The sequence below is a fragment of the Ciceribacter sichuanensis genome (assembly GCF_024055605.1).
Classification (GTDB): domain Bacteria; phylum Pseudomonadota; class Alphaproteobacteria; order Rhizobiales; family Rhizobiaceae; genus Allorhizobium; species Allorhizobium sichuanense.
This window is the reverse complement of the sequence record NZ_JAMXLX010000010.1, coordinates 113,668-169,973: the sequence shown is the minus strand read 5'-3', so window position 1 is coordinate 169,973 and position 56,306 is coordinate 113,668. Positions and strand designations below refer to the sequence as shown.

54 protein-coding genes and 1 other annotated feature are annotated in these 56,306 nt (G+C 60.6%); of the genes, 23 read left to right on the top strand and 31 right to left on the bottom strand.

What is annotated here, in order from left to right:
* The 15 genes from NBH21_RS23180 to NBH21_RS23110 form a co-directional block, all read left to right on the top strand.
* Positions 1–184, top strand: a 184-nt coding sequence (locus tag NBH21_RS23180) for a hypothetical protein (protein ID WP_252759585.1), incomplete at its 5' end; no start/stop codon positions are given.
* Between the two features lie 550 nt (positions 185–734).
* Complete coding sequence (locus tag NBH21_RS23175; protein ID WP_250913169.1) at positions 735–1,352, top strand: helix-turn-helix domain-containing protein; 618 nt, start codon at positions 735–737, stop codon at positions 1,350–1,352.
* A 45-nt stretch (positions 1,353–1,397) separates the two neighbouring features.
* Positions 1,398–2,468, top strand: a complete 1,071-nt coding sequence (locus NBH21_RS23170) for an extracellular solute-binding protein (RefSeq protein WP_250913168.1) — start codon at positions 1,398–1,400, stop codon at positions 2,466–2,468.
* Between the two features lie 60 nt (positions 2,469–2,528).
* Entirely contained in the window at positions 2,529–3,431 is a 903-nt protein-coding gene (locus NBH21_RS23165) for an ABC transporter permease (protein ID WP_250913167.1), read from the top strand.
* Positions 3,432–3,435: 4 nt separating this feature from the next.
* Complete coding sequence (locus tag NBH21_RS23160) at positions 3,436–4,221, top strand: ABC transporter permease (protein WP_250913166.1); 786 nt, start codon at positions 3,436–3,438, stop codon at positions 4,219–4,221.
* Positions 4,222–4,223: 2 nt separating this feature from the next.
* Positions 4,224–5,339: an ABC transporter ATP-binding protein gene (locus NBH21_RS23155; RefSeq protein WP_250913165.1), complete on the top strand. Its 1,116-nt coding sequence runs from the start codon at positions 4,224–4,226 to the stop codon at positions 5,337–5,339.
* A gap of 17 nt (positions 5,340–5,356) precedes the next feature.
* Positions 5,357–6,742 (top strand): NAD(P)/FAD-dependent oxidoreductase, encoded by a 1,386-nt coding sequence (locus NBH21_RS23150; RefSeq protein WP_250913164.1) that lies wholly within the window; start codon positions 5,357–5,359, stop codon positions 6,740–6,742.
* Positions 6,743–6,762: 20 nt separating this feature from the next.
* A complete protein-coding gene (locus NBH21_RS23145) occupies positions 6,763–7,122 on the top strand; it encodes a cupin domain-containing protein (RefSeq protein ID WP_250913163.1) in 360 nt (119 codons plus the stop codon).
* Positions 7,123–7,663: 541 nt separating this feature from the next.
* Positions 7,664–8,815: a PAS domain-containing protein gene (locus NBH21_RS23140; RefSeq protein ID WP_250913162.1), complete on the top strand. Its 1,152-nt coding sequence runs from the start codon at positions 7,664–7,666 to the stop codon at positions 8,813–8,815.
* Positions 8,815–10,227 carry a sigma 54-interacting transcriptional regulator gene (locus NBH21_RS23135; protein WP_250913161.1) on the top strand — a complete coding sequence of 471 codons (1,413 nt, stop codon included), beginning with the start codon at positions 8,815–8,817 and terminating at the stop codon, positions 10,225–10,227. Before NBH21_RS23140 ends, NBH21_RS23135 begins: the two co-directional genes overlap by 1 nt.
* Positions 10,228–10,255: 28 nt before the next feature.
* Positions 10,256–11,314 (top strand): ABC transporter substrate-binding protein, encoded by a 1,059-nt coding sequence (locus tag NBH21_RS23130; protein WP_250913160.1) that lies wholly within the window; start codon positions 10,256–10,258, stop codon positions 11,312–11,314.
* A gap of 79 nt (positions 11,315–11,393) precedes the next feature.
* Positions 11,394–12,485, top strand: coding sequence for an ABC transporter ATP-binding protein (locus NBH21_RS23125; protein WP_250913159.1), 1,092 nt, complete (start codon positions 11,394–11,396; stop codon positions 12,483–12,485).
* Positions 12,485–13,354: an ABC transporter permease gene (locus NBH21_RS23120; RefSeq protein WP_250913158.1), complete on the top strand. Its 870-nt coding sequence runs from the start codon at positions 12,485–12,487 to the stop codon at positions 13,352–13,354. Before NBH21_RS23125 ends, NBH21_RS23120 begins: the two co-directional genes overlap by 1 nt.
* A 10-nt stretch (positions 13,355–13,364) precedes the next feature.
* Positions 13,365–14,153 (top strand): ABC transporter permease, encoded by a 789-nt coding sequence (locus NBH21_RS23115; RefSeq protein ID WP_250913157.1) that lies wholly within the window; start codon positions 13,365–13,367, stop codon positions 14,151–14,153.
* 22 nt (positions 14,154–14,175) lie between these two features.
* On the top strand, positions 14,176–15,681 hold the full coding sequence (locus tag NBH21_RS23110; RefSeq protein WP_250913156.1) for an aldehyde dehydrogenase: 1,506 nt from the start codon (positions 14,176–14,178) through the stop codon (positions 15,679–15,681).
* 120 nt (positions 15,682–15,801) lie between these two features.
* Here NBH21_RS23110 and NBH21_RS23105 read toward each other — a convergent pair whose 3' ends face one another.
* The 5 genes from NBH21_RS23105 to NBH21_RS23085 all read right to left on the bottom strand — a co-directional run bounded on the left by NBH21_RS23105 (position 15,802) and on the right by NBH21_RS23085 (position 20,039).
* Positions 15,802–17,067 carry a type II toxin-antitoxin system HipA family toxin gene (locus NBH21_RS23105; protein WP_250913155.1) on the bottom strand — a complete coding sequence of 422 codons (1,266 nt, stop codon included), beginning with the start codon at positions 17,065–17,067 and terminating at the stop codon, positions 15,802–15,804.
* Positions 17,064–17,291: a helix-turn-helix domain-containing protein gene (locus NBH21_RS23100; protein WP_250913154.1), complete on the bottom strand. Its 228-nt coding sequence runs from the start codon at positions 17,289–17,291 to the stop codon at positions 17,064–17,066. The genes NBH21_RS23105 and NBH21_RS23100 overlap by 4 nt, the downstream gene beginning before the upstream one ends.
* 250 nt (positions 17,292–17,541) lie before the next feature.
* Positions 17,542–18,480, bottom strand: coding sequence for a catechol 1,2-dioxygenase (gene catA, locus NBH21_RS23095; RefSeq protein WP_250913153.1), 939 nt, complete (start codon positions 18,478–18,480; stop codon positions 17,542–17,544).
* A 75-nt stretch (positions 18,481–18,555) separates the two neighbouring features.
* Positions 18,556–18,846 carry a muconolactone Delta-isomerase gene (catC, locus tag NBH21_RS23090; protein ID WP_250913152.1) on the bottom strand — a complete coding sequence of 97 codons (291 nt, stop codon included), beginning with the start codon at positions 18,844–18,846 and terminating at the stop codon, positions 18,556–18,558.
* Between the two features lie 11 nt (positions 18,847–18,857).
* Complete coding sequence (locus tag NBH21_RS23085) at positions 18,858–20,039, bottom strand: muconate/chloromuconate family cycloisomerase (RefSeq protein ID WP_250913151.1); 1,182 nt, start codon at positions 20,037–20,039, stop codon at positions 18,858–18,860.
* Positions 20,040–20,203: 164 nt separating this feature from the next.
* On the opposite strand from NBH21_RS23085, the gene NBH21_RS23080 reads away from it, so the two are divergent.
* On the top strand, positions 20,204–21,097 hold the full coding sequence (locus NBH21_RS23080; protein ID WP_099060397.1) for a LysR family transcriptional regulator: 894 nt from the start codon (positions 20,204–20,206) through the stop codon (positions 21,095–21,097).
* 58 nt (positions 21,098–21,155) lie between these two features.
* On the opposite strand, the gene NBH21_RS23075 is transcribed toward NBH21_RS23080, so the two are convergent.
* The 11 genes from NBH21_RS23075 to NBH21_RS23025 all read right to left on the bottom strand — a co-directional run bounded on the left by NBH21_RS23075 (position 21,156) and on the right by NBH21_RS23025 (position 32,204).
* A complete protein-coding gene (locus NBH21_RS23075) occupies positions 21,156–22,157 on the bottom strand; it encodes an MsnO8 family LLM class oxidoreductase (protein WP_250913150.1) in 1,002 nt (333 codons plus the stop codon).
* Between the two features lie 59 nt (positions 22,158–22,216).
* Positions 22,217–23,173, bottom strand: a complete 957-nt coding sequence (locus tag NBH21_RS23070; protein WP_250913149.1) for an ABC transporter substrate-binding protein — start codon at positions 23,171–23,173, stop codon at positions 22,217–22,219.
* 30 nt (positions 23,174–23,203) lie between these two features.
* Complete coding sequence (locus NBH21_RS23065) at positions 23,204–23,932, bottom strand: ABC transporter ATP-binding protein (RefSeq protein WP_250913148.1); 729 nt, start codon at positions 23,930–23,932, stop codon at positions 23,204–23,206.
* Complete coding sequence (locus tag NBH21_RS23060; RefSeq protein WP_250913147.1) at positions 23,925–24,701, bottom strand: ABC transporter permease; 777 nt, start codon at positions 24,699–24,701, stop codon at positions 23,925–23,927. Before NBH21_RS23060 ends, NBH21_RS23065 begins: the two co-directional genes overlap by 8 nt.
* A gap of 328 nt (positions 24,702–25,029) precedes the next feature.
* Entirely contained in the window at positions 25,030–26,658 is a 1,629-nt protein-coding gene (locus tag NBH21_RS23055) for a dihydroxyacetone kinase subunit DhaK (protein ID WP_250913146.1), read from the bottom strand.
* A 10-nt stretch (positions 26,659–26,668) separates the two neighbouring features.
* Positions 26,669–27,664: an ABC transporter ATP-binding protein gene (locus NBH21_RS23050; protein ID WP_250913145.1), complete on the bottom strand. Its 996-nt coding sequence runs from the start codon at positions 27,662–27,664 to the stop codon at positions 26,669–26,671.
* Positions 27,657–28,754: an ABC transporter ATP-binding protein gene (locus NBH21_RS23045; protein ID WP_250913144.1), complete on the bottom strand. Its 1,098-nt coding sequence runs from the start codon at positions 28,752–28,754 to the stop codon at positions 27,657–27,659. The genes NBH21_RS23050 and NBH21_RS23045 overlap by 8 nt, the downstream gene beginning before the upstream one ends.
* 3 nt (positions 28,755–28,757) lie before the next feature.
* Positions 28,758–28,946: a hypothetical protein gene (locus NBH21_RS23040; protein WP_250913143.1), complete on the bottom strand. Its 189-nt coding sequence runs from the start codon at positions 28,944–28,946 to the stop codon at positions 28,758–28,760.
* A complete protein-coding gene (locus NBH21_RS23035; RefSeq protein ID WP_250913142.1) occupies positions 28,943–29,884 on the bottom strand; it encodes a carbohydrate ABC transporter permease in 942 nt (313 codons plus the stop codon). The genes NBH21_RS23040 and NBH21_RS23035 overlap by 4 nt, the downstream gene beginning before the upstream one ends.
* Positions 29,881–30,828, bottom strand: a complete 948-nt coding sequence (locus tag NBH21_RS23030; RefSeq protein ID WP_250913141.1) for a carbohydrate ABC transporter permease — start codon at positions 30,826–30,828, stop codon at positions 29,881–29,883. The genes NBH21_RS23035 and NBH21_RS23030 overlap by 4 nt, the downstream gene beginning before the upstream one ends.
* Positions 30,829–30,926: 98 nt before the next feature.
* On the bottom strand, positions 30,927–32,204 hold the full coding sequence (locus NBH21_RS23025) for an ABC transporter substrate-binding protein (protein ID WP_425340470.1): 1,278 nt from the start codon (positions 32,202–32,204) through the stop codon (positions 30,927–30,929).
* 338 nt (positions 32,205–32,542) lie between these two features.
* On the opposite strand from NBH21_RS23025, the gene NBH21_RS23020 reads away from it, so the two are divergent.
* A complete protein-coding gene (locus tag NBH21_RS23020; protein ID WP_250913139.1) occupies positions 32,543–33,565 on the top strand; it encodes a LacI family DNA-binding transcriptional regulator in 1,023 nt (340 codons plus the stop codon).
* Positions 33,566–33,685: 120 nt separating this feature from the next.
* Here the strand turns inward: NBH21_RS23020 and NBH21_RS23015 are convergent, their stop codons facing one another.
* Positions 33,686–35,089: a SulP family inorganic anion transporter gene (locus tag NBH21_RS23015; RefSeq protein WP_250913138.1), complete on the bottom strand. Its 1,404-nt coding sequence runs from the start codon at positions 35,087–35,089 to the stop codon at positions 33,686–33,688.
* A gap of 25 nt (positions 35,090–35,114) precedes the next feature.
* Positions 35,115–35,170 (bottom strand) — a sequence feature (sul1 is cis-regulatory element that is thought to sense ions involved in sulfur or methionine metabolism; They are found in Alphaproteobacteria).
* Between the two features lie 86 nt (positions 35,171–35,256).
* On the bottom strand, positions 35,257–36,159 hold the full coding sequence (locus NBH21_RS23010; protein WP_250913137.1) for a LysR family transcriptional regulator: 903 nt from the start codon (positions 36,157–36,159) through the stop codon (positions 35,257–35,259).
* An 85-nt stretch (positions 36,160–36,244) separates the two neighbouring features.
* Here NBH21_RS23010 and NBH21_RS23005 point away from each other — a divergent pair, with 85 nt between their 5' ends.
* The 5 genes from NBH21_RS23005 (at position 36,245) to NBH21_RS22985 (ending at position 41,700) form a co-directional block, all read left to right on the top strand.
* Entirely contained in the window at positions 36,245–37,576 is a 1,332-nt protein-coding gene (locus NBH21_RS23005) for an aspartate aminotransferase family protein (protein ID WP_250913136.1), read from the top strand.
* Positions 37,577–37,697: 121 nt separating this feature from the next.
* A complete protein-coding gene (locus NBH21_RS23000; protein ID WP_250913135.1) occupies positions 37,698–38,849 on the top strand; it encodes an ABC transporter substrate-binding protein in 1,152 nt (383 codons plus the stop codon).
* A gap of 79 nt (positions 38,850–38,928) precedes the next feature.
* Entirely contained in the window at positions 38,929–40,005 is a 1,077-nt protein-coding gene (locus tag NBH21_RS22995; protein ID WP_250913134.1) for an ABC transporter ATP-binding protein, read from the top strand.
* Between the two features lie 2 nt (positions 40,006–40,007).
* A complete protein-coding gene (locus NBH21_RS22990) occupies positions 40,008–40,871 on the top strand; it encodes an ABC transporter permease (protein ID WP_250913133.1) in 864 nt (287 codons plus the stop codon).
* A gap of 1 nt (position 40,872) precedes the next feature.
* Positions 40,873–41,700, top strand: coding sequence for an ABC transporter permease (locus NBH21_RS22985; protein ID WP_250913132.1), 828 nt, complete (start codon positions 40,873–40,875; stop codon positions 41,698–41,700).
* A 41-nt stretch (positions 41,701–41,741) separates the two neighbouring features.
* On the opposite strand, the gene argE is transcribed toward NBH21_RS22985, so the two are convergent.
* The 13 genes from argE to NBH21_RS22920 form a co-directional block, all read right to left on the bottom strand.
* Positions 41,742–42,902, bottom strand: a complete 1,161-nt coding sequence (gene argE, locus NBH21_RS22980) for an acetylornithine deacetylase (RefSeq protein ID WP_250913131.1) — start codon at positions 42,900–42,902, stop codon at positions 41,742–41,744.
* An 8-nt stretch (positions 42,903–42,910) separates the two neighbouring features.
* A complete protein-coding gene (locus tag NBH21_RS22975) occupies positions 42,911–43,930 on the bottom strand; it encodes a D-2-hydroxyacid dehydrogenase (protein WP_250913130.1) in 1,020 nt (339 codons plus the stop codon).
* Between the two features lie 39 nt (positions 43,931–43,969).
* The gene (locus tag NBH21_RS22970) at positions 43,970–45,751 is read right to left on the bottom strand and encodes an ABC transporter permease subunit (RefSeq protein ID WP_250913129.1); all 1,782 of its coding nucleotides are present in this window, start codon (positions 45,749–45,751) and stop codon (positions 43,970–43,972) included.
* An 80-nt stretch (positions 45,752–45,831) separates the two neighbouring features.
* Positions 45,832–47,163 (bottom strand): LLM class flavin-dependent oxidoreductase, encoded by a 1,332-nt coding sequence (locus tag NBH21_RS22965; protein ID WP_250913128.1) that lies wholly within the window; start codon positions 47,161–47,163, stop codon positions 45,832–45,834.
* Positions 47,164–47,278: 115 nt separating this feature from the next.
* The gene (locus tag NBH21_RS22960) at positions 47,279–48,343 is read right to left on the bottom strand and encodes an ABC transporter substrate-binding protein (RefSeq protein WP_250913127.1); all 1,065 of its coding nucleotides are present in this window, start codon (positions 48,341–48,343) and stop codon (positions 47,279–47,281) included.
* Positions 48,344–48,397: 54 nt separating this feature from the next.
* Positions 48,398–49,492 (bottom strand): ABC transporter ATP-binding protein, encoded by a 1,095-nt coding sequence (locus NBH21_RS22955; RefSeq protein ID WP_250913126.1) that lies wholly within the window; start codon positions 49,490–49,492, stop codon positions 48,398–48,400.
* Positions 49,493–49,714: 222 nt separating this feature from the next.
* The gene (locus NBH21_RS22950) at positions 49,715–50,665 is read right to left on the bottom strand and encodes a LysR family transcriptional regulator (protein WP_250913125.1); all 951 of its coding nucleotides are present in this window, start codon (positions 50,663–50,665) and stop codon (positions 49,715–49,717) included.
* 182 nt (positions 50,666–50,847) lie between these two features.
* Entirely contained in the window at positions 50,848–51,522 is a 675-nt protein-coding gene (locus NBH21_RS22945) for a DUF1028 domain-containing protein (RefSeq protein ID WP_250913124.1), read from the bottom strand.
* Between the two features lie 18 nt (positions 51,523–51,540).
* Positions 51,541–51,957 (bottom strand): RidA family protein, encoded by a 417-nt coding sequence (locus tag NBH21_RS22940; protein WP_250913123.1) that lies wholly within the window; start codon positions 51,955–51,957, stop codon positions 51,541–51,543.
* A gap of 37 nt (positions 51,958–51,994) precedes the next feature.
* Positions 51,995–52,516, bottom strand: coding sequence for a flavin reductase family protein (locus NBH21_RS22935; RefSeq protein ID WP_250913122.1), 522 nt, complete (start codon positions 52,514–52,516; stop codon positions 51,995–51,997).
* Positions 52,517–52,553: 37 nt separating this feature from the next.
* Positions 52,554–54,074, bottom strand: coding sequence for a 4-hydroxyphenylacetate 3-hydroxylase family protein (locus NBH21_RS22930; protein ID WP_250913121.1), 1,521 nt, complete (start codon positions 54,072–54,074; stop codon positions 52,554–52,556).
* Between the two features lie 126 nt (positions 54,075–54,200).
* On the bottom strand, positions 54,201–54,932 hold the full coding sequence (locus NBH21_RS22925; protein WP_250913120.1) for a class II aldolase and adducin N-terminal domain-containing protein: 732 nt from the start codon (positions 54,930–54,932) through the stop codon (positions 54,201–54,203).
* A gap of 244 nt (positions 54,933–55,176) precedes the next feature.
* Positions 55,177–55,818 (bottom strand): TetR/AcrR family transcriptional regulator, encoded by a 642-nt coding sequence (locus NBH21_RS22920; RefSeq protein WP_250913119.1) that lies wholly within the window; start codon positions 55,816–55,818, stop codon positions 55,177–55,179.
* A gap of 227 nt (positions 55,819–56,045) precedes the next feature.
* Here NBH21_RS22920 and NBH21_RS22915 point away from each other — a divergent pair, with 227 nt between their 5' ends.
* Positions 56,046–56,228 (top strand): hypothetical protein, encoded by a 183-nt coding sequence (locus tag NBH21_RS22915; RefSeq protein ID WP_250913118.1) that lies wholly within the window; start codon positions 56,046–56,048, stop codon positions 56,226–56,228.
* The last annotated feature ends 78 nt before the right edge of the window (positions 56,229–56,306 follow it).

Here is a 56,306-nt window from a genome sequence, read left to right as displayed (position 1 = left end):
GAGAGACTTCGTCGCCAGCAGCGCCGCCGCCCTCGTCAGTGAGCGGATGTATAATCCCACCCCCTCAATCAAGTCAACACCATCTATCACAAAAATTACAAAAATCACACAACACATTGATTATAAAAGATATTCTCAAAATCAGGACAGGCAGACACGCAAAACCATCAAAGCAGCGAGCTAAAACACAGGAAGATCACCGGGAAACGACGCTCGAAAGCCAACTCCTCTAGAGAGACTGGTCCAGATCGCCATCCAAGACCCTAAACGGGTCACCAAGTCAGTCTGCAGCTCCCTCATTCGGACGATGCATCACTCCGGGTGTCGAACGAAAGCTATCGGCGCGCCGCGTGTCGTGGCTCGCACGAATTCGGAATTCAGAAGGGCAACGCTTCATATCGGTCGAGAGACCTCTAAAGACGGGATCCTCATTAATACAGGTCCTGCACATCCTTGTTGAATACGGTCGCTCGATCATCACGGCTTGATGGCACGCCATACCGCGGCCCCGGGATCTGTCATCATCGGACTTATTAATAGGAGGGCGATCCGTTCTCATGCGACCGCCCTGACAAGGAGCAAAACCACCACCCCGCATTTCCGCACGTTGGCACCCGACGATTGCAAACTGCGCCGTGTCTACACCTGCCGCCTCGAAAAAAGAGCAATCACCCTGAATTCCGATTGCCAAGCCCGAATTCACTTAATATGATGTTAAGTGAAGGGGTCGCGCCATGGACGACATCGCAGTCGAGACAAGAAAGCAGGCTCTCATTGGCGAGAAGGTCAAGGCTTTCCGCACTGCTCGTCGCATGTCCCTCAGAGCTTTGGGAGATGCCACGGGGACGACCGCAAGTTTTCTGAGCCAGCTCGAGCGCGGCTTGAGCGGCGTCAATACCAGCACGCTGATACGTATTGCCGGCGCGCTGGGGATTAGTCTCACCGACCTGTTCGAAGAGGCAGGGCCGACGGTTGGCCGAGTTCTACGCAAGCATGAGCGACCGGCCCTTCCGCCGGCCGAGGGCTATCGCAAGATGCTTCTCTCGCGGCGACCAATCCGCGACATGGAAGTCTATATTGGTGAATTCGATCCAGGTGGTTCCACGGGCGACAAGCCCTATAGCCACGGGGATTCGCAGGAACTCTTCTTCGTCATCCGTGGTGAGGTCGAACTCACCCTCGGCGAGGAACGCCATGTGCTGTCGGCAGGCGATAGCATCGAATATCCGACGTCGGTTCCACACAAGACCGTAAATATCGGCAGGGAACTGGCTGAAGTCATCTGGATGATCGCGCCGCCGACCAGCGTCGCTGATGACCTGGACAAATACCTGCCACGGTCCGGCTCGTAGCCGCGGCGGGAACAACGGAAACGAGCGTTACTGGGAGTAACAACGATGAAGAAATTTGCGAGGGCTCTGGCCCTAACGATGACGTGCGCCCTGGCCTTGCCGGCATTCGCACAGGAAAAGCCGGTCGCCGGCGAAGTGAAGGAAGGTTCGCTCAAAGGCAAGACGCTGACCTTCGTCTCCTATGGCGGCATCTATCAGGACGGCCAGGTCGCCGCCCTCAAGGAATTCGTCGATAAATCGGGCGTGATGCTGCTGAACGACGGCCCGACCGAAATCGCCAAGCTGAAGGCGCAGGTCGATGCCGGCAACGTCACCTGGGATGTGGTCGATACCGCCGATCTTCCGCCTTATGTCCATTGCGGCACGCTGTTCCAGAAACTCGACCTTTCCAAGCTCGACGTCTCCAAGATCCCGCCCGGCCAGGTTGGCGAGTGCTCGGTTCCGGCGATGAACTACGGCGTCGTTCTCATGTACAAGAACGAGACCTATAAGGATAATCCGCCGAAGAGCTGGGCCGATTTCTTCGATACCGAAAAGTTTCCGGGCATACGCGCTATCGATGGCTCCGGCGATCCCGTCGGTGGCCTGATCGAACAGGCTTTCAAGGCAACCGGCGGCGATCCGAAGGCGATGACGCCGGAGGACATCGAAAAGGGCATCCAGAAGCTGCGCGATCTGGGTCCAGACACGATCTACTGGAAGACCGGCGCGGAATCCCAGCAGCTCGCCGAGTCCGGCGAAGCCGACATGGTGATGATGTGGACCGGCCGCGCCATGACCGCCGTGAAGAACGGCGCGAAATACACGCCGGTCTGGCAGGATTGGCTCGTCGTCATGGACCAGATGACCATTCCGGTCGGTGTCAAGGACACAGATGCGGCCTATGCGCTGCTCAACGCCTATCTCGGTGCGAACGCCCAGGCGATCCTCACCGAAAAGACCTCCTACACGCCGATCAACATGGACGCCAAGCCGAAGGTTGACGATGCGACGGCCGCCTTCCTCACCAGCACGCCTGAGCGGATCGCACAGGGCTACCAGCAGAACATTCCGTTCTGGGTGAAAAACTTCGACCTCGCCGCCGAGAAGTGGACCACGCTTCTTTCGGGCAACTGAGCCGCTGATTGACCGCAGGCCCGGCACCAGTCGGGCCTGTCTCCAACACGGGAGATGTCCATGACCACCACGCCCGATAAAGGCTTGCGGACCGGCCCTGCCGCCGGCTCCGGCCGGCCTGCCCTGCTTTCACGTTTTCGGCCTCGCGGCGCGATCTGGCTTGCAGCGCCGGCCGTGCTGGTGCTTGTTGCCGCCCTCGCCTACCCCTTGAGCATTGTTGTCTGGCGCTCTTTCGTCGACCCCGCGCCGGGTATCGACAATTACGTCTGGTTCTTCCAGTCCGCAGTAAACCGCACGGTGCTGCAACGGACCTTTGTCGTCGCGGCCTGGGTAACGCTTGTTTCCCTCATTTGCGCCTACCCCTATGCCTACGCCATGACGATCGTCGGCAAGAACGTGCGGCTTCTGCTTATCCTTTGCGTGCTCGTGCCCTTCTGGCTCAGCGGCGTGGTGCGCACGCTCGCCTGGGTCATCCTGCTGCAGGATTCCGGTGTCATCAATTCCTTCCTGCGCAACCTCGGTCTTTCGCCCGTCAAGCTGATCCGCACCCTGCCCGGCGTCATCATTGGCATGACGCAGGTGCTGCTGCCCTTCATGATCCTGCCGATCTACTCGGTAATGAAGGGTATAGACACGCGCCTCTTGCAGGCCGCCCGCAGCCTTGGCGCAAAACCGTGGAGAGCGTTTCTGCAGATCTATGTGCCGCTATCGCTTCCCGGTGTCTATGCGGGCGCCATCATCGTCTTCATCCTGTCGCTTGGTTTCTACATCACGCCCGCCCTGCTCGGTGGACCGCGCAGCACCATGCTGTCCTCGCTCGTGCAGAACCAGGTGCTGAGCCTTCTCAACTGGGGCCGCGGCGGCGCCATGGGCGTCGTCCTTCTGGTCGCGACCTTCGTACTTCTCGCCATGGCCGCTCCATTGATGCGCCAGAAGCACACCGCCTCGCGCAGGGAGACGTAACGAGATGCCGCCCCTCTCCCGCATTCTCCTTGGCCTTTTCTGCCTTCTGGTCGCTGTCCTGCTGCTTGCGCCGACGCTGGTCGTGATCCCGATGTCCTTCAACGGCAACAAGTCGCTCGCCTTCCCTCCGGTCGGCTTCTCCTGGCAATGGTATGAAAACTTCTTCCGCAACCCGGACTGGACGACGAGCTTCTCCAATTCTCTTGTTATCGCGCTCATCGTCGCAGTGGTGGCAACCGTGATCGGCACACTTGCCGCCTTCGGCATCACGAGAGCCGCCGCCCGCGTCGGCGGATTGCTACGCGCACTCCTGATCACGCCGATGGTCGTGCCCGGTGTCGTTCTGGCGATCGGCATCTATGCGGTCTATCTCGACGCCCATCTCGTTGGCACTGTCACCGGTTTCGTTCTGGCCCATACGATGCTCGCCATCCCCTTCGTGCTGATCGCAGTACAGGCCAGCCTCGAAGTCTTCGATCGACGACTGGAAACAGCGGCCGCCAGCCTCGGAGCCGGACGGCTGACGGTGTTCCGCACCGTAACGCTGCCGCTGATCCTGCCGGGCATCCTCTCGGGTGCGCTCTTCGCCTTCATCACCTCGTTCGACGAGATCATCGTGGCTCTCTTCATCACCAGCCCGTATCTCAAAACCCTGCCGGTGCAGATCTACACCTCCATCACCCGCGACGCCGACCCGACCGTTGCGGCCGTTGGCACGCTGCTGTTTTTCGCAACGTCGCTCATCATCATCGCCGGCCTGCTGTTCGGCATGCACCGCGGAAGGACCTGACCATGACAGCACCCCAACGATCGGCCGGCGCCGCGATCGAAATCCGCAAGGCGACAAAACGCTATGGCGCGTTTACCGCCTTGAACGACATCGACCTCCATATCCGTCCCGGCGAGTTCATGACGCTGCTTGGCCCCTCCGGCTCCGGCAAGACGACAACGCTGAACCTCATCGCAGGGTTTACCGACATCAGTTCAGGCGCTCTCGAAATCGGCGGCAAGAGTGTTACTGGCCTGCCCTCGCACAAGCGGAATATCGGCGTCGTTTTCCAGCACTATGCGCTCTTCCCACACATGACGGTCGGCAAGAACGTGGCCTATCCGCTGACGCTTCGCGGGATCAAGGGTAAGGATCGCGACGCCCGCGTAAAACGGGCTCTCGACATGGTGAAGATGGCGGATTTCGCTCATCGCTATCCCAACGAGCTTTCCGGCGGCCAGCAGCAGCGTGTGGCGCTTGCGCGCGCGCTGGTTTTCGATCCGCCTTTGCTGCTGATGGACGAACCGCTTGGCGCGCTCGACAAGAAGCTGCGCGAATGGTTGCAACTCGAGATCAAGCGCATTCACCGTGAACTCGGCACCACATTCGTCTACGTCACCCACGACCAGGAGGAGGCACTGGTGCTCTCCGACCGCATCGCCGTGTTCAATGGCGGACGCATCGAGCAGATCGGCACGGGCCGCGAACTCTATGACAGCCCGGCGACGCTCTTCGTAGGTCGGTTCATCGGTGAATCCACCGTTCTACGTGGAAAGACCGAGATTTCGGACGGCAAGACGGTAATGACCATCGGCGATCAAAGGATCGTCGCCCATGGCCGGATTGCCGGTGATGCCCGCCCGGTCATGCTTGTTCGTCCCGAACGCGTGGCGCTGAAACGGCCCGGCATGGAAACCAGCAGCACCGAAAACCGCCTTTCCGGCAATGTCGTCGAAGCTATTTACCTGGGTTCCGGCTCGAAGTACGAAGTGCGGCTCGCAGACGGGACGATCGCTGTCGTTCGCTGCCCCCTCGGCGCGTCCGATTTTTCCATCGGCGATGCCGTCGACATCGCCTTCCTCCCCACCGATCTCATTCTCCTGCCCGATGATGCCAGCGCCGACGTGACGCTGACCTGAACCAGAAAGCATCCCCCATGGATATCAAGACCAACGGTAACATCTCGTTCTGGTATGCCGATATCGGCGGTATTCCGGAGAAGCGCCCTCCCCTGCCCGGAGATCGGGAGGCCGACGTCTGCATCATCGGCGCGGGCTATACGGGCCTTTGGACCGCCTATTATCTGAAGAAGGCCAACCCTTCGCTCGACGTCGTCATCATCGAACGGGAATTCGCAGGCTTCGGCGCCTCCGGGCGCAATGGCGGCTGGCTTTCCGGCGGCTTCAGTTGGTCGCGGGAAAAATACGAAAAGACCTCCGGTCGCGGCGCCGTGGTCGATATGCAGAACGCCATGGCCGGTACGGTTGATGAAGTCGAGCGCGTCACCAAGGCGGAGGGCATAGACGCCGATCTCATCCGCGTCGACAATCTCATCGCCGCCACCAATACGGCCCAGATGGAGCGGATACGCGAAGAGTACCAATATGCCCTCGACTGGCAGGTGTCGCCGGAACGCATACAGTTCCTGTCCGGGGAACAGGCTGCTGCTCGTATTCGCCTCGCCAATGTTCAAGGTGCTGTTTCCTACCGCGGAATGGCGCGGGTACAGCCGGCCAAGCTGGTGCGCGGCCTTGCCCAGGTCGTGGAGGAACTGGGGGCGTCGATCTACGAGGGCACGACCGTCACCCGCTTCGAGAAGGGCCGCGTCGAGACGGATCGCGGTACAGTACGTGCTCCCGTCATCATTCGCGCGACCGAAGGCTTTTCCGCAGGCCTGCCCGGTTTCGAGCGTACCTGGCTGGCGCTGAACAGCGCACAGATCGTCACGGAACCCGTGCCGGAAGATCTCTGGCGCGAAATCGGCTGGGAAGGTCATGAACTGCTCGGCGACGCGGCGCATGCCTATTGCTACGCCCAGCGCACCCGGGAAGGCCGCATCACCATGGGTGGACGCGGTGTGCCTTACCGTTACGGATCGAAGACGGACGTCAACGGCCAGACGCAGCAGGCGACCATCGACCAGCTTTACGGCATCCTGACCCGCCTCCTGCCCCAGACCAAATCGCTGAAGATCGATCATGCCTGGTGCGGCGTGCTCGGCGTACCGCGCGACTGGTGCACGACGGCCGGGTTCGATCGCTCCACCGGCATCGGCTGGGCGGGCGGCTATGTCGGTCTCGGCGTCTCCAGCTCCAACCTTGCCGGTCGCACACTTTCCGACCTGATCCTGAACCGCGATACGGAGCTGACCGGTCTTCCTTGGGTCAACCGTACCGTACGCGAATGGGAGCCGGAACCGTTCCGCTGGCTTGGCGTACATTCCATGTACCAACTCTACAGCATGGCCGACAAACGCGAGTTTGCCGGCCTGCCACACACCTCCAAGCTCGCGGCCATTGCCGACAGCATTACCGGCCACTGAGCCTTGCAAAGGATAATTTCATGATCAGTTTCGAGAATTTCGGCGACCTTCTCAGCCTCGACATCGGGGCCTTTGAGCCGAAACCCACCTCGATCGAGGGAGACCAGCAGGAGGCTGCTGTCGTGCTCTGGACCAGCCCGAATGGCAAGCTGGAAACCGGTATATGGGAATGCACACCCGGCCGCTTCACCGCAGATCGCAGCAAAAACTCCGAAATCTGCCATCTGCTGTCCGGCAGTGTGACCCTGCACAATAGCGACGGCACCGAGCAAAAGATCGGCGCTGGAGAAATGTTCGTGCTACCTATCGGCTGGCGGGGCGAATGGACCATTCATGAACAAACCCGCAAGATCTACACCATGATCGATGAAGGCGTGTAATCGTCGAAATCCGGCGATTTTCTCTCCGAGACCGAATCTTTTCCGGGCAAACTTCTCGGCATGGAGTGAACATAACAGCCTCGGTCAGCCGGCCTTCTCGCGCCGGCTGACCGCCATTGAGTACCGTCGTCAAAAAATGAGTGACCGGGAACAGACGTCCGGCTCATAGGGTCGTTGCGCCGCTTTTCGAAAGTGGGCCCTCCCCTCACTCCCAGGCTCCCTAAGAGCCGACAATCAAGCCAAATAGTACTGAGCAGGAACCTGCGCCAGAAGCGAAAAACTCTCGCATCTGACCGTGGGCCTCCTCTCTGCTCCGCTACCCATCAAGCGGAAGGCGAAATATCGCCTCTAATGGCAATCAGAAATACGCAATACTGCAGCAAATCGATGCGTATTTGCCTATTATTTCTCTCCGAAACTCTTTTTTAAGTCATCACTCCGGTTTCCGGATTGCGCCGATTTCCCCTTGTGGCTGGATTGCTGCGTTATCGCAGCCAGCCGCTGTCGGAAGGAGGCAATCCTTCAACAGCAGGACCACACAATGACCAAATCGACGCTGTCCATTTCCGAGTTCGACACCCTCATGATCGATTGGATCGATGGGGATGGGCATATCTCCGCGATCAACGACTTCGAGGCTCGCGAACTCGGCATCGAAGCGACCGGCAGCCTGACACTCGAACGCGTCTACAGCAGCACCTCCGCGCAGCTTCTGCGAGCGATCGCCCGGGGCGAACAGACACCCGAGGCAAGCTTCCCCGTCTGGGTGAATTCACCGCGCTACAGCGAAATCCCGATGGTAGCGAGCGCCGTCCGCGACGCCAAAGGGGGTCTTGCGGTAATCAAGCAGGTTCTCTCCCCGAGCGTCCTCGACATCGGCCCGGAACTGGTCGAGCGCGTCGAAATCCTCTCCCAGATGATCGGCGCCGCCACCGAAGCCTGCTGGTGCATCGACTTTCTGGAGCCGGTGGATATCTCTCTTGCGCAAGAGGAGATCGTCGGACGGATATTCTCCAACCAGAGCCGCTGGCGTGCCTGTAACGAGGCGATGGCAAGGCTCTACCGGGTGCCGGAAGGCCTCGACTTCAACACCCAGCCGGTGTCACGCTATTTCCCCGACACCGACATCAACCGCCAGATGATCCGTGACCTGGTCAGATCCAACTATCGGCTCGACCATGCCACCGCCGTGGACCGCCGCCATGACGGCAGCGAGATGATCGTGGAAAACGATTTTCGCGCGGCAATCAAGGACGGATTACTGATCCGCCTCTGGGGCACGACACGCGATATCGGCCCTTATATTCAGCGGGAGCAGCAGCTTTCCGACCGCGCCGATACGATGCTCGATATCCTGAGCGCAACGCCCGATCCCATTCTGGTAATGTCGGAAGAGGGCATCGTACTTGCCGCCAATCCCGCCACGGAAGCCGCGTGGGGGCGTAGCGCCGATCAGATCCTCGGCCGTCCGATCCAGCGGTTCATCGAAACACGCAATGCCGTCGAAAAGCTCCGGCAGGCGACGCTCGACGACGACAGCGAACTGGACCTCGGCTTGATCTCTGCCGACGACAGCCGCGATGTCTGGCGTTTTCGCGCAGCACTGATGGAAGGCGAAACCCGGCGCTACGTGCTCACGGCCCGACGCAAGACGAAACGACGAACGCGCCGTCTCGCAGAGGAGGCCGTGTGATGAAGTTCTACGCCAACGACGTCTCCAGCCTTTCCCATCGCCGCCTTCGTCCGGGCTTCATCGACGACCCGCAATTCGGAACGTTTCTCGAAGCACTGCCGGATGGCGCAGCCCTCATCGAAGCGGACGGTCGCATCAAGCTGGTTAACAGCAAGCTCGAACTCCTGCTCAATCTCGCCCGTGGCGATCTGGTAGGCTCCGAGCTGACGAAACACGCCAAGACCGCCGGTCCGGTGATACAGAAGCTTTCGGCAGCCCTGCAGCAGTTGAAACGTGTCGAAGTCTCGGGAACGCTGAACTCGCAGCGCAGCGTCATCGCCACCCTCAGCATCCTGCGAACCGCCGATGGCGGTGCCTATGGCGCCTTCCTGACCATGCGCGAGGCCAGCCGTCACTCTCGCAACGAAGGCTCGGACAACTTCCGCTTCGAAGCCGAAGCCGGGGGCACTACGAGAGCAAGCTTCGTCAGGACACCGCAAATCGACGCGATCATCCGGCAGGCGGAAACCGCACTCGACCGCGGAGCGAATGTTCTTCTGACCGGCGAGACCGGAACCGGCAAGAGCGAAATCGCGCGGCTGATCGGAAACGGCGGCGAGACCGGCGCCGCTCCCTTCGTGCATGTCCGGTGCGGGCTCTTGTCTGACACCCAATTCGACGCCGAGATGTTCGGGATAGAACCGGGATCGGCCATGGATACCTCGACCCGCGGCAAGCTCGGCTATGTCGAGGCGGCCGATGGCGGCATCCTCTTCCTCGATCAGGTGACCGATCTTTCGCTCGCAGCGCAATCCCGGCTGGTCGCCTTCCTCGAAACCCAGACCTTCAGCCGACTGGGATCGGCGCAGCGTCGGCAAGCCCGCATCAGGATCATCGCCGCCACGAACGAAAACCTGTTCGATCTGGTTTCCGCCGGCGCCTTCCGCAGCGATCTCTACTATCGGATCGCCGTCATGCCGTTCGACCTGCCCCCCTTGAGAGAACAGCCGGGCATGATCGACGCCCTGATCGAACATCACCTTCGCACCCTCAATCTCGGTCGAAAGCCCCAGCTCCGGCTGTCCGCCGAATTTCTCGCCAAGCTGCGCGCCCATTCCTATCCCGGCAATGTCCGGGAGTTGGCCAATATCCTGGAGCGGGTAGCAGCGGTCGCCGACGACGTGGCGCGGGCGGAACACTTCGTTGCACCGATGCCCGCGCCGGATTTGCGGGCGCCGGCATCCCGCCATAAAGCCGCCCCCATGCAGGAACCCGCAGAGGCTTCCGCAACCCGCTTCAAGGATCTGGTCCAGGACTTCGAAACCTGGGTTCTGGAAAAATCCATCGCAGAAAATGGAAGCAAGAGAAGCGCCGCAAAGGCGCTCGGGATCGATATCGCCACCCTCGTCAGGAAGACGAAACGGAAACGATGAGCGTCAAAACCACAAAAGGGGAATAAGAATGAGAAAACTCAGCAGATTCACCATCCTGTCAATCACCACCGCAAGCCTTGTGTCACAGGCCCTTGCAGCCTCTGCCGCCGAACTGAACATCCTGACCTGGGAGGGATATACGGCGGAGAAATTCATTTCGAAGTTCGAAGCCGCTTCGGGCTGCAAGGTGACGGCCTCCTATGTCGGCTCGAACGACGATTTCGCCGCCAAGCTCGCAGCCGGCGGCGGTGTCTACGACATCATTACCCCCTCGCTCGACACCGTGCCGATGATGCGGCTCGCCGGCTTCGTCCAGCCGATCGATACTGCCAAGGTTGAGAGCCACGATGGCATCTACCCGGAATTCTCCAAGTCCGGTGATGTCGTGGCTGACGACGCGACCTGGGCTGTTCCGCTGGTATGGGGCTCCGTCTCGCTGATCTATCGCCCGGACAAGTTCGCCGGCACACCCGATTCCATCGGAGTCCTCTTCGATCCGGCCAACAAGGGCAAGATCTCGATGTGGGACGACAAGTCGGCGATCTACTGGACCGCCCGCTATCTCGGCTACAACAACGTCTTCGACCTGACCGACGAGGAGCTGGAAGCCGTCAAGGCCAAGCTCATCGAACAGAAGCCGCTGGTGCGCAAATACTGGGCCTCGGCCGGTGAACTGACCGAGCTGATGGCAAACCAGGAAGTCTTCGTTTCCAACGCCTGGACCGGTCTGACCAGCAAGGACGTCAACAACCTGAAGAAGGGCTTCGAGGTCGTCGAATTCACGCCGAAGGAAAAGGCCGAGGGCTGGATGGATTCGATGATGCTGGTGAAGGACACTCCCAACGAAGACTGCGCCTACAAGTTCATGTCCTTCATGGAATCGGCTGACGGCCAGTGCGGCATTGCCGAATCCACTGGCTACTTCCCGGTTAATCCGAAGACCGTTGCCGGTTGCATGGACGAGCAGATGAAGAAGGACCGGCAGGTCGACAACGTCGAGTTCGTGAAGAGCCTCGTCATGTGGCAGCAGCCGAAGCACCTCGACAAGTATCTGGAAGTCTGGAACGCGGTGAAGGCCGCCCCCTGATCCTTGCCAGCGGAGATGCCCCCGGCCTTCTGGCGGGGCATCTCCCACAAGACAAAAAGCCAACACACGCGGGGAACGCATGACTTCCAATCCCATAGTGGCGCTCTCCGGCGTCACGAAGACCTATGGAATTTTCACGGCGCTGCACGCCATCGACCTCGATATCGCCGAAGGAGAATTCGTCACGTTGCTCGGTCCCTCCGGCTGCGGCAAGACGACGACACTGAGGCTGATCGGAGGCTTCGAGCAGGCAAGCACCGGCCGTGTTTCCATCGATGGCGCCGATGTCACCGCCAGCCCGCCTTATCGCCGGCCGGTCAACACGGTTTTTCAGGACTACGCGCTCTTTCCCCATATGACCGTCACCGAGAACATCGGCTACGGGCTCAGCGTGAAATCGAACAACTTGCCGAAATCCGAACGCGACAAGCGCGTGGCTGACGCACTTGCCATGGTCGGTCTCGAGGGCATGGCGCGCCGTCGCCCGGGCGAGCTTTCCGGCGGCCAGCGCCAGCGCGTCGCCATGGCCCGTGCGATTGTCCGGCGACCGCGGGTTCTCCTGCTGGACGAACCGCTATCAGCCCTCGACGTCAAGCTGCGCGAGGGCATGCAGGTGGAACTGAAACGCCTGCATCGGGAACTCGGCATCACCTTCGTGATGGTCACCCACGACCAGACCGAAGCGCTGGCGCTCTCCGACCGGATTGTGGTGATGAACCAGGGGCGCATCGCCCAGATCGGCTCTCCCACCGAACTCTATGACAAGCCCGCAAATCCCTACGTCGCCGATTTCATCGGGGCGACGAACCTCATCGATGCCGAGATCGCCGGTCGGGAGAACGGTGCGATCACCTTCCGTCTCGCCAATGGCACGATGCTTCGCGCGAGCCGTGACGGTTCCTCCAGCGCCGGGAAGGCGACCATCGGCATCCGTCCCGAGCGGCTTCAGACCAGGCCCGGTGAAGGCCTCAATGTCCTCGACTGCACCGTGCTGGAAAGCCTGTTCCATGGCGACCGGCTACGCGTTGAACTAGGCATTTACGGGAGCGACAAACCGCTCTTTGCGGAACTGCCACGCATGGAGGTCCCGATGGACCTCTCCCCTGGCAAGACGGCGACATTCTATGTCGATCCGGCGGACGTGATGGTCTTCGAGGGAGGGGCTGCCTGATGATGATCACACATCGGACATTTCCGGGCTTCGCCGCTCTCTTCTCGCTGCCGCTGGCCTGGGTCCTGCTGCTCCTGATCGTGCCCTATGGCATCATGATCTCGGTCAGCTTCTGGACACGCCAGTTTCCGCTTTTCTATCCCGACTTCCAGTTTGGCAATTACGCCCAGATCTTTTCCGATCCGCAGTATACGACCGTCATCCTGCGGACGCTGAAAATCGCGCTGATCGTTACCGTCTGCGCCCTGCTGCTCGGTTATCCGCTTGCCTATTTCCTTGTGTTCACCGTCCGCTCGGCGACCCTGCGCAATGCGCTCTACATGCTGGTGATCGTGCCGCTCTGGGTGTCCTATCTGCTGCGTGCCTACACCTGGAAGATCATTCTCGGCACGGATGGCGCCCTCAACTCGCTTCTGGTTTCGACCGGCATCGTCGATGCCCCGCTCGATATCTTTCTTTACAACCAGACCGCCATGGTCATCACCTTGGTCTACATCTTCGTGCCGTTCATGGTGATGCCGCTTTTCACGGTGCTGGACAATATTCCACACCGGTTGATCGAGGCCTCGGAAGATCTCGGCGTCGGCCCCTTCATGACTTTCTGGAAGGTGATCTTCCCGCTCTCGCTGGGTGGGGTGATCGCCGGCTCGACCATGACCTTTTGCCTTTCGTTCGGTGATTTCGTTGCCCCGGTTCTCGTCGGCGGACCGGATGGCACCATGGTCGCCAACCTCCTGCAGACGCAGTTCGGCGCGGCGCTCAACTGGCCGCTTGGCTCCGCGCTCGCGACGCTCGTCCTGATCCTGGTGCTCGTGCTTCTGCAGATTTCGACGCGGCTCGACCGAGCCGGCCATATTGACCTGACGTGAGGAGAAAACCATGCATTCTCTGAGATGGTGGCAAAAGGGCATGGTCGGCGTCAGCCTCGGCGTGCTCGCCTTTCTCTACCTGCCGATCGTCATACTGGTGATTTTCTCCTTCAACGACAGCAAGGTGACGTCCTTCCCCCTCGCGGGCTTCACACTGCACTGGTACGAGGCGTTTCTGGCAAACGCCCAGATACTGCGAGCGTTGTGGAACAGCCTTGTCGTCGCGCTTTTCGCAACCGCGCTTAGCGTCGCCATCGGCGTGACGGCAGCGCTAGCGCTCGACCGGTATGAGTTTCCCGGAAAACGCCTGTTCCAGAATGCCATCCTGTTACCGCTCAGCCTGCCGGGCATCGTTACCGGCATCGCGATGCTCAACTTCTACAAGCAGATCGGCATTCCGCAGAGCCTGACGGCCGTGGTCATCGGTCATGCCACGGCACTCCTCGGCGTCGTCGTTTCACAGGTGATGGCGCGGCTTGCCAAGATCAATCGCCGCCAGCTCGAGGCATCAGCCGACCTCGGTGCAACCCCGGTCGAAACCTTCCGCCGGGTGACGCTGCCGGCGATCCGCAGCGCTATCATGGGTTCGGCCCTCCTCTGCTTCACGCTGTCCTTCGACGAAATTCCCGTCACCTACTTCCTGACGGGCCGTGAAGTGACCCTGCCGATCTACATCTATTCCACGCTCCGGCGCGGCATCACGCCGGAGATCAACGCAATCGGCACGGTCATCGTCGCCGCGTCCTTCATCCTCATCATCCTCTCGGTCACGCTGCTGCGCGAACGCGATCAATCATAGTCCATCCAAAGGGAGAAACAGCATGGATGCATCGACCTACACCCACGACTTCTGGCGGGGCAAAGCCTCTGCGCTGAAGTTCCGCACGCAGCATTTCATCGACGGAACCTACGTACCGTCTGCCGACGGACGCACCTTCCCGAGCATAAATCCGGCGACCGGCGAAACCATCATCGAGGTTGCCCGCGGTGGCGAAACGGAGGTCAACCGTGCGGTTGCGGTCGCCCGCAAGGCGTTCAAGTCGGGCTCGTGGTCGCGCATGGATCCGCGCGCGCGCATGGCGGTGCTTGAGAAGTTCTCGGCTCTCATCGAAGCCAATGCCGAGGAATTCGCCGTGCTGGATAGCCTCGATATGGGCAAGCCGGTGATGGACATGATGAACATCGACATTCCCGGCTCTGTCACCAGCCTGAAATTCTTCGCGGAAACCATCGACAAGATCGAAGGCGCCGTCACCAGCACCGCCGCCAATGCCCTGCACTATATTCTGCGTCAGCCGCTCGGCGTCGTCGGCATCATCGTACCGTGGAACTATCCGCTGATGATGGCCGCCTGGAAGCTCGGCCCAGCGCTTGCGACCGGCAATTCCGTGGTGCTGAAGCCGGCCGAGCAATCGCCGCTTTCGGCCAATCTTCTCGCCGAGCTTTTCATAGAAGCGGGCGGCCCCGCGGGTGTCCTCAATGTCGTCCATGGCCTCGGCGAAGAGGTGGGCAAGGCGCTGGCGCTGCACAACGACGTCGACAAGATCGGCTTCACCGGCTCGACCGAAGTCGGCAAACTGCTGATGATCTATGCCGGCCAGTCCAACATGAAGCGTGTGACGACCGAATGCGGCGGCAAGACCCCGCAGATCATTCTCGGCGACTACGACGACCTCGATACTGCCGTCACCTATGCTGTCAACGGCATCTACGGCAACCAGGGTGAGGTCTGCAACGCCGGCTCCCGCATCCTGGTCGACAAGCGCATTCATGATGATTTCGTCGAGCGCTTTGCCTCCCGGACGAAGGAAAACTTCGTGCTCGGCGATCCGCTCGATCCGTCGACGACGATCGGCCCGCTCGTTACCTCATCACATCAGAAGCGTGTGCTGAACTATATCGACATCGGCCGCAAGGAAGGCGCCTCGCTCAGGTTCGGCGGCGGCACCTTAACATCAGCCCCTGCCGGCGCCTATGTCGAGCCCACCCTGTTCACCGGCGTCAACAACACGATGCAGATCGCCCGGGAAGAGATCTTCGGCCCCGTGGCAGCCGTTATCCCCGTCGATGGCGTCGAGGATGCAATCGAGATCGCCAATGACTCGATCTATGGCCTCGCTGCCTCGATCTGGACACGTGACATCTCCAAGGCGCACATCTTCGCGCGCGATATCGAAGCCGGCGTCGTCTGGGTCAATTGCTTCGACCATGGCGACATGACCTCGATCTGGGGCGGCTACAAGCAGACCGGCAACGGACGTGACAAATGCCTGGAAGCCCTGACCCAATATACCCAGACGAAGTCGGTGTGGGTCAATCTCGGCTGAACGCCCCAAGCTCGTTCGCCGTGGCACCGAAGCAATGGCTTTGGTGCCACGGCAGTCCTTGTTGTCAGTGATTTAGTCTTGTCTTGATCCACTCCTGCCGGCGCGTGGATCGCGGAAAGGTTAGCCGGAGACCTGCTCGGTGAGCCGCTTCAACAGCGTGGCGCGGCTTGCGATAACCTTGGAGACCGCGCCCAGCACCGCATGTTCGGTCCCCTCGTGCGCCAAGTCGGTGATAAGGGCATCCGCTTGCTTCTCGATCGTCTCGGCCATATCGGCTATGTCGCGGATAAGGAAACGCTGCGCCGCCCTTGTTTCCGGGACCAGGGTCATCCAGTGCGTCAGCTGGATCGTATCGGGTACGTTGCGCCCACCAATAGCCATTGCGAGTTTCTTCGACAGGCGTGGATACACAGCGGTGCAGAGCACATCGTAAAGCGGAGCGAGATCCGGCGTCTCGGAGCCGTAGAGCAGCGCATAGTTCTTTCCGTGAGCATCGGCATTTCCCACAAGGTAGTGGAAAATCAGCATCCGAATGAACCGCAGCCGATCAACTACGGGTCTTGCGCAGGCCCGATCCAGGAGGTGAAGGGATCTCTCCGTGCCCGGCCCGCCTTCGGATTCATATTTCAGCTCCGGAGGCACGCTGAGCGCCTGGCAGAAATCCTCCTGATGCAGGCGTTCTATCGCACCATTGGCGCTCCTCTTCCGGTCGTAACGTTCCACCAGAAGAAAGGCCAGCGCGCCGCTTCGGCGCATCTCCACATGGGGTACCGGCAGTCCGAGACGGGCTGCAAGCCGCATGCAGAAGAGCTCATTCTCGACCGTGCCTTCCAGCGCCGGGATGACGGGCTTCAGGATATGCGTGGTTGGTCGACCACCTTTCGCCAGGGCGATGAAGGGACCATCGACGATAACAGCCAGCTTGTCCTGAGCACCGGCGAGCGACAGGCGAATGCCCTCCTCTCCGCCAAGCAATGGACGAGAGCGCAGCTTGCCGAGGATTTCGTCCAATCGTTCCGGGCTGAGAACTTCGCTTTCGGAATCCTCGGCGGGCTCGGGAGCCCTGCCCGCCGGATAGAGGGACAAGGCTCCGGCGCATTCCCCACCAATCACTTCCAGCAGGCCAAAGGCGTTGCCCGTCGAAAGGCCAAGCGCCCCGGCCAGACGTTGCCGAGCGCCTTCGTCCGGCAGAAGTCCGGAGAAGAATGGACGCACCAGCTGGTCTCCGAACGGCTCCTCCCGCAACGGCATCGAAAAGGAAATCGCACGGGATTGCGCTTGTCCGAGATAAGCGCCGTCATAGGCAAAGGTCAGCACGCCGTCTTCAAGCTGGCTAAGCACGCCCGCCTTGGTTTCCCGAAAATATACATCGAGAAGGCGCGTCACGACGCCAAGTTCCGGCGACTGCCAACCGAAAGGAAAAGGCCAAGGCCGGCGGTGACCTGAAGCGCGCGTCCGATCTGACAGCTTTCCTTGCCAGCTTCCAGCTCACGCAGGAAGCGAACGCCGACGCCCGTCAGGCCCGCGAGTTGTTCCTGCGTCAATCCCTGTTGTTTGCGTTCCCGGCGGATCAGCAGGCCGAGGCTCTTGGTATCTGTAATCATATGCATAATCACCCCTATCGGGATGATCATACCTGCATATCCTTTAGAAAGGAAACAAAAGAACCGATCGGGACGATTTTCTCATTTAAAGCTTTCGCGTTACAAAAATCGAACCGATCGGGACGAAAAAGTCTTTCAACGGAATATGCCCGCCATCGTTTCAACCTAGGTCGGAAGACTCCAGCAACGGTCATGACAAGTGTATTAAACATAGAGGCGGCGGCGACCCCAATCGAGGCCACCGCGCAGTGATCAGTTATGCCGCAGCGCGCTTGCGCTGTTCGTTGACCTGGTTGTCCACGCCATCGATCAGAGCGGTGAGGTGGACGTTGAACACGATTTCGGCGAATGGACCATTCAGGCCATTGGCGTGGATGCTCGTCTCATCGGTCCGCTCGATGACCGAGGGAACCAGACCGTCACGGGTTGCATAGGCGAAGTCGTCGTTGATCAGCGGATCGCCTTCGATGTTGATCTGGGTCGTCAGCTTGCGGTGACCATCGGCGCTGATGAAGAAGTGGATATGCGCGGGACGCTGGCCATGGCGACCAAGGGCCGAAAGCAGCTTTTCGGTCGGGCTTCCCGGCGGCACACCGTAACCGCTCGGCAGAATGCTCCGGAACTTGTAACAGCCCTTGTCGTCCGCAATGATCGTGCGGCGCATGTTGAATGGGGCCTGCTTGCCGGTCGGATCGAAGTGGGAATAGAAACCGCGCGTGTCGCAGTGCCAGACCTCGACCTGTGCCCCCGGCAACGGGTTGCCGTCAGAGCCATAAACCGTGCCATGCATGATCAGCGTATGGCCGTCTTCGTCCGAGCCATCATCGAGACGGGCAAACCCTTGAGAAACCGGGGCACCAGCCACGTAGAGCGGGCCTTCGATGGTACGCGGGGTCGGATTGTCGATGCCGAGCGATGCGTCGATTGCATCGAGACGTTCATCAAGGAAGTGGTCAAGACCGAGACCCGGCGAAATCAGGCCGGCCTGTCCGGCTGCACCCAGTTCGTTGAGCCAGGCAATGCCGGTCCAGTATTCATCGGGCGTAATATTCAGGTCGTCGATGGCCTTGAACAGGTCCGACATGATCCGGTGGATGATCTCTTTCATGCGCGGATTGCCGCCGTCATTGTCGAGACCGCTCAGGACCTTCAGAAATGCCTGGATGTCCGGCCTGTCGAAAATCGTAACGCTCATGTTAACTCCTCCTCTTGGATTACCTTGGAAAAAGATGCAGGTCCCGTCCTCTCGGGGTCATTGCCGGCGATGACGTCACGTGTCGGCGTCGCGGATCGAGGACGGATGCCGCAACAGCGGTGAAACCTCGATGTGCATGAACTTGAACAGCGGCAGGCCGGACAGGATCTCATGCAGTTCCGCATTGTCCTTCACGTCAAACACGCTGTAGTTCGCGTATTCACCTGCGATGCGCCAGATGTGTCGCCACTTGCCGCTACGCTGGAGTTCCTGCGAATAGGCCTTTTCCCGGGCAAGGATCTCGGTCGCTTCTGCAGGGGGCAGATCGTAGGGAATGTTCACATCCATCCGTACGTGGAAAAGCATGGTCTAGATCCTCACTCGGCGATATTAATGGTCTTGCGCAGCCCGTTGCGGGCGAAAAACGAGACACGGTCCTCGTCCAGCTCGATCCCGAGACCCGGTCCGTCCGGAATGGTCAGCTCGAAATCGCTGTAATCGAGAGGTTCACGCAGGATCTCTTCGGTCAGGAGCAACGGCCCGAACAGCTCCGTGCCCCATTTCAGATTGGCGAACGTCGAAAAGACATGCGCCGAAGCAATCGTCCCGACCGCGCCCTCCAACATCGTTCCACCATAAAGGTCGATCCCGGCCGCATCGCCGATCGCGGCGACCCGCTGCGCATTGTAGAGACCACCGGACTGCTCGATCTTGACGGCGAAGACATCCGCACCGCTGTTCTTCGCGATCTCGAAGGCGGATTCCGGCCCGGTCAGCGATTCATCGGCCATGAGCGCAATCGGGAAACGGCGCATCAGGCGTGCGAGCGCCGACGTCGAGGCGACGGGCTGTTCCACCAGTTCGCACCCCGCATCAGCGAGCGCCGCCATGCCCCAGGCAGCCTCTGTCTCGCTCCAGGCCATGTTGACGTCGACACGGACCGCGCCGCGCTCACCCAACGCCTGCTTGATCGCGGCAACATGGGCGATATCTTCCCTGATATCCTTCGCACCGATCTTCAGCTTGAAGATGCGATGCCGGCGCAGGTCGAGCATCTTTTCGGCCTCGGCGATATCCTTGGCGGTATCGCCGGAGGCAAGTGTCCAGGCGACCGGCAGGCGATCGCGACGACGCCCCCCCAGGAGTTCGCTGACCGGCAGACCGAGACGCTTGCCATGGGCGTCGAGAAGTGCTGTCTCAATGGCGCTCTTGGAGAAGCGGTTCTCCTTCACCATCTTGCCGATGCGCGCCATCATCGCCTGTATGCGGGTTGCGCTCTGCCCAATCATCACCGGTGTGAAATAGGTGTCGATGGCCAGCTTCATGCTTTCCGGGCTTTCGCCGCCGTAAGCGAGGCCACCAATCGTCGTGCCTTCGCCGATACCGGTGACGCCATCGCTGCAATGGACCTTCACCAGCATCAACGTCTGCCCGTTCATCGTGGCCACGGAAAGCTTGTGCGGGCGGATGGTCGGCAGATCGACCAGCACGGTCTCGATCCGCTCGATAACGGGAACGACGGTCGCGGTCGGCGCAAGTGGTGCAAAGGTCCTGTTCATGGCCGTAACTTGCGACAAGGGCAATTTGGCGTCCAACATCATTTGCGTTGGAAATCATACCTTTTGGATATAGTGTCGAAAATAATCAGCGAAAATATAGCGCTTTCGCACCGCAACATATTCTGAACGATGGAATTATCCGTCTGCAGGATAGAGGGAACCGGATGGATCTTCGGCAGCTTCGCTATTTCGTGGCCGTGGCGCGCGAACGAAATTTCACCCGGGCAGCGCAAATATTGAATATCGCCCAACCGCCACTCAGCCGGCAAATCCAGTTGCTCGAGGAGGAACTGGGCGTGCCTCTCATCATCCGCAAGAGCCGGCCAGTGAAACTGACCGACGCCGGACGCCTGCTTTATGAACAGGCGTTACAAGTGCTCGGCCGGGTGGAGCAGATGCGCGATGCGACGCGCCGCGTCGGGCTGAACCAGAACAGCGTGTTATCGATCGGTTTCGTCGCCTCGACGCTTTACGGCGGGCTGCCTTCACTCGTCCGCAAACTGCGCCAGCGCGCGCCGGAACTGGATATCCAGCTATTGGAGCTGGTCTCGATTCAACAGATCCCCGCCTTGAAGGAAGGACGCATAGATATCGGCTTTGGGCGATTGCGGCACAGCGACCCGAGCGTCACAGGCATCGTTCTGCGCGAGGAGCGTCTGGTCGTGGCCACACCCAGAAACTCCATACTTGCCGAATCGGACGCTCCCCTGCCCGTCTCCGGACTGGCCGGACAAAGGGTCATCGTCTACCCGAAGGAGCCGCGGCCAAGCTATGCCGATCATGTCCTCGGCCTGCTGCATGGCCATGACGTCCGTCCGACCGGGGTTCAGGAGGTGCGGGAAATCCAGACAGCTCTCGGGCTGGTCGCGGCGGAGACCGGCATATGCATCATCCCCGCCTCGGCTCGCCAGATGCGCTCGGATGTTCACTACCGGCTTCTGGAGGGAGAGGATGCGACATCCCCGGTTATCCTCAACCACCGGGTTGGCGACAGTTCACCTTATATCGAGTTGATCAAAGACCTCATTCGGGAGATGCATGAAGAAGAAACGCTCTGACTTCGTTTCCGTTGTGCGCTCCGGTGTCGTCGTTTGGTGAACTGCCCGGTAAACCCGGCTAGGCAACCGCTCGCGCAAGAAGCTCGTAGTTCCTCAGTCGCAATTCTGGCTGATCGAGAAAATCCTGCACCATGAACTCATCGACGCCCGTTTCGGCGGCCATGCGGGTGATGACCTGCCGTACGCGTTCGGGCGTACCGATTACGTAGTCGGGCCAGTCCGTTTCCTCCGCCGGAAGATGCCCTCCGAGAATGACCTCCGCCTCTTCCGGGCTCGGCAGCGTGTCGAGAAAGATGCCCTCCTCGCGGCGGAGCTTGAAGACGGCGCGCACGGGCATGGCCAGACGCTCTGCCTCTTCCTGGGTTTCGCCGATAATGACGCGCAAGGCGATGAGAACCTGCGGTTCGGCAATGCCGGCCCTCCACGACGAAGGCCTGAAATGCTCGCGATAGGCTGCAATCGCCCCCGGCGCATTGGCCGGAACGTGAAAGGCGCTGCAGGCAAGAGCCAGTCCATGCCGGGCGGCGCGGACCGCACTTCCTTCCGTCGCGGCAAGTATCCATGGCAGGGGCCCGGCGGGCTCGTCCGCCATGATCGAGAGACCATGGAACGGCGAGCTTTCGGGCAGGTCGTTGCCGAGCCAGCCGACGAACTCGCCGACCTGCTCCTCATGATCGTCGGGCGTTTCAACGGAACGGATGCGCCTCAGCGCCGTATCCGCCTTGACGCCTGCAGTGGCGCGGCCGACTCCCACATCGATCCGGCCGGGAAAAAGCGCGTTCAGCGTGCGCATCGCTTCCGCCGCCTTGTAGGGGCTGTAATGATTGAGCAGCACCCCGCCCGCGCCGATGCGAATGGTCTTCGTCGCGCCGGCAAGCGCTGCGACGAAGACCTCCGGCGCCGGGTTAGCCTCGAACCGGATACCGTGGTGCTCCACCACCCAGTAACGCTCGAAGCCCAGCCTTTCGGCGGCCTGCGCCAGCGCTATGGAACTCTGCAATGCCCCTAAGGAGGTCTGGTCCTTCGGGATCTGGACGGGATCGAGTATCGAAAGCTTCATCGGTGTTCGCCGGTCTTCAAAAGAGGAAGGAGGCCGGGGCGAAAACCCCGGCCGATTGATTACTTCACTTCGAATACGGAGGGCGCCACGAGATCAGCCTTGATGTTGATGGCCTTGTCCTTCTGCAGCATCTCGGCCCCGATCATGAAGTCCTGGTCCGCGGTGAGGTTGGCGATATCGTCGTCGGTCATCACCGGCGTGAAATCGTAAAGCGGCATCTGCGCGCGGGCGTCTTCGACCGAAATCTTCTGTTCCTTGGCTGCAATGGCGAGTGCTTCTTCCGGATTTTCCTTCATGAAGGCGAGCGCCTTGTGGTGGGCGTCGAAATAGGCCCGCACCAGATCGGGATGCTCGTTCAGGAAAGCGGTGCGGGCAGCGATGACGGTGGTCGGCTTGATCAAGCCCTCACCGCTCGTCAACGGCTTGCCGCCGGCCTTTTCGACGGCAACGGCATTGGCGCCTGCAAGCGTCGCGACATCGACCTGGCCGCTGAGAAGCGCTGCACGGGCCGTCGGCAGGTCCATGTTGATGTATTCGACATCCTTCAGCGAAAGACCCTGGCTGGCAAGCGCGGCCACCAGAAGCTGGTTCAGCACCGTACCCTTGGGGCCGGCGATCTTCTTGCCCTTGAGATCGGCGAGTGCTGCGGGGCCGTCGGCGCGGGTCATCAGGAAGTAGGCCTTGGGCGAGCGGGCATAGGCGGCGATGATCTTAAGGTCCACTCCGTTCGCCTTGGCGAGAATGGCGGAGGTGCCGCCAAGAACGCTGGCGATATCGATTTCACCGGCAGCAATGGCCTGGGTCTGCTGAGCACCGGAGGTGATCTCGGGGCTCTCGACCTTGATGCCCTTGGCGGCGAAAGCCTCGTCCAGGTACCCCTTTTCGCGCATCACGATGGATGGGACGTTGAAGGGCGAAGCGACATAGGTGATGCGAACGCTCGACGGCTGATCGGCGGCGAGCGCCGGCGCGGCCAGCAGCGAGGCGGCGATGACAAGATTGCGGAACAGCCTCACGATTTTCTCCTCAATAGGGTTGGTTGAAATTCAGTCCGGTTGAGCCGGTGAAAGAAGGCGGGCGAGGATCGCCCGGCGACAGAGGGCCTCATCCACCCCTGTTGGATCTCGGGGATAGGCGATATCGATGGCCTGACGGCCAACGATACGACCTGCAGAAAGCTCGATGACCGTTTCACCGAGCATGACCGCCTCCTCGACATCATGCGTCACGAAGACAATCGTCGGTTTTCTCGCCTGCCACAGTGAAACCAGTTCGTTCTGCATACTGCGACGGGTGAAGGCGTCGAGTGCAGCAAAGGGTTCGTCCATCAGAAGAAGATCAGGTTCCATGACCAGCGCACGGGCGAGCGCCACGCGCTGTGCCATGCCGCCGGAAAGCTGCGAGGGCATGGCGCGGCGGAAACCGGCAAGCCCCGTCACCTCCAGAATGGCCGAGACCCTTTCCTCGATCGACCTGCGGTCGAGACGGTTTCTGAGGCCCAAGGCGATGTTCGCGGAAACATCGAGCCACGGCATGAGCCGAGCTTCCTGAAAGACGACGCCGATCCTCGGAGCCTTACCATCATGCCGGATTTCACCGGTGTTCGGCGAACCGAGACCTGCCATGATGCGAAGCAACGTCGTCTTTCCGCAACCGCTGCGGCCGACGATGGCGGTAAAGCTCCCCCGCTCAAGTGTCAGGTCGATAGCGGAGAGGGCAGAGACCCTGCGTCCGGCGACATCGTAGTGCTTGCCGATGTTGGAAAGCTCAAGCACGGGCCATCTCCAGATCGGATGCGAGCCATGGCGCCAGACGCGAGCAGAGGCGTTTCAACACGAAGTCCGTTGCAAGGCCGATGACACCGATAACAAGGATGCCGGCAAGGACGATATCCGTGCGCGCAAGATCCTGCGCATCTGTGATCAGGTATCCAAGACCGGCCGACGAAGCGATGAGTTCAGCCCCGACCAGTGCCCGCCAGCTGTATCCGAGGCTGATCCGCAACCCGATGACCAGAGCCGGCAAAGCAGACGGCATGACGATGCGATGAACGATCTCCCATTGCCCTAAGCCGCAGACCTTGCCAACCTCTATGAGCTTGCGGTCCACCTGCGCGATCCCGCCGCGCATGCCGAGAAACACCGGAAAGAAGCAGGCGAGTATGATGATCCCGATTTTCTGTGCCTCGCCGATACCGAGCCAGAGCATCAGAAGCGGCATCAGTGCCAGCGGCGGAATCTGCCGCAAGAACTCGAGAAGAGGCTCGACGAATGTCCGGAATGGACCGCTGATAGAAAACAGGATCGCAAGCGGAATGGCGATGGAAACGGCAAGCGCATAGCCGATACCAACGCGACCGGCGCTGGCGAGTGTATGCCGCAGAAGCTCTCCTGACGACCATAATTCCGCGAGCGCCCGCCAGACTGTCAGTGGCGACGGCAGCAGAAAGGCATTGACCAGCCCGGCAGACGTCACGATCCACCAGACCGCGGTGCAGCAGGCAAAGGCAAGAAGCGTTATGGACAAACGATAAAAAACGGACATCAGACAAATGGTTCGTAAGCGACGCCTACTCGTCTAAATCATAAACTTCACTTTTCAAGTCATCTTTTGTCGCAGATGTTTTTTGATCGGGTGACGACACGGCATCATTCCACCCGCATCCCGGAGAAGAGGCGCGTTGTTATGGAGAGACGGCCTGGATACGCAGTGCGGACTGCGATCCGGCGAGGCATGCACAACCGGGACGACGGCCCGCATTCGTTGCAGGAGACGTTCCATGGACTCGCAGAATGCACGGCGGAAGGAGCCCATCCCTCGCCTTTCGCGACGAGGAACGCGAGGGATCGAGCGGGCGTCACCTTGCCTTGGCTTAGAGACCGGTTCGCGCCAAATGCTCGAAAAGCCGCGCGACGGCTTCCGCCCCGGGATCGGCGTGCCCTTCAAGTTGTCTGGCGTTGATATAGGCGGCACGGCCAGCATTGGCCTTGAGCAGGGTCGCCGTCTTGTCGGCGCCAGCGCGAGCCGCGCTTGCGGCTGCGGCGATACTCTCCGCAAAGGCGTCCAGAGCCGGCGCCAACGCATCGACCATGGTGCGGTCGCCAACACGGGCGCCACCGATTTCCTGCATTCGGGCGAGCCCGGCCTTCAACGCCTCGCGCATGGGAAGACCGCTCGAAGCGCCATCCCCGGCGGCGGTGAAGAAGATCGCCAGCAATACACCCGACGAGCCGCCCATGGTCTGGCTGAGTTCAAGCCCGATAGCCCGCAACAACTGCGTGTGATCGGAAAGCGGCAGCCGGTCCAGAGCGTTGATCAAGGCTCTCGCCGCTCCCGCCAGTGTCGAGCCGGTATCGCCATCGCCTGATTTGGCGTCGAGGGCATTCAGGTCCTGCTCGGCGGCGATGAGGACATTACAGCAATCGATGAGGAAAGCGCGCGTCGCCTTGTGATCTGACGGCAATGGAGTAATCGGCGTAAGACCATCCGGCAATGCGATGACGCTGATCGGCCTCACCACCGTCAGGCCGGGCCAGGCGCTAAGGTCGACAGGCTGGGTCAGGGCTTCGAGATCCGCCGCCTCGGCAGCATAGAGCGAAATGGAAAAGCCGCGCATATCAAGCGAGGTCATCATCGATGCGGGACCGACAATGTGAGAGATCCTCCCACCGATCGCGGACTTCGCCAGTTCATGGGCCAGGACAGACATCTCCAGCACCGAAGTGCCGCCGAGATTGTTGATCAGCGCCACATGCGGCCGATCGCCGATCACCGCCGCAAGCTTGGTCGCTACAGCGGCCATGGCGGATTGCGCGCCGGAGAAATCCACCTGCTCGACACCCGCCTCGCCATGAATGCCAAGACCGAGCTCGGCAAGGCCCGGAGGAATGCGGTCCTCCTTGGGTGAGCCCGGAACCGTACAGGTATCGAGCGACATGCCGATGCTCTTCGTTCCGGCGATCACCCGTCTGGCCGCCGCCGTCACCGTGTCGAGGTCCGCGCCATTTTCCGCATAGGCGCCGGCCACCTTGTGCACGAAGAGGGTGCCCGCCACGCCCCGGGCCTGCGGCAGATCGGGAAGAGCAATGTCGTCATCCACGATCACCATCGAGACGTTGAGGCCGAAGGCGCGTGCCCGTTCGGCGGCAAGGCCGAAGTTCAGGCGGTCGCCGGTATAGTTCTTGACGATCAGCAGGCAACCAGCCGGTCCAGTAACCGCAAGGATGCCGGCAAGCACAGCATCGACGCTTGGCGACGCGAAGACATCACCGCAGACGGCCGCCGTCAGCATGCCTTTCCCGACAAAGCCGGCATGCGCGGGTTCGTGGCCGGAGCCTCCGCCGGAAACCAGCGCCACTTTGGACTTGTCCCAATCGCTGCGAACGACCACCCGGATATGCGGATAGCCGTCGAGGCGCGCCAACGCCGAGCGGGACGTGGCGAGCAGGCCATCGATGGCCTCGGTTACGACATCTTCTCTTCGGTTGATGAATTGTGCCATTGGAGTTTCCTTAAGCGAGACGCATGCCTTCGGCATCGAAGTAGAGCGGTTTGTTCGGTTCGATTTTCACGATATCGCCGCTACGCAACGCCGTATGCGCATCGGTGACGGTCACGATCTGATGGTTGCGGAACGAGAGATGCAAACGCGTCTGGTCGCCCAGATGCTCGACGCGCGTTACCAGGCTTTCCTCGCCGCTGCCCTGACGGATATGTTCCGGCCGCAGCCCGATATTGCGGGCACGCGGCGGGGCGCCGGCAAAGATATCCGCCGGCAGGATATTGATCCGCGGCAGGCCAAGCCGGGCGGCGGCATAGATGCTGACGGGGTTCTCATAAACCTCGCGCGGAGACCCGAACTGGACCAGACGGCCCTGCTGCAACACGCCGACATGGGTCGCCATGGTCATCGCCTCGATCTGGTCATGGGTCACATAGAGCAGCGTCGCACCGGACCCGGCCTGAATGCTCTTGAGCTCGATCCGCAAGTCAGCCCTAAGCTTTGCGTCGAGAGAGGAAAGCGGCTCGTCCATGAGATAGATCTGAGGGCTTCGCACCAGCGCACGCCCTATCGAAACGCGCTGCATCTCGCCGCCGGAAAGCGCCGTTGCCTTGTTCTCGAGCTTGTGCGCGATCTGCAGCACCTCGGCGATGGCCTTCACCTTGCGGTCGATCTCGGCGCGCGGCGTCGACAGCAACGGCGATTTCAGCGGAAATTCGAGATTTTCCCGCACCGTGAGGTGTGGATAGAGCGAGTATTGCTGGAAGACCATGGCGACGTTGCGCTGGGCGGGCGTCAGCCCCCTCATCGGCGTGCCGCCAATGAAAATCTCGCCGCCATCGGGCTGGTCGAGACCGGAGATCATTCGAAGCGTGGTGGTCTTGCCTGCCCCGGTGGGACCAAGCAACACCACGAAGGAGCCGTCGGGAACGGTCATCGAGACATCGTCCAGGGCGACGTGATCCGAAAACCGCTTGGTTACATTCTGAAGGACGACTTCAGCCATGATGCAGCACTCCCTCATTCCCCGCCGAGAGCAGTGCGTGGCCGCGCTCCTGCGAAAAGACGGTCAAGGTGTGGCTGGCAAAATCCAGACCAACCGTCTCTCCGGGATTGATCTTTTCCGCCGAGGAAACACGAGCCTTGATCGACCCGTTCGGCGTTGAAAGCGTGACGATCTGTGTCGTGCCGAGGTATTCAGTGGCGACGACCCTTCCACGATAGGCAGACCCGTCGGAAAAATGGATGTTTTCCGGGCGGACACCGAGGGTCAGCGCACCCTGTGCTCCCTGCCGCGAGACGGGAACCTTTATCCTCGTCCCAGCGAGTTCGACGCTGTCGCCGCCGATGCCGATCATGCCTTCGAAATCGAGGAAATTCATCGGCGGCGAACCGATGAACTTGGCGACGAACTTGGTCGCCGGCCAGTCGTAGATCTGTTGCGGCTTGCCGAATTGTTCAACCACGCCATGGTTCATGACAACGATCTTGTCGCCCATCTGCATGGCTTCCAGCTGATCATGGGTGACATAGACGGTGGTGGCGCCCATGCGATCGTGCAGGGCACGCAGTTCCTCCGCCATGTGCTCGCGAAACTCCGCATCGAGCGCGCCGAGCGGCTCATCCATGAAGAAGGCCTTGGGCCTCCGCACGATAGCGCGGCCGAGCGCCACGCGCTGGCGGTCACCGCCGGAGAGACCACCGACCGGCTTGTCGAGGATGTCTTCGATCCGCAGGATGCGCGCGACTTCCTCCACGCGGCTCTTCACCTCGGCCTTGGGCACGCCCTGGCTGAGCAAGGGATAGGAAATGTTCCGGCGCACATTCATATGCGGATAGAGGGCGAACATCTGGAACACGAAGGCAATGTCGCGCTGGCTGGCGGGCTTCATGCCCACCTCCTCGCCATCGATGAAGATCTCTCCCGAGGTCGGCAGTTCAAGTCCCGCCATCATCCGCAGGGTCGTGGTCTTGCCGCAGCCCGAGGGGCCAAGCAGCATGAAGAACTCACCGTCCTCGATGGTGAAGCTCGATGACTGAACCGCGGTGAAGGCGCCGAATTCCTTGCGCACGTTCTCAATTCTGATCTGCGCCATGGATTACTCCGGAAAATGACTGACGACGATGAACAGCACGGTGCCGATCAGCGTGACGAGAAAGGAATAGGAGAACATCCAGAGGGCAAACGGCTGCATCAGCATGACGACTCCGAGCGCGATCAGGGTCGAGGCGACCATTTCCCACTCACTGCGCCTGAAGCGGCCAAGTCTGTTGAAAAATCTGATCATTTCCGAACGGCTCCGAAAGTGATGCCCCGCAGGAGATGCTTGCGCAAGACAATGGTGAAGACGACCACCGGCACCAGGAACAGGGTGGCCCCGGCGGCAACCGCTGGCCAGTCCTGGCCGGCAACGCCGATGATGGTCGGAATGAAGGGCGGTGCGGTCTGCGCCGTGCCCGAAGTCAGGAGAACCGCGAAGGCGTATTCGTTCCACGCGAAGATCAGGCAGAAGATCGCAGTCGACGCGATGCCGGTTACGGCCTGTGGCAGCACCACCTTGTAGAAGGCCTGAAACCGCGTGTAGCCGTCGATCAGCGCCGCCTCCTCATACTCGATCGGGATCTCGTCGATGAAACCCTTGAGCAGCCAGACGGAAAGCGACAGGTTCACCGCCGTATAGAGCAGGATCATGCCGGCATGGGTATCGCTCAGGCCGAGCGACCGGAACATCAGGAAGATCGGGATCGCCACCGCAATCGGCGGCATCATGCGGGTGGAAAGGATGAAGAACAGCAGGTCGTCCTTCAACGGCACCTTGAAGCGTGAGAAGGCATAGGCGGCGCCTGTTCCGAGCACGATGCAAAGGAATGTCGAGCCGAAGCCGATGATCACCGAATTGGTGAAACGTTCTCCGAAACGCGAGGGGCCGGCAATGACGAGGCCGTCCTTACGCACCAGCCGTTCATACCATGTCTTCGGCTCGCCCAGCGCCTGCAAGTCCGCTTCGGATACTCGCGTGCGGGTGGTAAAGAGGTTCACATAGCCTTCGAGTGTCGGCTCGAACAGCACCTTCGGCGGATAGGCAATGGCATCCGATGGCGATTTGAACCCGGTGGCGATGATCCACACGAGCGGCATCAGGGTGATGACCGCATAGACGATCACCAGGGAGCCCGCGAACCATTTCTGGCGGGCGGAGGGTTCGGTGACGGAAAAGCTGCTCATCTCTGCTTTACCTTGTTCAAGGCTTTGACATAGATCGACGCGAGGCCGAAGACGGTGACGAAGAGAATGACTGCATAGGCCGAGGCATAGCCGGTGCGCCATTTTTCAAAGGCTTCGCGCTTCAGGTTGATCGAGGTGAGTTCCGTGATCGAGCCCGGCCCGCCGCCGGTCAGTTGCACCACGAGATCGAACATCTTGAAGTTCTCGATGCCGCGGAACAGGATCGCCAGCATCAGGAAGGGCAGAACCAGCGGAATGGTGATGGTCCAGAACTGCCGCCATTTGCTGGCCCGGTCGCATTCCGCCGCTTCGTAGATGCTGGCCGGAATGGAGCGAAGGCCGGCGAGGCAGATCAGCATCACGAAAGGCGTCCACATCCATGTGTCGACGATGATGATGGCCCAGGGCGCGAGCGACACGTCGCCGATCATCGAGAAGCTCGAGGGATCCGCGCCGGTGAGAAAGCCCACCGCATAATTGAACAGGCCGATCTGCGGCTGGTAGAGGAAGGTCCAGAAATTGCCGACCACCGCAGGGCTCAGCATCATCGGCAGCACGATGATCGTGGTCCACAGATCGTTGCCGCGAAACTTCTTGTTGATGAGATAGGCGAGCGAGAAGCCGATCAGCACCTGCAGCACGATGGTCCAGATGAGGAAATGCGCCGTCGCCTGCATGGTCAGCCAGATATCGCCGTCCGTCAGTATGCGCTGGTAGTTCCTGAGGCCGATGAATTCGACCGCCTCGTTCGGCCGGTTCACGCGGAAGTTCGTGAAGCTCAGCCGCACCGTCCAGATCAACGGAAAGATGTTGACGGCGAGCAGGAGAAGGATTGACGGCGTGACGAACAGCCAGGCGATGGCGCGATCGGAAAGACCGCCAACGCGCTTGGCCAATACGGGCGGCGTGGCCCGTGCAATCCGATCCATTGGCGTATCGGTCATGACAACCCCCTATTGATAGGCGCTATGCGCGACAGGGCCGGACCGGAAATCCGGCCCTGTCGCAGACTGAATCCGCTGGGAGGCGGCGCGGGTCAGTGTCAGTACTTGCCTTCGTCTTCGAAGATCTCGGTCCAGTCCTTGACCAGTCCGTCAAGCGCTTCCTTCGAAGTGCCCTTGCCGGCCACCACATAGTCGTGGAAGCGCTTCTGGGATGCCTGCAGCAGCGAGGCATAGGAAGGCTCGGCCCAGAAATCCTTCACGATTGCCATGGAGTCGAGGAAGGTCTGGGCATAGGGCTGGCTCTTGGCAAAGCCCGGATCCTCGACCACCGACCGGAGCGCCGAATAACCGCCGAGCGACCACCACTTGTTCTGGATCTCGGGCTGCGCGAACCACTTGATATATTCAAGCGCCGCAGCCTGCTTGGCGGAAGATGCAACGACCGAAATGCCCTGACCGCCGAGCTGGGCAAACTGCTTGCCACCGGGACCGGCCGGATTGGCGAAATAGCCCGACTTGTCGCCGCCGACCTTGGCATCGGCGTTGATGCCCGGCCAGATGAAGGCGAAGTTCATCTGCAATGCGACCTGGCCCGACTTATAGGCATCGACGTCCTCGGACATGTAGGCGTCGGAATGGCCCGGAGGCACGCAGCAGTCGTAGAGCGCCTTGTAGTATTCGAGACCGGCCACGGATTCGGGCGAATTGACGAAGCCTTCCAGTTCATAAGGCTTCTTCGGGTTCTCATACTGGAAGCCGAAGGAATAGAGCACGTCCATCGCGCCCATGGTGATGCCTTCCGAGCCGCGCTCGGTATAGATCGCGGCGCCATAGACCGTCGTGCCGTCGATGTTGCGGCCCTGGAAGAACTCGGCGATGTCCTTCAGCTCGGCGAACGTCTTGGGCACGGCGAGGTCGCGGCCGTATTTCTTCTTGAACTCATCCTGCAGTTCGGGACGGGAGAACCAGTCCTTGCGGTAGGTCCAGCCGACGACATCGCCGAAGGCCGGCAACGCCCAGTAATTCGGCGTACCCTTCGGCCACTCCGCATAACCCGTCACGGTGGCCGGAATGAAATCGGCCATCGAGATTTTCTCCTTCTCGAAGAAATCGTTCAGCTTCACATATTGCCCATTTTCAGCCGCGCCGCCGATCCACTGGCTGTCGCCGATCATCAGATCGCACAGCTTGCCGCCGGAATTCAGCTCATTGAGCATGCGGTCGGCGAAATTCGGCCACGGCACGAATTCGAACTTCATCTTGTGGCCGGATTTGGCCTCGAAGTCCTTGCTGAGTTCGACAAGCGCATTGGCGGGGTCCCATGCGGCCCAGCAAAGCGTCAGATCGTCGGCATGGGCAGATGTCGTGCTAAGCATGCCCGCGCCGACAAGGGTCGCCGCCGCTGCCACGGAATTCAAAAGAATCGATTTCATGTTCAAACCTCCCTGTCCCGACCTCCATCGGGATAACAAACGCCCCCTCCAGGGCTGGACGGCAAGACGGCAGTCCTCTGTGTGACAATCTCCTCCTGCCACAACGGCAGGCTTCCCAGGAAGCCATGGCAAGGCTTCGTCCTGACGTTGTGAAAACTGTAATTGAGGTGCGCACCTCAATGCAAGGGAATTTTGAGGTGCGCACCTCAATTTCTTGCTTTTCATCTGATTCTGTTGGAAAACCCCCGAAGGAAAACTGAATATGTGAATCCAGTGAGCGAATGAGACCCACAGCAAAAGATCTGGCAGAAGCCGCTGGCGTCAGTCTGGCGACGGTGGACCGCGTCCTCAACGATCGACCCAATGTCAGCAAGAAAGCGGCACGACTGGTGACCGAAGCTATCGAGCGGATCGGCTTCGTGCGCAATCCCGCAGCGGTCAATCTCGCCCGCAGCCGCATCTATCGTTTCCGCTTCCTGCTGCCGATGGCGGGCGATCAGTATCTGCAGGAACTTCTGGAAAAGGTGGACGAGGCACGGGAGGCGTTGCGCTCCGACCTGACCGACGTCGATGTGGTGCAGATCCCGACCACCGACCCGCATGCGGTGGCGAAATATCTTTCCGGTCTTCAAAGCGAGGAAGTCGACGGCATAGCGGTCATGGCGCCGGAGTCACCTCAGGTTCGTGACGCCATGGCCCGCCTCATCGAGCGCGGGATCAAGGTCGTGCAATTTCTCTCGGGCCAGGAAAAGCTGAAAACCGCCGATTTCGTCGGCATCGATAATTTTGCCGCAGGCGCCACCGCAGGCAAACTGATCGGGCGCTTCCTCAGCCACGAGCCCGGCAAGATCATGATCATCGCCGAAACCATGATGGCACAGGACAGTATCGAACGACGCCTTGGCTTCGACAGCATCATCAACGAGCGGTTCCCGCATCTCTGTCCGCTTCCATCAGCCGAAACCTATGGCGACGAGCGCCGGGCAAGCCTTGTCATCCAGCGCATGCTTGAACACAATCCGCAGATCAATGCGGTCTACGTCTTGAGCGCCGAAGCGCGCCTTCCGATTTCCACGATCGCCCAGTTCGCCGATCTGCGCCGCCTGACCGTGGTCGTCCACGAGCGCACGCCCTTCAGCGAAGAGGCGCTTCGCGACGAGCGTATCGACGCGATCATCGCGCAGAACCCCGGCCACGCCGTGCGCAGCGCGATCCGCATCATGCGCGCCCGGCTGGAAGCCCGCGAACCGCTGGCCTCGCAGGAAAAGATCCGGATCGAGATACTGTTGAAGGAAAACCTGTGAGCGGGCCACCTGCTGCACGGAAGGCCTACCTCTTCGAGTTATCCGTGAACCCCAGTCCACGCGCTTTCGGATGCGCTCCTGGACAAGGTGGCGCCACGCCGTCTTGAAGCGCCAGAGCAGTTATACCGGCCAGCGCAGTCCCTCGACGGTGACATCGAGGCCGTGGCGAGTAAACCGCTCCCGCACCTTCTCAAGTGCTGCCAGAGCCGTGATGTCCCAAAGTCTCGCGCCTGAAAGATCGATTGTTACGGGGTCGTCGTGCAGGGTCGGGTCGAAGGCATCGATGAAGGCTTCCGCAGAGGCGAAGAAGACCTGTCCCTCCACGATATAAAGATCCCCCTCGCGCCGGACGTGCTGCATCCGTGCCACCTTGGCCGCGAAAAATACGCCGCTCATCAGGACGCCCACCAACACCCCGAGCGATAGGTTATGGCTGATCACCGTTACTGCCACCGTGGCCAGCATCACCAGATTGGACAGCGCTGGTGTGGTGCCGAGCCGTTTCAGCGAGCCCCAGTCCAGCGTGTCGATGGACACCATGATCATGATCGCAACAAGAGCCGCGACAGGGACCTGCCCAACCACCTGACCCAGCGCCACCATCAAGAGAAGCAGGATGCCTCCGGCCGCCAGTGTGGACAGCCGTCCTCGTCCGCCATATTTTACATTGGAAACCGTCTGGCCGATCATGCCGCAGCCTGCGATGCCGCCGAACAGGCTGGCAGCAACGTTCGCCAACCCAAGCCCCAGCGCCTCGGCATTCTTGTTCGAAGGAGTGCCGGTCTGGTCATCGACCACGCCAGCGGTCATCAGGCTTTCCAGAAGCCCGACCATGGCGATGGCCAATGCCGGCAGGAAGATGATGTTCAGCATATCGAGGCTAACAGGTACATCGGGCAGGCTGAAAATCGGCAGGCCGTCGGGCAGTTCGCCCAGATCGGCAACACGCGGTACGTCTATCCCGAAGGCGGAACACAATGCCGTCAACACCACGACGCAGATCAGCGGCGCGGGAATGCGGGAGATCAGCTTCGGTGTCACGTAGATGACCGCCAGTCCTGCAGCCATCACACCGTAACCAATGGGGCCTGCGTTCAGGATATGCGGCAGTTGCGCCGAGAAGATCAGGATCGCCAGCGCATTGACAAAACCCGTCCGAACAGAACTGGAGACATAGCGCATCAGCGTCGCCAGCCGGGCGAAGCCGAAGAGAATCTGGAACAGGCCCGCCAGGAGCCCCGCGGCGAAGAGGTACTGGACACCATGTTCGCGTACCAACGGCGCCACCACCATCGCAACAGATCCGGCTGCTGCCGAGATCATTGCCGGACGTCCGCCGAAAATGGCAATCACGATGCTGATGATGAAGGAGGCATAAAGCCCGACTGCCGGATCGACGCCCGCCGTGAAGGAAAAAGCGATGACTTCGGGGATCAGGGCAAAGGTAGCCACCGCGCCTGCAAGGATTTCGCGGACAGGGTTTTCCTGCCACTGGCGGAGATAGTGCCGTGTGCTGCTTATCATTTTTGAAGGGGACGCGTCTGGATTGCATTGCCCGGCGGATCGGCGGCCGGAATAGCCACCCGGGCTTGCACCGGGTCCATATGATTGATTGCCGCATAACCCAAATTGCCCACGATGCCAAGTCAGGTGATCCGGCCGGGGCCGTCATCGGAATGCCGCAGCCTCTGTCATCCGTCGGCGGGCAGCCTCGTCACCGCTATGGCCACGTCGATCAGTTCCTTGATCAGAGGGTTTGCCGGCTGGCGGTGGCCGATGGCGATGATGCAGTCGTCCATGTTGGCGATCCGGCGGAAGGTGACCCCCGGGCGGGCGTAGAAGCGTGCAGTGCTTTCGGCCGTGATGCTTATGCCCTTGCGCATGGCAACCGCCTGCAATTCCGAATCCACTGTTGCGGCCTCGAACACGACGCGGGCGCCTCGGCCCTGGCGGTACTGACCGGCGAGCCAGTAGTCCCTCCACACGCCATTGCCGGGCGCGGCAATGAATGGCTCGTCGAACAATTGTTCCACCGTCACGGTCTCCTGCAGGCTCAGGGGATGACCGTCAGGCAGGCAGGCAACGCATTTTTCCCGAGCGATCTCGACGAGACGAATGTCCGGCGTATCGACCGGCGGGCGGAAGATGCTGCAGTCGACAAGTTCCGTCGAAAGCCCGGCATCGGGATTGGTGAAATCGTATTCGACGAATTCCAGCGTCGCATTCGGCCGGCGTCGCTCGAATTCCTGCATGATCTTCGGGATGAATTCAACGGCGGTACCGATCAGATATCCGACCCGCAGGAAATTGTGCCGCGAAAGCTGGAGCGCCTTCACCTCGCGATAGAAGGTTTCCATCGAGCGGTTCAGCTTCTGCGCATAGTCACAAAGGGTCGCCCCATCTTTCGTCAGCGAGACGCTGCGGGTGGTGCGCTCGAAAACTTCGAAGCCCAGCGTTTCCTCAAGCTGAATAATGGTTTGCGACAGCGCCGGCTGCGAGACGGATAGCTTTTCCGCCGCTCTCGCAAAGCTCTTTTCGCTCGCGACAGCAAGCAGGCACCGGATGTGGCGAAGCTGGATATTCATAAGCGACATGAATTAATCCTTTCGCTAATCGTCCTTGTTGTCAACGCACCTTCATTGCTTAATCGCCGTCATCGCAGACAAGAGGGAAACATCGATGAACGTCGCGCAAACGGCCGTAAAATCGGACGAATATCGCATTGAAGAGGGAAAGCGTTCTCTCATTCATGACCCGGCAGAAGGGGACAACACCAAGATCACGCTCGTTCGGGCACGCGGCTCTTATGTCTGGGACGACAAGGGCAACCGCTACCTCGATTGCACCTCGCAGGCATGGTCGAACAACCTCGGCGCAAACGACCCGCGCGTGGTCGAAGCGGCAATCGCCCAGCTACGTGAAATCACCCATGCACGGCCGAACTTCAACACCAAGCCGCTGCTGACGCTGACGTCCAAGCTTCGCGACATCGCACCAGGCGACCTCCACCGAATCGGCTACGCCCTGCACGGCAGTCTTGCCGTTGAAATGGCAATGAAGCTCGCCCTGAAGAACCGTCCCGGCGCGCAGAACATCATCGTGCTGCAGGACGCCTATCACGGCCGCTCCATCACCACGATGGCGGCGAGCTGGCCGCATCCGGACAATCCGTTCCTGCCGCTCCAGCCGCGTTTCACCCGCATTCCGCATCCCGATCCTTACCGACCGCGCCTCGGCCTTGATCCGGAAACCGATGTCCAGCTCTGCCTTTCCCTGCTCGAGGACGTGATCGATCGCGGTGTCGACGGCGGCGTTGCGGCGATCATGATGGAGCCGATCATGGGCAACGGTGGTCACATCGTCCTGCCGGTATCCTATCTCAAGGGCGTTCGCGAGATCTGCGACCGGCGCGGCATTCTCCTGATATGGGACGAAATCCAGAGCTGCTTCGGCCGCACGGGCAAGATGTTCGCCTCTGACTTCTACGGGATCGTTCCGGATATCATGACCTTCGGCAAGGGCATCGGCGGCGGTTTCCCGCTGGCCGGGATTTTCGCCAGCGAAAAGCTCAATAAGTTCGATTCCGGCGAGGATGCGCTGACCTTCGGCTCCTTCCCTGTCGCCATGGCCGCCGCGATTGCCACCATCGATGCGATCATAGAGGACAGGCTCTGCGACAAGGCCCACGATCTCGGCGTTTACGCCACCGGCCGTCTCAACGAGATGGCAAAGCATCGCAAGCTCATCGGTGACGTCAGAGGACCCGGCCTCTTCGCGTCGATCGAACTGGTCAAGGATCGCGAGACCAAGGAGCCGGCGCGCGCGGCAGCCGCGGAAGTCTATCGTCGCGGCGTCGATCGCGGTGTGCTCTTCGGTGAAAGCCGCTATGCCGGCCTTGGCAATCTCATTAAGGTCAAGCCGCCGCTGGATTGCTCCGTGGAGGATATGGGCCATGCACTCGACGTGCTCGACGAGGTGCTTGGTTCTATCGAAGCGGACGGCATAGCCTGATGCCTTGATATGCATGCAATGCCCTCCGGCGGAAAAGCCGCCGGGGGAACTGGGAAGGAAAAGACGTGCAAAAGCACGCGACAGTCAGTGAAGAATACCGACAAAAAAGGGGATCACGACTATGTTCGACAAGAAATTTACCCGCCGATCCATTCTGGCCGCGGGAACGACTGCAGCGCTTGCCATGCCTTTCGTAAGGCCCTCCTGGGCTGCACCGGATCAGGTTCGTGCATTGATGTGGGAAGCCTATCTGCTTCCCGACAAGATTACCGCTTTCGAAGACACCCATAAGGTCAAGTTCGTCCCGAGCTTCTTCGACGGCAATTCCGAGGCCTACAACAAGCTCCGTGTCGGCGGCTCCAAGGAATTCGATCTGGTGCAGGCCGATGGCTTCTGGCCGCAGCTCTATTTCCGCGAAAAGCTGTTGCGTGACGTGGACTATTCGAAGGTTCCCAATGCGGCCGGCTACCTGCCCGAGTTCGCATCCGAGACCTTCAAGGTGCTCTCCGACCCTGAGACGGGCAAGAAGATCGGCTTTCCCTTCTGCTGGGGCGCCTATGGCATCACCTATGACGCCGGAAAGGTCGCTCCGGAGAAGACCCACTCGCTGGAATGCATGTTCAACTCGGAATTCTCCGGCATGCTTTCCACCAGCTCCCGTTTCGAGGAAAACATCGCTCTGGCAGCACTCCTCGTCACGGACCGCATGGGCACCCGTGGCCAGCCGCGTCCTGATGGCAAGCCGTTCAATCCCTATGTCCTGACGGACGAGGAGCTGGCCGAGGTCGAAAAACTCCTGATCCAGCAGAAAAGTCTGCTTCTGACGCGTTATCAGGATAACCCGACCCTCTTCCAGCTCCTTCAGAGCGGTGCCGTCGTTGCAGCGACCGAGTTCGCCCAGGTGTTCCGCCAGCTGCTCACGGCAGAGGCCCAGGGCGCAGCAACAGTCGATTTCCGCCATGCCTTGCAGATGAAGGAAGGCGGTCTCGGCTGGGTCGACACCTGGCTCGTCACCTCAGGCGTTCAGGACGGCACAAAGTTCGATCTGTGCAACAGCTTCATCGACGTGATGATCTCTGCCGATGTGATGAAGAAGATCGGAGAAGTGGCGGGTTGCTCCACCACCGTGGACCTGCGCGCCATCTCGACGGAAGACGAACGCAAGCTCTTCCTGATGGATCGTTCGAGCGAGATCGCCGACCTGTTCATGTTCGACCAGCCGTCCTCTCCCGAAAAGTGGGAACGGGTCTGGTCCAACGTTCAGGCCGCCTGATCACCGCATCCTCCATCCTTTGAAACCCGGCGGCCAGGGCGATACAACGCCTTGCGCCGCCAAGCCTGGGTAATTCTTCATGAGCCAGAGCGGATCCTACATCCGGATTGACAATGTATCGAGACGATACGGGGCGTTCAGCGCCCTTGATGGCGTCAGTCTCGATATCGCCAAGGAGGAGTTCATCGCCATTCTGGGGCCGAGCGGCTCCGGCAAAAGCACGCTGCTCCGGTTGATTGCCGGTCTTGATCGGCCGACGGAGGGCCGTATCCACTTCGAAGGGCAGGACGTCACCAGTCTTCCGCCGCATAAGCGCGGCATCGGCATGGTGTTTCAGGAGTTCCTGCTCTTCCCGCACCGGACCGTACGGGAAAACCTCGCCTTTCCGCTCAGAATGCGCAGGGAGCCCAAGGAGGTAATCGAGGAGCGGCTCGAATGGGTTGCCGGTGTTCTCTCGCTTACCAAACTGCTCGACCGCTATCCCAGCCAGCTTTCCGGCGGCCAGCAACAGCGCGTGGCGCTGGGTCGCGGCCTCGTGGCGCGACCGACACTGTTGCTACTCGACGAACCGCTCGCCAACCTTGACCGCGAATTGCGTCAGGAGATGGAAATCGAGATCCGCCGCTATCAGAAGCAGCTCGGCATTCCCTTCATCTACGTGACCCATAATCAGGAAGAAGCGCTCAGCATGAGCGACCGGATCGCGGTGATCCACAACGGACGGCTCGAGGCACTTGGAGAGCGGCAGTCGATCTACGACCATCCCCCGACGCCCTTCGTCGCACGCTTCGTCGGCAAATCCAGCAAGTTTCGCGGTATCGTCAGCGCTGACGGCACGACGGTCAGCCTGCAGAGCCACGACTTTCAATTCGCCCTGCCGGCCGGCTCCGCTTTCAAGGCCGGAGTATCCGTCGATATTTTCGTCAAGAACGAGCGCTTCGATCTCGCAAGCAAGGCCGAGGGCAGCGCGGGCATCATCTGCACAATTGCGGACGTGGTCCTGCGCGGCCCCTTCCTCGAATACGTACTCGAGACCGACCGGGGCGATACGGTGATCGCCGTCAAGCCCAAACGCAACGATCCGTTGCCCGTTGGCGAGAAGGTTCTGCTTTCCTGGAGCCCGGCCGATTGCAACGTCTTCAAGGCGGAGGACTGAGCATGCACGATGATACCATGAGACGCCGACTGCTTCTCGATATCCCCAGTGGTTTCCTGCTGCTTTTCTTCGTCATGCCGCTGGTCGCGCTGGTAGTGCTAAGCTTCTGGCAGACGGAGAACTACAAGATCGTCCGCGAGTGGACACTGATGAACTACGGCACTCTCGCCACCGAGGGCGCCTACATCACCTTCTTCATTCGCTCGCTCCTGATGGCGATCGGGGTGGGCGTGGTGCTGGTCGTGATTTCCTGGCCGATCGCCTATTTCATCGTCCGCTATGGCGGTCGCTACCGGATCATCTTCTCCCTGCTGCTGGTCATACCCTTCCTGTCGGGAGAGGTGCTGCGCCTGATTGCGCTTCAGGGCATGCTCGGACCGGCGGGATTGCTGAACGGCGCCCTGCTGCGCATGGGCGCTGCTCCGCTGCGGATGATCATGTATTCCAATTTCGCTTCCTTTATCGCCTTTCTCTACCTCTACCTGCCGCTCGTGGTGACGACGATCTACCTGTCGCTGATCAACTTCGACTTCCGACTTGCCCATGCGGCGAGCGCATGCGGAGCCAATCGCTTCAGTGTTTTCCGGGAGGTGGTCTGGCCGTTGAACCTGTCAGGGACCATCGTCGGCTTCATGCTGGCCTTCATCCCCACGCTCTCGGCCTCGCTGGTGCCCCGCTTCCTCGGCGGGCCGAACGGAACGCTCTACGGTATGTCCATGGCCCAGCAGTTCGGCGAGTCCGGCACCTGGGCGCTCGGCGCAGCCATGGGCGTGGTGCTGTTCCTTTTCTCGGCGGCCGCGCTCGTGATCCTGAGTTTCGGCGTCGATCTTCGCCGGACAGGCTTTACCGGACTTGGGAGGCAGTGAGATGACACCGCAGTTTTCGGATAACCTGATCAAGTGGTCCCTGGCCGCATTCCTGATCGTCGTCTTCGCCTTCCTCTACATGCCGATCGTGCACATCCTGTTCGCGTCGCTTTCGAGCCGGCCTAATTTTCCCTATCCACCGGAATTCAACCTGGCGAGCTATGTCAGGCTCTCCACCAACACCGTCTACCAGAGCGCATTCCTGAACAGCCTGTTGCTCGCGTCCTGCACGGCGGTCCTTTCCACTGTGCTCGGCTTTCTCGCAACGGTCGGCGTACTGCGGTTCGGCGGTAAGCGCGCGCTCTTCTACGCCATCCTTTTTGCCGCACCGCTTTTCGTTTCGGAAATCCTCCTCGGCATTTCCAGCATGGCGCTCTATTATCTGCTGTTCGAGCTGCAGGGAAACATGCTGACGGCGATCATCGCCAACACGGTGCACTGCTTCAGCTTCTGCTTCCTGATCATGGCGGCGATGCTCTATAAATACGACTGGCGGATGAATGAGGCGGCAATTGTTTGTGGCGCTTCGCCGGTCCGATCCTTCATCGAGGTCATGCTGCCGATCACCTGGCCCGGCATCATGGGCAGCCTGATCACTGCCTTCGTGCTGTCGCTGAACGGCCTCGACGTGTCCTTCTACCTTCTCGGTGCAACACCAACCATGCCCTCGGTGGCGTGGGGCGCCTTGCGCTACGGGGTAAAGCCGGAACTCTATGCCCTGTCGACGCTGATCAACCTGATCATCTTCGCTCTCGTCTTGGGCCTTCTGGTTTCGATCCGGCTGAGGCAGCGGGCCATCGGATCCGGGGAGGCCTCCGACCAGCACTGATGTTTTCCAGTGGCCCCGGTGCTGATTGGCGAGGAATGGTCTCAGATGGGTGCGTCGATGGTCAGTTTTTCGAGCACGCGCTCCAGAAAGGCATCGCAAACGTCGAGTTGATCAAGCGAGATGAACTCGTCCGGCTGATGCCCCTGAGCCATGTCCCCAGGGCCGATGACCACCGTCGGCAGCGCCAGTTTTTCCACATAGAGCCCCGCTTCGGTGCCGAATGACACCTTGAATGCCGGGGCTTCTGGAAGCACGTCCCGGACAAAGGCCAGCGCCGGGGAGTTTTCCGGCGTGGCAAGACCCGGGTAGGCGTTCCGCACCGTGAAATCAACGCCGGAGGAGGGAAAGCCCGCGACGAGCGACGCTATCCGCGTTCGTGTCCGAGCCACGATCTCGTTGAACAAGATTCGGGCATCATCTTCTGCAAGGTGGCGGATCTCGAAGTCGACGGTCGCCTCGGTCGCCACCACGTTCAGCGCATCGCCACCCCTTATGATGCCGGCATGGGTTGTCGAGTATGGCACGGCATAGGCCGCGTCCCGTGTCCCCTCATCCGCCAGTCGCGTCTGGACATCGCGGATCGCCCCGACCACCTCGCAGGCGAGATGGATGGCGTTGAGGAAAAGCGGCGCCAGCGACGAATGTCCGGGAAACCCCCTGCAGGTGGCTCGGGCCGCGAGCTTTCCCTTGTGCCCGATAACGGGACGCATTCCCGTCGGTTCGCCGACAAGAGCCACGGCCGCCCTGAAGCCGTTTGCCGAGAGATCGTCGAGAAGGCCGCGCACACCAACGCAGCCGATTTCCTCGTCATGCGACAGCGCGATATGCAGCGGCCTCTTGAGCTTCAAACGGGAAGCCTTTTCCGCCACTGCGAGGACCGAGGCAAGAAAGCCCTTCATGTCGGTCGCGCCGCGCCCGTAGACCCGGTTATCCCGTCGCGTCAGCTGGAAGGGATCGGAAGTCCACGCCTGCCCCTCGACCGGGACCACGTCCATATGACCGGAAAGTACCAGTCCATCATCGGTCGCCGGGCCAAGGCTCGCGATCAGGTTCGCCTTTTTGCCCGTCGCATCCGACACAAGCCGGCAGGAAAATCCCAGGCGGGAAAGATGGTCCCGACAGAAGGTCGCGATAGCGAGATTGCTTTCCGCGCTAACGCTTGGAAAGGCTACGAGCTTTGCGAGAAGAGCAAGGGTTTCCATGAAAACTCTCAATACTGGTGGATGGCATCCACCACGTTTTCGAGGGGAAGTCCCTTCGAAAGCCGCTCGACATTGCCCGCGAAGATGGAAAGGCAGCGGTCGATATAATTGTGGTGGTCGTCGCAGGAAGTGTGCGGCGTAATGATGAGGTTCGGCACATCCCAGAGGTCCGAGCTTTCCGGCAGCGGTTCCTCGTCAAAGACGTCGAGCACCGCGCCGGAAAGTCGCCCTTCCCTCAACGCCGTGGCCAGCGCCAGGTAGTCTACGACCGGGGCGCGGCCAATGTTGACGAGGCCGGCATGGGGCGGAAGCAGAGCGATCTCGCGCGCGCCGATGGCATTGCGGGTCGCGGGCGTAAGCGGTGTGGCGACGACGAGGAAGTCCGCCTTCGGCAACCATTCGTGCAGTGTATCGACCGTATGGCAGGCGTCGAATGCCTCGACGGGCCGGCCGTTGCGGGAAATGCCGATGCGCCTGACACCGAGCGGCTTCAGGCAGGCGGCAATCGCGCTGCCCAGTGATCCCGTTCCAAAGAAAAGCGCCGTCTTGCCGCGAATGGTCGATGAGAAGGCCTGATCCCAGCGTCGCTCTTTCTGGCTGGTGATGAGGCGCGGCATGCGTTCGTTGAGCATCAGAACCGCCATCAGACCATATTGCCCGCCCTTTTCCTCGTGGGCACCGGAGGAATTGGTCAGGACGGCACCCGACGGCAACCAGTCGAGCGGCATGTAGTATTCGACGCCGGCGGACAGGCAATGGACGACGCGCAGCTTGCGACCGTAATCCCTCAGGCGTTGAGGATCGAAGCCGGAACCAATGAAGAAGGTCGCGGCCTGGAGACTGGCAAAATCCGGCGCATCGGCGCTGTTTACGGAAATCTCGACGCGATCCGCCTGCGCCCCGAGCGCACGACGGAGATCGTCCTGCGAAACGACAAAGTTGCCGAAAGCATTCTCCCTGTTCTCCACATAGATGCGGAGTTTGCCGTCGCCGGGCGTAAGGGGGGCGGGCATCGATTTGGCGGTCATGCGTTTCCTCTTTCAGATGACCCCGTGGTCACGACAGGCTCAGCGGCGGGCCGCCCCACCCTTTGGCCTCTGGAAATACTCGATCGCGGCAAACAGGATAACGACCACAAAGAGCACGCAGACCGAGGCTGCGGCGATCCTCGGGTTCACGGAAAGCGTAATGTCGTCCCACATCTGCTTCGGCAACGTCGTCTTCAGCCCGCCGCCGATGAAGAGCGCGACGGTCAGTTCCTCGAAGGATTGCAGGAAGCCGGTGACAAAGCCGACGACAAGGCCGGCCTTGACCATCGGGAAGGTGATGCGCCGGGCGATCTGCAGGCGCGTCGCGCCAAGTGTTGCGGCCGCCTGATCGAGCCGCCAGTCATGCTCCTTGAAGGTCGCAAGCAGGATGACGAAGACGATGGGCAACGCGATCACGCTGTGACCTATGGCGATGGCGCTGTCCGTCGCGATCATCGAAAGGCTGGCGAAAAGATAGAACAGCGAGATGGCGATGACGATGGGCGGCACCACCATCGGTGCCATGAAAACGAGGAAGGCGAGGCCGGAGAGCCGGCTCTTCGAGCGGGCAAGGCCAAGCGCCGCGAAACCGGCAACGATGACGGTGATGATGGCGGTCGCGAAACCGATACCGAAGGAACGCAGCGTCGCGGACACCCATACCGGAGATGTGAAATAGGCTTCGAACCAGCGGAGACTGAAGCCCACGGGCGGGAAGGAAAGGAACTCCGCCTCCGTGAACGCCATCGGTATGACCCCGACGATCGGGAAGAGCAGCAGGGTGACCACAAGCCAGCCATATGCGGACAGGACGCCGCGCCCGGAAACGCCTCGAAGGTTGCGTCGGGCGAAAGTCTCTCCCATCGCGAAGAAACGGCCGAGCGCGCCGGTGACTGCCAGCCCGAAGCGCCGCCAGCGCCCGTCGGCGGCTCCCCGCCTGCTTTCGCCGGCGATGGAGGAAAGGCCGAACAGCCGGTCATAGACGAAGATGGTCAGAAGCGACGAGACGACGAGCATCACGGCGAGCGCGCTGCCGAATTTCCAGTTCTGCAACTGGTTGATCTGGGTGATGATCAGCTGGCTGATCATCGTGTCCTTCGGACCGCCGACCAGGGTGGGCGTGATGAAGAAGCCGAGCGAGGAGACGAAGACCAGCAGGCCGGCCGTGGCCACGCCGCGCGCCGAAAGATGAAAGAAGACCTGCCAGAACGCCTGCGCGCCGGTCGCCCCCAGCGTCTCGGCCGCCATGGTCAGTCGCCTGTCGATCTGGTTCATGGTCGGCATCATGGTGACGACGGCCAGCGGCAGCATGGTGTGGACCATGGCGAAGATGACGGTCGCGCGGGAAAAGAGCAGCGCATCGCCACCCGGCAGGCCGAGCTTTTCCATGCCCGCGGCAACGATGCCGTTGCGGCCGAGAAGGACCAACCATGCGAAGTTCTTCACCAGCGCACTCGTCCAGTAAGGCAGGAGCACGAACATCAGCATGACGCGCTGGCGCCGGCCCGGCATGCCGGAAAGCCAGTAGGCCAGCGGATAGCCCAGAAGCAGGCACCAGAGCGTGACCTGAAAGGCGACCGAGAAGGTGGTGGACAGCACGCGCAGGTAAACGCTCGACGCGGTGATCTTCGAATAGGTCGCAAGCGTCAGGCTGCCGGCCTTGTCGAAGAAACTGATGGACATCAGTTCCACGGTCGGCACGAGAAAGAAGATCAGAATGAAGGTAAGGCCCGGCACCGCCAGCCAGAATGGGCCGGCCTTGACAAGACCCGACAGGCGTCTGGCGGTGGCAGGCGCCGGGCTCGTGGCAGCCATGGTCATGCGATCTTCTCCCTCGTGGTCTAGGCCCGGATGGCGGCGAGCGCCATCATGACAGTTTCCTTCCCTTTGTCCTGCTCCGTTCAATCGGCCGCGTAGCGGTTCTTCGGGCGAATGAGGCCAAGGTTCTCGCGCAGCGTCGTGCTCGCATACTCGGTCTTGTAGGAGCCGCGCTCCTGCAAGATCGGGATCACCTTGTCGACGTAGTCATCAAGGTTTCCGGGATAATACCCGATCGGCATCATGAAGCCGTCGCCGCAGCCGGCTGCGACCCAGTTCTCCATGAAGTCGGCAACCTGCTCGGCGGTGCCGCGCATGACGCGATTGCCGCGACGGTAGCTGGTGGCGATTTCGCGCAGCGTCTTGCCCTCGCGGATCAGTTCGGCGATCTGGTTGAAATAGACAGTGTGGTTGTTCGAAACCTTCGGGATGCGATCGAGCGGAACCGGCTCGTCGAGCGGCAGGTCGAGAAGCTTTGCCTCAAGGTCCATGCACAGATACATGACCGACAGTTCGACCGGCACGAGAGACTGGAGATATTCGAACTTCTCTTCCGCTTCCTTCTCGGTATCGCCGATCACGGCATCGAAGCCGGAGAGAATGTTGAGCTGGCTCATGTCGCGACCGTATTTCGCCATGCGACCCTTGAGGTCGTCATAGAAGGCCTTGGCGGCCTGCATGCCGGAGCCCGTGCCGAAGACGATTTCGGCGGTTTCGGCAGCCAGTTCCTTGCCGGCGTCGGACGCGCCGGCCTGGATGATGACGGGATGGCCCTGCGGCGAACGGGCGACGTTCAGGCCGCCATAGACCTTGAAGAATTTTCCCTCATGATCGACCACATGATACTTCTTCGGGTCAAACTGCATTGCATTCTCCTTGTCGAAGATGAATGCGCCGTCTTCCCAGGTATCCCAATAGGCCTTGACCACCTCCACGCATTCCTTCGCCTTCTCGTAGCGTTCGCCGTGGGGCGGAAGCCGGTCGAGGCCGAAGTTGCGGGCGGCATAGTCGTTTGCCGATGTCACGACGTTCCAGGCAGCGCGCCCCTTGGAGATGTGGTCGAGCGCGGCGAACTGGCGGGCGATGTTGAAAGGTTCGAAGAAGCTGGTCGACATCGTGCCACCGAGGCCGATGTATTTGGTGTTCATGGCAAGCGCGGTGAGAACGGTGATCGGTTCCAGACCGTTCTGGTAGATCGGCGATTTGGTCCAGATCTCAAGGTTCTCGGTGCGTGTCGCCGGGGTGTCGGCGAGGAAGAAGACGTCGAACAGCCCCTCTTCGAGCCGCTTGGCCATGCGGATGTAATGATCGATATCGGTATCGGCGCCGGCTTCGGCTTCCGGGGTGCGCCAGGCGCCCTTGTGGTAGCCGTTGGCTTGGAAAAGGCAGCTGAGGACAATCTTTTTCTTGGTCATGGTTCCGCACTCTTGAGGGAGCGACGCGCTTGCGCCGAAGAGAAAGGGACCGGGTCTAATGGACCCGGTCTAGTTCGGACGCGCGCCGGGGGCAGCGCGCATCCTCAGGAGAAATTTACTGCAGCAGGAATTCCTGCATGCGCTCGACTGCCGCGTCGTAGTTTGCCGACCACCACTTCGAGTCGATCTCGTAGAGATTGCCGAAATTCTGCGGCGCGGTCGGCAGCACTTCCGCGCGATCCGCAGGCATGAAGTCGAAGGCCTTCTTGTTGCTCGGACCGTTGGCGACGATCGAGGAATAGGCGCCCTGCTGCTCCGGCTTCATGCAGAACTCGATGAACTTGTGAGCAGCCGCCATGTTCGGGGCATCCTTGACGATCGACCAGCCATCGACGGAATAACCACCCTGGAAGACGGTCTTGACCGGTGCGCCGGCCGCCTTGGCGGCATAGGCGCGGGCCGACCAGGTGTCGCTCATGTCGACTTCGCCGTTCTGCAGGATCTGCGTATTGTGGGCGCCGCTGGTCCACCAGACGGCCACATGTGGCTTCAGTTCCTCGAGCTTCTTGAAGGCGCGGTCCATGTCGAGCGGATAGAGATCCTTCGGCGCGACGCCATCGGCCAGCAGCGCGAATTCCAGCGCAGCCCAGGCGCCCTTGTAAAAGCCGCGGCGGCCCGGGAACTTCGCGACATCCCAAAAATCAGCCCAGCTGGCCGGGCCGGCATCCGGGTACTTGTCGGTACGGTACGCCATGACGGCGCCGAAAACCGAGAAGCCGAGCCAGTTGCTGGTCAGCATGCCAGGCAGGAGATCGGCGGTTTCGGGACCGGAGATTTCGAGCGGAACCGTGTAGTCCTTCTCTTCAGTCAGACGCATCACATGGTCGGGCGTGACCATGCAGACATCCCACAGATAGGACTTGGTATCGACCTGCAGCTTGAACTGGGTGACCGGATCCGGATCATGGGCAACGCCGACGACCTTGATGCCGGTCGCCTTTTCGAAAGGATCGTAGAAGGCTTTCTTGATGGCTTCGCCCGGCGCGCCGCCGACGTCGGCGACGGTAAGCTGACCGGTCGCATAGGCGGAGCGCAGCAGTCCGGGCGTGGCAAGCGCACCGGCGGCCAGACCTGCGGTCTTCAGGAGACTGCGGCGGGTGGGATGGAGGATCGATGACATTCAAGTTCCCTTCTGGTTATGGTTTATGACTGGCATGCGAGGCGGATGAAACGGTTAGCGATCGAGGAAGCGGGCGTCCTCCGGGTTCCAGGAAAGGCCGACCGGTTCGCCATGCTGCAGCTGCGGCAGGCTGGACGAGCGAAGCGCAGTGATCGTGAAGCCGCTGTCCAGCCTCACGATGAGCCTGCTCTGCGGGCCGGCATAGATCGTCTCGATGAGGCGACCGACAAGCGTCGCCCCTTCCGGCTCCTCGAAGCGGATGTGCTCCGGTCGAACGACGAGGAAGCCTTTGACTGCCTGCGTCGCGGCAGGCAGCGGCAAGGCGCCTTCGGTCGTAACAAGACGGTCGCTTTCCACGCGTCCCTCAAAGATGTTCGAGACGCCGATGAAGTCGGCGGCAAAGCGGCTGACAGGTCTTTCGTAGATTTCCTGCGGACTGCCGATCTGTTCGATCCGGCCGGAATTCATCAGGCAGATGCGGTCGGACAGCGCCAGCGCCTCCTCCTGGTCGTGGGTAACGAAGATGATGGTCGAGCCGGTTTCACGATGGATGCGGCGAATCTCGATCTGCATGGCTTCCCGCAGCTTGCGGTCGAGCGCGGAGAGGCTTTCATCCATCAGGATCAGCGAGGGATGATAGACGAGGCAACGAGCAAGCGCGACGCGCTGCTGCTGGCCACCTGACAGCTCCGAGGGAAAGCGCTTGCCGAAATCGGCAAGCCCGACCATTGCAAGGGCCTCTGCGATCCGGCGCTCGGCATCGCCCCTTGCGACCCGACGCATTTCGAGCGGAAAGCCGACATTTTCATGCACGGTCAGATGCGGAAACAACGCGTAATTCTGGAACACCACGCCAACGTCCCGCTGACTGGCCGGCGTCCCGGTATGGTCGCGTCCATCGATGGTCAGTATCCCGTCCGAAGGCTGCACGAGGCCGCAGATGAGCTGCAGCAGCGTCGTCTTGCCGGAGCCCGACGGTCCAAGCAGCGTCAGGAGTTCTCCCGCGTGAACCTTCAGCTCCGTCGGATGCAGGGCCGCAAAGTCGTCATAGAACTTGCAAAGTCCTTCGGCTTGGAGCTTGAGCGCGGGAGAAGTCGTCGAGGCGCTCACCGGTGTCGAGGTCGTCACGTCGATCACGCTGTTCTTCATGTTGCAACTGTCATCCTGTAGCTGCCGCCGAGAGACCACTCCGGCCGGTTTGGCGGATCGCCGAAAGGCTTGTGATGGAAGTAAGTCGGATGGGGTGGCGGGTGTAAATTATGAAATTCTGGCCCACTGCTTAGCTGCTGTCTAATCACATGCCAGCGCCCAAATTATAGGCAGAACAAGCGGAAGATTCGGTTCGCATGGGTGCACATGCCCTGATGCGGATCAGGGCAGACGAACGCGCTTTTCCATTGCGGGAGCGACCATGCCGGGAATGTAGGCGTCGGAGATACGGTTCCGGCAATGGCGCTCGAAAAGTTCGATGAGGCGTGACTTGCGACGATCCCTGAGAGAGACAAGGCCGATCACCATCGGCTTGTGATCGCCTGCAAGACGCACACGCACCAGCTTGCGTCCGTCCATCGCGACATCCGCCCGCGGCCTGACATTTGCGAGCGTATAGCCGTAGCCGTTGGCCGCCATGGTGCGCAGAATATCCTGGTGTGGCGAGCGCGCCCCGATATTGGGATCGATGCCGACCTGCATGAAGATGGCGAGGAAATATTCGCGGCTGATCGGTAGGTCGAGCAGCAGCAGCGGTTCCGGTGCGATGTCCTGCACGGTGACTGCGGAAAGTCGTGCGAAGGGATGCACCTCACCGACCAGTACATGCGGAGGCAGGCTGGCGAGCGGCACGAAGTCGAAGCCATCGGGCACCAGCAGATCGTACATGATGGCGACATCGATTTCCGCGCTGGAGAGCTTCTGCAGCAGGGTATCGTGATCGCCGACGACCTGCATCACCTTCGTCGAGGGGAAGGCCGATGTGAAGGCGTGGGAAAGTTCCGGCATGATCATCGGTGCGAGCGTGACCATGCAGCCAAGGCTGAGTTGCCCCCTCACCTTGTCGTTGGCTTCGGAAGCCACCTGATAGATCTGCTGCGCGTGCTCAAGCAGGCGCTTTGCTTCCACCAGCAGTGCCTTGCCCGCCGACGTCAGAATTAGTCCCTGCGCGTGGCGGCGCACGAACAACTGCGTGTCCAGTTCCTGTTCAAGGTGGGCGATAGCAGTGGAAATGGAGGGTTGCGAGATGTTGATCCGCTCGGACGCCAGAGTGATCGATCCGGTCTCGGCAGTGGCAATAAAGTACTCGATCTGGCGAAGCGTGTAACGCATGCCTTTCTATACCTCCCTCCTTCGTCTGACAAAAGCAATCGTTCGGCGAGTAGGACGATCACCGGACGCGGCAGAGGCGACATTCTTCAAAAAAGCGCGTGAAATCAAGCTGATAGTCTCCAGCCGAAAAGACTATTCAAGGGGCGATCTCCCTCCTCCATCAACCCGACCTGGCATAACGGTCACTCGTCGCCGGGAACGCCGTAGCTCGGTGCGGCATCAGGCTTCAGCGCCCGCGTGACATAATCTTCCAGCTGCGGCTCGTAGAGTTCCCAAAGGGCGGCAAGCTGACCGATCGGATCTTCCTCCGCCCAATCGACACGCAGATCTGCAATCGGCCAGGAAACATTGCGCACCATCAGGAGCCCGGCGGAATGCACCGGCCCCGCCTCGCCGCCCGCAGCCAATCCGGCGAGCATCGACGCGATCAGCCGGTCTCCGAGCGCACCCTCCGATGCCTCGAAAGCTTCGACCATTCGCGCGGGAACGTCGGTATTGGCCAGCAGGTTGCCGGCGGCAGCGCAGTTTTTGCCCCTGGCGGTCGCGTAGGTCCCGAGCGTATGCTTACCGGAATGAACGGCGGTATTGCCGTTCGTGTCGAGCAGCACGAGTTGCCGGTACTGCGCGGTTGCGTAGCCATCGAGAAGCTTTTCCAGAGCCCTATCCGCATCGAGGCCCGACGCCAGGAGGTCGAGCCCCTTATGGCCAAGCGACGGGTCGGTAATGTTCTGGGTCGCCACGACGCCGACACCGGCGCGCGCATGGGCGCAGCGAGCCGCGACCGCCGGCGAAGACGAAGATATCGCGATCCCGAATGTTCCGGTCTTTTCACACCGGCCGCTGATGGAGAAGGTCATGATGCTTCCCTTCCAGCGTCAATCGGGAATGACGGCGGTGACGTCGATTTCGACCAGCCACTCCGGACGGGCGAGCGCGGAGACGACGATACCCGTCGAGACCGGGAAAACACCCTTCAGCCACTTGCCGACAACGAGATAGACCTGCTCGCGATAACGCGGATCGATGATGTAGATCACGATCTTGGTGATGTGGCTGAGTTCGGAACCGGATTCCTCAAGCAGCATCCTGATGTTGTACATGGCCTGCTCGGCCTGCGCGGTAACGTCGCCAACCCCGACACTTTCGGATGTCTCGAGGTTCTGTCCGATCTGCCCGCGCACGAAAACCATGGTGCCTCGGGCAACGACGGCCTGGCAGAGGTCGTTGTCGAGCTTCTGCTCCGGATAGGTCTCCTTGGTGTTGAACATGCGGATACGTTTATGGACGGGCATGGAAAAACCTTTCGAGATGAGTGCGAATGAGGCAGGGTCAGGCGGTGCAGCCGTGCGCTGTGTCGAGACGTGCCGGACGGCCATAGGCGCGACCGGAATAGATGAGCGGTAATCCCTCATCCGCTTCGGAAATGGCCACCACCTCGCCGATGAAGACGTGATGCGTGCCGATCTTCTGCTCGCTAGCCACGCGGCAATCGAACGAGACCAGACCGCCGTTCAGGCGGGGCGCCCCCGTCGATCCGGTTTCCCATATCGCGCCGGCAAACTTGCCATCGATGGTGTCCAGCCGGCCGGCGAAGCGGTCGGAAATGGCCGACTGGCTGTCGCGCAGAACGTTGACGCAGAAGCCACCGTTGTCACGGATCGCCTGGGCGGTCGCGCTGTTCTGATGCAGGCAGACAAGCAGCGTCGGTGCTGCACCATCCGCCGAGACCGACGACATTGCCGAGACGGTTGCGCCGGAACGGCCGGCCGGACCGTCGGTCGTAACGATATTGACCGTGCAGCAGGCGCGGCTCATCGCGCTGAGGAAATCGTTCCGGAGACTGTTTTCCATCGTGATTGCTCCCTGGGAGAACGACCGGGTTCGGCCGTTATTCTGCGGCGGAACGGGTGGCTTGCGTATCGAACCAGCGCGAGACGGCGCTGTCGCCGGGCGTGCGGGTCGTCTCGCCGAGAACCGAGTCCGACAGACCGGCCGCATGCTTGACGAATTCCATCGGGCCGTCCCAGTCGAAGTTGCGGTAGACGGCGGCCAGATGCGCGAAGGGCGGCGACTGGGCGAAGAGCTGGAAGGTCAGCCGGTGACCGGCATAATCCGAGTTCAGCATGTCCCGCGCGAAGGCGAGCAGCTTGCGGCGATCCTCCGCCACCCAGTCCTCGTTGACCGTGTAGAACTTGTCCAGCCACGGCTTGGTTTCCGGTGCATCGAAGGAGGCCTTGTCCGGCGTGACGCAGATCTGGCCGCCGCAAAGTTCGCGGGTCAAGTGCATCATTTCGTGGAGTTGCGAACAGGCGAGTACGCGGCCCGAATAGAGCAGCGACTGGTTGGGCATGATCAAGCCGCCCGGCGAACGCTCGGAAAGCGTGATCGCCGCCGTCAGATGAGCATTGATGCCCTCCCGGTAGCAGGCGAGCTGGGCAAGCTTTTCCTGAACCGCCTGCTGCTTGTCGAGCCCCGTCTGGCGCACGTTGAAAAGAGCCGCGCCGATCATCATGTCGGCAAGCTTCAGGTTGCGCTGGGTGAAGGCAAACGCGGAGTAACGGTGCAGCGTGGCGCGAATGAACATTGCCGCCTTGGTGTGGCGGTAGAAAAGAACATTCTCCCACGGGATCAGCACGTCGTCGAAGATCACCAGCGTGTCGACTTCGTCGAACTTGTTCGACAGGGGATAGTCTTCCGCCGGCGCGCGTCCTGCAAAACCGGTGCGGCAGATGAACTTCAGGTTCGGCGAGTTGAGGTCGCAGATGAAACCGACGGCATAGTCGGAATAGGCGGAGTTGCCCCAGTTGGCGATGGTCGGCTTGGTGAAGGCCTGGTTGGCGTAAGCGGCGGCGGTCTCGTATTTGGCGCCCCGCACCACGATGCCCTGATCGGTTTCCTTGACCACATGCAGCAGCATGTCCGGGTCCTGCTCCTGCGGCGGCTTGGAGCGGTCACCCTTCGGATCCGTGTTGGCGGATACATGGAAGGGATCGTGATGCAGCACCTTCTGGATATGGTTGCGGATATTTTCCGAAAACTGCGGATCGACCTCGTTCAAAACGTCCTGGCCGTCGAATAGCGACCACATCTCGCCGACGGTCTCATCGCCGACGCGGGTGACGATGCCGCCGACATCCTCGAGAACGGTATCCGTCGCCCGGCGCTTGTCCCACCAGTCGGCCTGGGTGTGAGGCAGCTTGTTGTTGACCGCGTTCCACTCGCCGTCTTCCTTGTAGGCCATGATATGGCGCGTCGCCGGATCGTGCTGCATGTCATAGATGCGGGCGCGGATATCCACGAGCGGCTTGAACATCGGATGTGCGGTCACATCCTTCACACGCTCACCTCTTACGTAAACCTCGCGCGTGCCGCGAATGGAATCCTTGTATTCTGAACCCGTTCTGATCATTTCGGACCCTTCAAGTGTCTCGATCTGGTATTTCGATTGCTGCGTCGATTATCGGCGGCTTCGTTCTGGCTGAAAAATAAAAGTTTCCGGGTTTATGCTTCAAACAATACGAAGCCGAACTCCGTCTCAGCTGGCATATGAGGGATCTTCCCTGTCCAGCATCCGCTTCATTTCTTCGAAGTGAGCGATGGAGAAGTCGGTAATACCCTCCCAATCCTGGGCGGTTTTCTCGGCGACATCGTCATCGAGCACATTCAGCGGCTGGCCCGTAGCATAGGCATTGACCAGGATCTGGCAGGCGCGCTCAAGGGTGTAGATGTCGTCGAAGGCCTCGCCGATCGTACCGGAAGTCACCATGACGCCGTGATTGCCCATCATCAGCCGCGATTTGTTGCCCAGCAGGTGTGCAAGACGAGCGCCCTCGGCTTCCGTGTCGGCCATGCCTCCATAGAGCGTGTCAACGGCAATGCGGTTGAAGTAACGCGCAGTGTTCTGGTCGATCGGCTTGACAGTCGGGTCCTTTAGCGTGGCGATCGTGGTCGAATAAATCGGATGAAGGTGGAGCGCGACGCGAATGTGCGGCGCAAGCCTATGGAGCTGCCCATGGATGGACCACGCCGTCGGATCGATGTCCGGTCGGCTCTTGGCGTCCTCGTCATCCGCATCGAGCAGGATGAGATCGCTCGCGCGAATGGTCGAGAAGTGTTTCCACTTCGGGTTCAGCAGGAACTTGCGGCCATCTGGAGAAACGGCGGCGCTGAAATGGTTCGCGACGGCTTCGTGCATGCCAAGCTTTGCAACGATACGGAAGCAGGCTGCCAGATCGATGCGGATTTGCGTCTCATCGGGTGCCGTCATGGTTCTCCTCTTGGCCGTTATGGACAAACCTCGCCCGGGCTCCGGCAAGGCTTTGCCGGCGCTCATCACTGAAGTTTGCGACTTGCTGTTGGGAGAATAAGAGGCCCCGCACGGGGGAATGTAAAATATGAAATTCCTGATGATTGGTTAGCCAAAACCTAGGCGAGGGAGCAAGGCTCTTGCGATCCGGCAATCCTGAAACAAACGCGATGGCCCCTTCCCGAACTTAGCAATTCCACCGCGCCTATTTGAACAGCAGGCCGATCTGTGCTTCGAACAGGGCTGCCGTATCGATTTGCTGGCTCGGCTTCAGTAAGCCGTTGTGAACGATCCCCATCCAGAGCGGGGCCGCCAACAGATGGGGAGAGTCGACAAGGAACATGCATTTCAGCTCGCCGCGCTCAGCTGCCATTTTCGCCAACTGGTGCAGATGGTCGATGAAAGGTTCGTAGACCTCCTTGCGATAGACGTCGGCGAGATAGGGAAAGACCTGTCCTTCCGTCAACACCAGTCGCGCTATGCTGGCACGTCCTTTGTCTTCGATCAGACGCATCGCCGGTAAAAGAGTAGAACGGCAATAGTCTGCAACTGACTCATCCGGGCCGATCGGACGACTATGGGCCGCAGCGAGAGGGTCTATTACGATATCGCGGACGATACCCGCGAACAGCGCCTCCTTGGTCTCGAAGTAGCGATAGGTCGTCCCCTTTGCCAGACCAGCGCGGGCTGCGATGCCAGCCATGGTCGCGTCGGCATAGCCCTTGTCGAGAAACTCGTCCATGGCCGCCCGGATGATCTGTTCGCGCGTGCGCGCAGTCTTTTCGACACTCGGTCCGCGCACTCTTGCCGCAGGCTTTTCGGCCTGCCTGATCATCTCTTCGGCCATCAATATTCCTCGAAATTGCAATTGCAGGAATTGGCTTGATCTAAAATGACCAAATGATCATTTTAGATCTGTTCCGGTACAGATCTACGTCGCCCCCGGCGTGGAGCCAATCCTCCCCCTGTCACACTTTACGAAGCCCTTCCTTCCTTGACCAGATGTGGAAGGCTTTCCTTTTCCAATACGAGGCCCTCGTGACCCACAGTCACCCCGTATCGTGGGTGCCATTCATGCTTGTGGCCCTCGCATTGGCAGCCGGGACCATGGGCGCAACCATGGCCAGTCCGCTTTATCCGCTTTACGAACAGACATGGGCGCTTCGCCATTCGACGATCACCGTTCCCTATATTGTCTACATGGTCGGTGTTCTCGCCGCTTTTCTTCTCCTCGGCCGCCTGCGCGGGTCACTCTGAGGCCGTCACTGATACCGGAGAGATGACGCCACGTTTCGGCGCGCGATCGAAGGACGTTCTCCACACGCAAAACCCCGC

What these genes read in the sequence shown, in the direction of transcription:
- NBH21_RS23150 (WP_250913164.1), top strand. Translation starts at nt 5,357, where the DNA reads ATGGATATCAAGACCAACGGTAACATCTCGTTCTGGTATGCCGATATC.
- NBH21_RS22960 (WP_250913127.1), bottom strand. Translation starts at nt 48,343, where the DNA reads ATGTCATCGATCCTCCATCCCACCCGCCGCAGTCTCCTGAAGACCGCA.
- NBH21_RS22965 (WP_250913128.1), bottom strand. Translation starts at nt 47,163, where the DNA reads ATGACCAAGAAAAAGATTGTCCTCAGCTGCCTTTTCCAAGCCAACGGC.
- NBH21_RS23115 (WP_250913157.1), top strand. Translation starts at nt 13,365, where the DNA reads ATGCATTCTCTGAGATGGTGGCAAAAGGGCATGGTCGGCGTCAGCCTC.
- NBH21_RS23140 (WP_250913162.1), top strand. Translation starts at nt 7,664, where the DNA reads ATGACCAAATCGACGCTGTCCATTTCCGAGTTCGACACCCTCATGATC.
- NBH21_RS23005 (WP_250913136.1), top strand. Translation starts at nt 36,245, where the DNA reads ATGAACGTCGCGCAAACGGCCGTAAAATCGGACGAATATCGCATTGAA.
- NBH21_RS22985 (WP_250913132.1), top strand. Translation starts at nt 40,873, where the DNA reads ATGACACCGCAGTTTTCGGATAACCTGATCAAGTGGTCCCTGGCCGCA.
- NBH21_RS23145 (WP_250913163.1), top strand. Translation starts at nt 6,763, where the DNA reads ATGATCAGTTTCGAGAATTTCGGCGACCTTCTCAGCCTCGACATCGGG.
- NBH21_RS23045 (WP_250913144.1), bottom strand. Translation starts at nt 28,754, where the DNA reads ATGGCGCAGATCAGAATTGAGAACGTGCGCAAGGAATTCGGCGCCTTC.
- NBH21_RS23010 (WP_250913137.1), bottom strand. Translation starts at nt 36,159, where the DNA reads ATGTCGCTTATGAATATCCAGCTTCGCCACATCCGGTGCCTGCTTGCT.
- argE (WP_250913131.1), bottom strand. Translation starts at nt 42,902, where the DNA reads ATGGAAACCCTTGCTCTTCTCGCAAAGCTCGTAGCCTTTCCAAGCGTT.
- NBH21_RS23030 (WP_250913141.1), bottom strand. Translation starts at nt 30,828, where the DNA reads ATGACCGATACGCCAATGGATCGGATTGCACGGGCCACGCCGCCCGTA.
- NBH21_RS23080 (WP_099060397.1), top strand. Translation starts at nt 20,204, where the DNA reads ATGGATCTTCGGCAGCTTCGCTATTTCGTGGCCGTGGCGCGCGAACGA.
- NBH21_RS23100 (WP_250913154.1), bottom strand. Translation starts at nt 17,291, where the DNA reads ATGCATATGATTACAGATACCAAGAGCCTCGGCCTGCTGATCCGCCGG.
- NBH21_RS23060 (WP_250913147.1), bottom strand. Translation starts at nt 24,701, where the DNA reads ATGTCCGTTTTTTATCGTTTGTCCATAACGCTTCTTGCCTTTGCCTGC.
- NBH21_RS22955 (WP_250913126.1), bottom strand. Translation starts at nt 49,492, where the DNA reads ATGAAGAACAGCGTGATCGACGTGACGACCTCGACACCGGTGAGCGCC.
- NBH21_RS23015 (WP_250913138.1), bottom strand. Translation starts at nt 35,089, where the DNA reads ATGATAAGCAGCACACGGCACTATCTCCGCCAGTGGCAGGAAAACCCT.
- NBH21_RS23110 (WP_250913156.1), top strand. Translation starts at nt 14,176, where the DNA reads ATGGATGCATCGACCTACACCCACGACTTCTGGCGGGGCAAAGCCTCT.
- NBH21_RS23000 (WP_250913135.1), top strand. Translation starts at nt 37,698, where the DNA reads ATGTTCGACAAGAAATTTACCCGCCGATCCATTCTGGCCGCGGGAACG.
- NBH21_RS23020 (WP_250913139.1), top strand. Translation starts at nt 32,543, where the DNA reads ATGAGACCCACAGCAAAAGATCTGGCAGAAGCCGCTGGCGTCAGTCTG.
- NBH21_RS22920 (WP_250913119.1), bottom strand. Translation starts at nt 55,818, where the DNA reads ATGGCCGAAGAGATGATCAGGCAGGCCGAAAAGCCTGCGGCAAGAGTG.
- NBH21_RS23125 (WP_250913159.1), top strand. Translation starts at nt 11,394, where the DNA reads ATGACTTCCAATCCCATAGTGGCGCTCTCCGGCGTCACGAAGACCTAT.
- NBH21_RS22940 (WP_250913123.1), bottom strand. Translation starts at nt 51,957, where the DNA reads ATGCCCGTCCATAAACGTATCCGCATGTTCAACACCAAGGAGACCTAT.
- NBH21_RS23035 (WP_250913142.1), bottom strand. Translation starts at nt 29,884, where the DNA reads ATGAGCAGCTTTTCCGTCACCGAACCCTCCGCCCGCCAGAAATGGTTC.
- NBH21_RS23050 (WP_250913145.1), bottom strand. Translation starts at nt 27,664, where the DNA reads ATGGCTGAAGTCGTCCTTCAGAATGTAACCAAGCGGTTTTCGGATCAC.
- NBH21_RS22950 (WP_250913125.1), bottom strand. Translation starts at nt 50,665, where the DNA reads ATGCGTTACACGCTTCGCCAGATCGAGTACTTTATTGCCACTGCCGAG.
- NBH21_RS22970 (WP_250913129.1), bottom strand. Translation starts at nt 45,751, where the DNA reads ATGACCATGGCTGCCACGAGCCCGGCGCCTGCCACCGCCAGACGCCTG.
- NBH21_RS23160 (WP_250913166.1), top strand. Translation starts at nt 3,436, where the DNA reads ATGCCGCCCCTCTCCCGCATTCTCCTTGGCCTTTTCTGCCTTCTGGTC.
- NBH21_RS22975 (WP_250913130.1), bottom strand. Translation starts at nt 43,930, where the DNA reads ATGACCGCCAAATCGATGCCCGCCCCCCTTACGCCCGGCGACGGCAAA.
- catC (WP_250913152.1), bottom strand. Translation starts at nt 18,846, where the DNA reads ATGCTTTTCCACGTACGGATGGATGTGAACATTCCCTACGATCTGCCC.
- NBH21_RS22925 (WP_250913120.1), bottom strand. Translation starts at nt 54,932, where the DNA reads ATGACGGCACCCGATGAGACGCAAATCCGCATCGATCTGGCAGCCTGC.
- NBH21_RS23075 (WP_250913150.1), bottom strand. Translation starts at nt 22,157, where the DNA reads ATGAAGCTTTCGATACTCGATCCCGTCCAGATCCCGAAGGACCAGACC.
- NBH21_RS22930 (WP_250913121.1), bottom strand. Translation starts at nt 54,074, where the DNA reads ATGATCAGAACGGGTTCAGAATACAAGGATTCCATTCGCGGCACGCGC.
- NBH21_RS23025 (WP_425340470.1), bottom strand. Translation starts at nt 32,204, where the DNA reads ATGCTTAGCACGACATCTGCCCATGCCGACGATCTGACGCTTTGCTGG.
- NBH21_RS22915 (WP_250913118.1), top strand. Translation starts at nt 56,046, where the DNA reads ATGCTTGTGGCCCTCGCATTGGCAGCCGGGACCATGGGCGCAACCATG.
- NBH21_RS23120 (WP_250913158.1), top strand. Translation starts at nt 12,485, where the DNA reads ATGATGATCACACATCGGACATTTCCGGGCTTCGCCGCTCTCTTCTCG.
- NBH21_RS23165 (WP_250913167.1), top strand. Translation starts at nt 2,529, where the DNA reads ATGACCACCACGCCCGATAAAGGCTTGCGGACCGGCCCTGCCGCCGGC.
- NBH21_RS22990 (WP_250913133.1), top strand. Translation starts at nt 40,008, where the DNA reads ATGCACGATGATACCATGAGACGCCGACTGCTTCTCGATATCCCCAGT.
- NBH21_RS23040 (WP_250913143.1), bottom strand. Translation starts at nt 28,946, where the DNA reads ATGATCAGATTTTTCAACAGACTTGGCCGCTTCAGGCGCAGTGAGTGG.
- NBH21_RS23085 (WP_250913151.1), bottom strand. Translation starts at nt 20,039, where the DNA reads ATGAACAGGACCTTTGCACCACTTGCGCCGACCGCGACCGTCGTTCCC.
- NBH21_RS23055 (WP_250913146.1), bottom strand. Translation starts at nt 26,658, where the DNA reads ATGGCACAATTCATCAACCGAAGAGAAGATGTCGTAACCGAGGCCATC.
- NBH21_RS22995 (WP_250913134.1), top strand. Translation starts at nt 38,929, where the DNA reads ATGAGCCAGAGCGGATCCTACATCCGGATTGACAATGTATCGAGACGA.
- NBH21_RS22945 (WP_250913124.1), bottom strand. Translation starts at nt 51,522, where the DNA reads ATGACCTTCTCCATCAGCGGCCGGTGTGAAAAGACCGGAACATTCGGG.
- catA (WP_250913153.1), bottom strand. Translation starts at nt 18,480, where the DNA reads ATGAGCGTTACGATTTTCGACAGGCCGGACATCCAGGCATTTCTGAAG.
- NBH21_RS23170 (WP_250913168.1), top strand. Translation starts at nt 1,398, where the DNA reads ATGAAGAAATTTGCGAGGGCTCTGGCCCTAACGATGACGTGCGCCCTG.
- NBH21_RS23155 (WP_250913165.1), top strand. Translation starts at nt 4,224, where the DNA reads ATGACAGCACCCCAACGATCGGCCGGCGCCGCGATCGAAATCCGCAAG.
- NBH21_RS23130 (WP_250913160.1), top strand. Translation starts at nt 10,256, where the DNA reads ATGAGAAAACTCAGCAGATTCACCATCCTGTCAATCACCACCGCAAGC.
- NBH21_RS23175 (WP_250913169.1), top strand. Translation starts at nt 735, where the DNA reads ATGGACGACATCGCAGTCGAGACAAGAAAGCAGGCTCTCATTGGCGAG.
- NBH21_RS22935 (WP_250913122.1), bottom strand. Translation starts at nt 52,516, where the DNA reads ATGGAAAACAGTCTCCGGAACGATTTCCTCAGCGCGATGAGCCGCGCC.
- NBH21_RS23135 (WP_250913161.1), top strand. Translation starts at nt 8,815, where the DNA reads ATGAAGTTCTACGCCAACGACGTCTCCAGCCTTTCCCATCGCCGCCTT.